Source organism: Catenulispora rubra, from assembly GCF_015356825.1.
GTDB classification, from domain to species: Bacteria; Actinomycetota; Actinomycetes; order Streptomycetales; family Catenulisporaceae; genus Catenulispora; species Catenulispora rubra.
In genome coordinates this window covers 1-56,751 of record NZ_JAACYW010000039.1, presented here as the reverse complement: position 1 = coordinate 56,751, position 56,751 = coordinate 1, and the positions used below count along the sequence as shown (strand labels likewise).

The window sequence follows — 56,751 nt, the reverse complement described above, 5'->3', positions numbered from 1 at the left end:
ACCGTCATCAACACACTGGAAGGCATTCAGAGCGCCTTCGCCGCCGACGGCAAGCACATCTCCCTCGCCGACCTGATCGTCCTGGCCGGCAACGTGGGAGTCGAGCAGGCGGCCGAAGCCGCGGGCCACTCCATAAGCGTCCCGTTCACCCCCGGCCGCACCGACGCCACGCAGGACGCCACCGACGTCGAGTCCTTCGCCGCCCTGGAGCCGATCGCGGACGGCTTCCGCAACCACCAGGGCAAGAGCAGCCGGCTCCCGGCCGAGTACCTGCTGGTCGACAAAGCCAATCTGCTGACTCTGTCGGCCCCGGAGATGACGGTCCTGGTGGGCGGACTACGGGTCCTGGGCGCCAACCACAACGGCACCGCGCACGGCGTCCTCACCGACCGCGTCGGCACCCTCAGCAACGACTTCTTCGTCAACCTCCTCGACATCGCCGTCACCTGGACTGCCGCCCCGGGTGCCGAGACCTTCGAGGGACGCGACGCGTCCGGTGCCCTGAAGTGGACCGGCACCCGCGCCGACCTCGTCTTCGGCTCGAACTCCGAACTCCGCGCCCTCGCCGAGGTCTACGCCGCGGACGACGCCGGGGCGAAGTTCGCCGCCGACTTCGCCGCCGCCTGGACGAAGGTCATGGAACTGGACCGCTTCGACCTCAAGCGCCACTGATCCGACTCCCCAAGGAGGAACCCATGCGCAAATACATCGTGGAGTTCATCGGCACCTTCTTCCTCGTCTTCACCGTGGGCTGCGCCGTACTGGGCCAGGTCGCCCTGGCCCCGCTCGCCATCGGCGCGGTCCTGATGACCATGGTCTACGCCGGCGGCCACATCTCCGGCGGCCACTTCAACCCGGCCGTCACCCTCGCCGTCCACGTCCGCGGCAAGATCTCCCGCGAGGACCTCGCCGGCTACTGGGTCGCCCAGGTCGCCGGCGGGTTCCTGGCCGCCGTCGTCGCCAAGTGGCTGGTGAACCCGCCCACGGTCAAAGCCCTGTCCCCCACCGGGCGCGCCCTGTGGCAGGCCATGACGGCCGAAGCCCTGTTCACATTCGCCCTGGCCTACGTGGTCCTGAACGTCGCCACCAGCGAGGACACCAAGGACAACTCCTTCTACGGCCTGGCGATCGGCTTCACCGTCGCCGCCGGCGCCTTCGCCGTCGGAGGCATCTCCGGCGGGGCGTTCAATCCGGCTGTCGCCTTCGGCGCGGCGACGATGGGTCTGTTCGCCTGGGCGAAGATCTGGCTCTGGCTGATCGCCACGCTGGTCGGCGGTGCCGTCGCAGGGTTCGTCTACAGGTATGTGACGGCGAAGGTTGTCGTGGCCTGAGGACGGCTGATTTAAAGGACGCTGGCTCTGCCTCGCTCACCATGGATCCGCCGCAACGGCCGCCCTGGGCGAGGCAGAGGTCTGCCGTCGAGGTACCGCAGCCCGGAGCAGGTCGTGCGGTTGGCGGGCCCCGGGGCGCCGTCAGGGTCACAGCTGGGTCTGGCCGCCGTTGACCTCGTAGACCGATCCGGTGACGAACGAGGCCTGGTCCGAGAGCAGGAACGCGGCCACGGCCACGGCCTCCTGCAGGGAACCCGGCCGGTTCATGGCCGTCTTGGCCGCGATGACCGCGCGGATCTCCGGCGGCAGTGCCTGCGCGGACGGCCCGTCTATGGGGCCGGGCGCGATGGCGTTGATCCGGATGCGGCGCTGGGCGTACTCGACCGCGGCCGAGCGGGTCATGCCGATGATGCCGTGTTTGGACGCCGAGTAGGCCACGCGCCCGGGGTGCGCCATCAGGCCGGCGGTGGACGCCATGTTGAGGATGACGCCCGCCCCGACCTCGGCGAAGTGCGCCAGCTCGGCCTTCATGCAGTAGAAGGTGCCGGTCAGGTTGACGTCGATGACGTCGCGCCAGTCCTTCGGGTCGACCTCGTGGGTATCGACGAGTCGCGGGGTGACGCCGGCGTTGTTGAACGCGAAGTCCAGCCGGCCGTAGGTGGAAATGGCGAAGGCGACGAGTTTTTCGGCCTGTTCGGCTTCGGCGATGTCGACGGTGAGCGGCGTGGCGTGGCCGCCTGCGGCGGTGATCTGGCCGGCCACTCGCGCAGCCCCGGCCGAATCACGGTCGGCCACGACGATCTTGGCGCCGTCGGCGGCCAGCCGCTTGGCCCCGGCCTCGCCCAAGCCCGAGCCCGCGCCGGTGACGATCCCTACCTTGTCGCTGAAAGACGACATGTTGTACTCCCTGGTCGCGGATGGATCAGTGGTTGCGGATGGATCAGTGGTCGGTGGCTATGACGGTGAAGACCGCGCCGGCCGGGTCTGCCAGCACGGCGATCGTGCCGTGTTCGGTCGCGGTCGCGGGCATCAGCAGCGTGGCCCCCAGCCCGACGGCCGTGCCGGCGGCCTGTTCGGCGTCGGCGACGGTGAACATGACATCCCAGTACGGCGGGATCTCGGCGGGCATGGCCGGCGGTCTGGGCAGCGCGACACAGACCGTGCTGCCCGCAAGCTGCCAGTCGCGGCGCCCGAGCGGGCCGTGGGGTTGCGTCAGGGTCCAGCCGAAGACCTGGCCGTAGAACGATGCCGAGGCTTGCATGTCGTCGGTGATCAGCTCGCCGGCGTGGAAGGTGCCGTGCTCGCCGCGGATGCGGGCGCCCGGATGCGTGTCCGGCTGCCACACGCCGAACGTGGTTCCGCTGTGGTCGGCGAACAACGCCGCCGTACCCGCCGCGCCGACCCTGTGCGGCGCGAGAAGCACCCGGCCCCCGGCCGCGACGACCTTCTCAGCCGTCTCGGCGGCGTCGGCGACGTTGATGTAGGTGGTCCAGGCCGCGCTCTCGGCTCCGGGTGCGGTACGGATCGCCGCCACGGCCCGCCCACGCAGCAAGCAGGTGCGCGACTCGCTCTCCCCGCCCGGCCCCGCCGTGAAATCCCAGCCGAACAGCTGCCGGTAGAAGCCCTCGACCGTGTCTGCGTGCGGGGTGGCCAGTTCCACCCAGCACGGGAAGCCGTCCTCGTAGACGTCGGTGTCCACGCTGTCTCCATCCGTATGGTCCGCTGATCGGTCTCGGCGGGACTCTGACGTCAACCGTAGACGCATGTGTCATCAAGTGACAAGTGCGCCATGTGATGACGCCTCATCGGCCACACTGGTAAGCGCCGGGGGCGCCAGGGGTGTCACCGATAGCAATCGATGGCATCGAGTGACGAAATTGGCGCGCTATGATCGTTGTATGGCGGATGGAGTGAAGGCAGAGTCCCCCGGTCTGCGGGAGGTGACTCGACGAGCGGTCAAGGCGGAGATCGCGAGCAAGGCGTTGGCGCTGTTTCTCGCCCAGGGGTTCGAGGAGACGACCGTCAGCCAAATCGCCGCCGAAGTCGGGACCTCGACCAGGAACGTCTTCCGGTACTTCGCCAGCAAAGAGGACATGCTGTTCGAGGAGATGATCGAACTCGGCGGTGACGTCGCGGAAGCGCTGGCCCGCCGCCCCAGCGAGGAGGACGCCTGGACCGCGCTCAGGGCTGCGGTCCAGGTCTGCGTGGACTCGATGGAAGCCGACCCGCTGGGGCTGCGGCGGGCACAGCTGCTGCTGGCCACCCCGAGCCTGCGGCCGGCGATGCTCGACAAGCAGCTGCGCTGGCAGGAACTTCTGGTGCCGCACACCATCCGACGGCTCCGAGCGCCGGAGCAGGACCGGGAACTGCGGGCACGTGCACTCGTCTCAGCAGCACTCAGCTGCCTGGACGTCGGCGCCGTCGAATGGACACGCCGGGACGGCATGGGCCCGCTGGGCGCTCTCGTCGACACCACATTCGCATCCGTACGCCAGTAGAGTCGATCGCTCCTTCCCATGCGGTATCAGAAAGCGAACTGTTGCCCGCCGTCGACGTCGTAAGTCGCCCCGGTGAGCGCCGTGTTGGACATGATGTGGACGGCGAGTGCGGCGACGTCGACCGGGCTGACGACGCGGCCGATCGGCAGCTTCGCGCGCAGTTCGTCGCGGCGCGCGTCGAGCTGGTCCTTGAGGAGCGAAGCCGACAGGGGGGTGTCGACGAAGCCGGCCGCGATGAGGTTGACCCGGACCGGCGCGAGCTCCAGGGCCAGGGCTGCCGCGAAAGGCGGAAGGGCGGCGGTGGCGGCGGGGACGATCCCGAGGCCGCGGCTGATCCGGCGGCCTCCGGTCCCGCCCATGAGCAGCAGCGTGCCCCCGGGCCTCATCTTCCCGACCGCGTTGCGCGCGACCTCCAGGCCGAGTACCACGTGGTCGCCGAGGGCGTCACGCACCTGGTCCGCGGTCATGTCCAGCACCGGGCCGTAGCTCGGTCGGCCGGCGGTGACCAGCACGTGGTCGACGGGGCCGGGCAGGTCCTGAAAGAACTCTGCCAGGGCCGCAGAGTCTGTGGCGTCGAAAGCCGCCGTGCGTTGTGCGCCGATCTCGCGCGCCGCTTGGTCGAGCCGTTCGGGGTTCCTGCCGGTCAGGACGACGTCGGCGCCTTCTGCTCGGGCGCGGCGGGCGGTTTCCAGGCCGATTCCGGCGCTGCCGCCGATCAGGACGACGGTTTGCCCGAGCAGTTCGGGTTCGCGTCGGGTCGCCGTACCGGTGTTCGTCATGGTCATGCCTTCCTCCTCGTACGGTGCCGGCTCCCGTCGCCGCGAGGCAGTCGGGGTCAGTCTCCGGTGAGTTCGGCGATCTGCCTGCCGAGGTCTCGCTCGACGCCGTCCGGCTGCTGCAGACCGCGCTCGAACAGCGCCCGGACCCGGTCGGCGTTCTGCGGTCGCCCCGAAGTCTGGAAGAAGGCGGCCAACGAGGCCGCGAACTCCTCGTCCGGCGGCAGCGACCCGGCGTCGACCAGTGCCTTGGTCTGCGCGACCGCGGTCTTGTCGAACCCGGCGACCCGGCGGGCGAAGGCATCGACGAACCCGTCGAGCTCGGCGTCGGGCAGCACCCGGTTGACGTAGCCGTACTCGGCGGCCAGCGGCGCGGGAAAGTCGTCCGCTCCCAGCAGGATCTCCAGTGCGCGCCCCCGGCCGACCAGCCGGGCGAGCCGCGCCGCCGGGCCACCTCCCGGCACCGTGCCCACGCCGACCTCGAACTGGCCGAGGATCGCGGTCTCGGCGGCGAAGCGGACGTCGGTGGCCAGCACGAACTCGCTGCCGGCACCGCGGGCCCGGCCGCGGATCGCGGAGATCGTCAGCGCCGGGACCCTGCTGAGGCGCACGAGGTTGTCGGCGTACGGATTCAGGCCGGTCGGGCCGGCCGGCATCCTGGCGACCCGGGCGCTGTCGGCCGTGAAATCCCAGTGCGCCATGAAGAAGTCCGGATTGGCGCTGCCGAACACGACGACAGTGAGCTCGGGAGCCTGTTCGATACGGGTGACGACCTCCGCGAGCTGATCGACCGTGCGGTCGTCCATGAGGTTGACGGAGCCGTTGGCGAAGGTGACCCGCCAATAGGACGGCGAGAGCTCAGCGATACGGAATTGCGCCGTCTCGTCCATGCGTGAACCCCAACGTCGGAAACCAAGTGACGGTTTACCTGAACTCTATGTCCGACCCGGCCCTCGCGCCTTCCGCATGCGGTCGGCGTCGGACTGTACGAGGCTGGGATTCGACGTGGGAGGAGCCCCAGGATGGACATGAAGCTCGAAGTCGTCGTGATACCGGTCGCGGACGTGGACCGGGCCAAGGACTTCTACACGGGACTGGGTTGGCGGCTGGACGCCGACGTCCCCGTCGGCGAGGACTTCCGGGTCGTGCAGGTGACCCCTCCCGGGTCGCCGGCGTCAGTCATCTTCGGCACGTCCGTTACGGCACAGGCACCGGGCACGGCCCAGGGCCTGCATCTGATCGTCAGCGACATCGAAGCGGCGCACGACGAGCTCAAACGAGCCGGGGCCGAGCCGAGCGATGTATTCCACGACGCAGGCGGCGTCTTCCACCACGGCGGTATCGACGCCCGAGTGCCGGGCCCGGACCCCGAACGCGGCAGCTACGGCTCCTTCCTGTCGTTCAGCGACCCGGACGGCAACGGCTGGATCCTGCAAGAGATCACGACGCGGCTGCCAGGACGCCTCGACCCCTCGGTCACCGCGTACTCCTCGGCCCCGGACCTGGCCGCCGCACTGCGCCGCGCCGCCGCCGCGCACGGCGAGCACGAGGCGCGAACCGGCGCGGAGGACCCGGACTGGCCGGACTGGTACGCGCGCTACATGGTCAGCGAACAAGCCGGCAGCGAACTGCCGACGTAGTGCGCGATCACCGCCGTGATCAAGCAGCTCGCCTGACTGCGCTTTACAACAGTCAGGGTAAGATGGGGGAATGAGTAGCAACGATGACCTCAACGACGACGAAGCCGTGTTCGCCCGCGGCGGAGAGTTCATCGACCGCGACGCATTCGGCCCGCCCGCATGGTGCGCGCTTGAGCGGTCCCTGGACGTGATCGGCACGCGCTCGGCGATGATGCTGGTACGTGAGGCGTTCTACGGCGGCCGCCGCTTCGACGAATTGGTACGGCGCACCGGACTGGCGGAGACGGTAGCCGCTCAACGGTTGAAGCAACTGGTCGCTGAGGGGTTGATGGAGCAGCGTCCTTATCGCGAGCCGGGCGCACGCACCCGGAAGGAGCACGTGCTCACCGACCGCGGACGTGACCTCTTCCCCGTGGTCGTCGCCCTGGTGCGCTGGGGCCGGGCGCTGGACGGCGAACGGCGTGGGGTCGACCTGGTACACGCCGACTGCGGCGCCCTGCTTTCGCCGGCGGTGCACTGCGAGGCCGGCCACGAGGTGTCGCTCGACGAGACGGTCGCGTGGCTGGTGCGCGACCCCGACCTGCCCAAGGCTGCCGCCGAAGAACTCGGACAGGGCCGATAGCAGCGTCCGCAATGCCAACCAGAAGATCTGGCGGTCGAGGCCGGACGCGGGCGCGGCCGTCGGAATCCTCGTAGACCAGTACCGAGCCCGGCGCCTGCTGTCCGACCCTCAGATCGTGGCGCATCATCGAGGCCGCCATGAGCGGGTTGCCCCAGACGTATCGCTTGGCCTTGGCCTGGAGTCCGTAGAAGCCCACCACGCGGCCGTGATCGATGGTGAAGATCCGCAAGGCACTGTTCGGCCCGAACAAGCCACGCAGGCGCCGCGACTCCCGGCAGCCATGGACACCGCCTGTCATGTCATGATGACCCCGATCGGAACCGGAAGACGGGGGAAAACACGCATGCCCTTTTGGCCGCCGCTCGACCCGATCCAGCAGAAAGAAGAGCTGGACGGAATCACGACCAGACTGGTCAACGCGCTACCGCCTGGCTGGCGGGAACTGGCGATCGACTTCCGCGCGGTCGGCCGTAACCTCGACGTCGCCGTCGGCCTCACCGGGCCGAGCAGCGAGCAGCGGGTGTGGGACCCGCCGGCAGAGGTTTGGCAGGCCTTCCAACGACTACGCGGTGGGATGTACACGGAGAACGAAGGCACCTGGTTCTCCGCGCGGTACATCCTCGAAGCGCCGTCGCACTTCACCATCCAGTACAACTGGCAAAACCCGCCGGACTTCCAGCCACAGCCCGCACCCCACGAGTTCGCCACCGAACAGGAGCGCTTCCCACGCGACGAGGCGTACATGCCACCGTGGTACCGAGCCGGACTCCTGGCAGCCCGCACCGCGGATCACTGACCCGCCGTCTTTCACGAAGAGAACAATCCGGTCTGAGCGCCGGTCAGTAGCGGGTGTCGTGCTCGACCAGCGGCGGGTACGCGGTCGAGGGGCTGCCGTCCACGGTGGCGCCCGCGAACTGCAGCATCCGGGCAAGCTGCCGGTTGTTGTCGGCGGGGAAGTTCAGCTTCGGCGCCGAGACTTCGTTCAGCGCGGCCTGTTGCGCGTCGGTGAGGGTCACGTCCAGGGCGCCGAGGTTGGCCTCGAACTGGTCGATCCGGCGCGCGCCGATGAGGGTGGAGGTGATGCCGGGCCGCCCCTGTACCCAGGCGAGGGCGACTTGGGCGTCCGTGGCGCCCACCTCTTCGGCGACGGAGTGGAGGGCGTCGACTATGACCTGCTCGGCCTCGGAGGGCCGCCCGACCCAGGCGCGGGTGGTGTCGGCGGGGCCCGTGTTGGCGCTGGCGTACTTGCCCGACAGCATGCCTCCGTGCAGCGGAGACCACGGCAGCACGCCCATGCCGAGCGCCTGGGCCATCGGGATCAGCTCGCCCTCCGAGGTCCGTTCGAGCAGGGAGTACTGCAGCTGCAGCGCGATGATCGGGGTCCACCCGCGCAGTCGCGCGATCGTGGCCGCCTCGGCGGTCGCCCAGGCCGGCACGTCGGAGAAGCCCACGTAGCGGATCCTGCCGGCGCTGACGAGGTCGTCCAGCGTGCGAAGCGTCTCCTCGACCGGGGTGAACGGGTCGAAGTTGTGCAGCCAGTAGATGTCGACGTAGTCGGTCTGCAGGCGCCGCAGCGAGTTCTCCAGCTGTTGCACGATCGCCTTGCGGCTGGGTCCGCCGCCGTTCGGATCGTTCGGATAGAGATTGCAGAAGAACTTCGTGCCGAGCACGAGCCGTTCCCGTATCGACGACCGGCCGGCGAGGTAGTCGCCGATTATCTTTTCCGAGTGGCCGTTGGTGTAGATGTTGGCGGTGTCGATGGAGTTGCCGCCGCGGTCGAGGTAGGCCGCGAGGATCTTCTCCGACTCCTCTGGGCTGGCACCCCATCCGTAGTCGTTGCCGAAGGTCATCGTACCGAGGGTGAGCGGGCTGATCCGCAGGCCCGAGCGGCCGAGGGTGACGTAGGAATCGAGAGACATCGTGGCCTCCGTGCTGGGGGATTGCTTCATACCCTGGGAAAGCGGTATTTCGAGTACCTGTCCATTCAAGGTTAGAGCGCCGCCACCACCTAGCCCATTGCGCTCGTTCGATTGCACGATCCGCTCAATTTCGCGCCGATGGTGGTGGACGGGCGTCCGCGGTCCGTGGTTCACTCGACAGGTGAGCCATTTGGAGGAACTGGGTCGGCGGATCACCCGGTTCGCGGCCGGACACCCCGGCCCGAGATGGGTCGAGGACATCCAGGTCCTGGCCAGTGAGCGCATGACCGAGACGGTCGGCACGATCACCGAGCCGATGCTGGGCTTGGTCGTGCAGGGGGTGAAGCGCACCGTTCTGGGCGAGCACATCTTCGAGCACCACCCCGGCCAGGTGGTGGTGGTGACCGTCGCCCTTCCACTGAGCGGGCAAATCATCAAGGCCAGCCGCGAGGAGCCGTTCATCGGGCTCGGATTGCGGCTCGCGCCCTCGATGATCGCGCAGCTGCTGGTGGACGGCGGGCCCACCGCGATCCCGCCGCACGAGGGTCCGGGCATGGCGCTCAGCGACGCGGACGACCGACTCCTCGACGCCCTGGTCCGGCTGACGCGGCTGCTGGAGGACCCGCGCGATCTCCGGGTCCTGGGGGACGGCGTGCGACGGGAGATCCACTGGCGTCTGTTGAACGGGCCTCAGGCGGGCCTGATCCGGCAGGCGGGGTCCGCGGACAGCAGGCTGACGCTGGTCGCCGCCGCGATAGCGTGGATCAGGGCCCGGTACGACCGGGTGATCCGCATCGACGACCTCGCCTCCGACATCGGCACGAGCGTGTCGTCCCTCAACCGGCACTTCCGCGCGGTGACCGCTATGAGCCCGCTGCAGTACCAGAAGCAGATCCGGTTGCAGAAGGCACGCATCGAGCTGATCTCCGCGCCGGGCGACGTGGCCGCGATCGGATACGCCGTCGGCTACGACAACCCTTCACAGTTCAGCCGTGAATACCGGCGGCTGTTCGGCGCCCCGCCCGGGCAGGATGCGGTGCGCCTGCAGACCATGGGCATCGTCCAGGAGTAGCTGGCGTACGTCACTTTCGCTTCGGCACACACCGACCGTCAGCGTTCGAGCGCCGGCACGCCTACGGGGAATTCGTCGCCTCCACGCCGGCCTGCAGGCGTCGCGCACACAGACGGCGAGTTCCGCGTCCTCGAACGCATGCTGAAAGACCTCGACCCATCATGCTACTGGGGTGGCCTGAACCGGGTCACAACCCCCGAAGGCCTCACGCTGTACGTCTGCTCCGAGCACCTTGATGCTTACAGCTATCCGGCGACACCGCGCGCCACGACGTGAGCAGGCCCGGCAAGACTGACCGGCTCACGCCTCGCGCAGGATCGGTCTGCCCTCGCGCAGCCAACTCGCCGCGGTGTGTTCTTCGAGGACACCGTCCTCGAGTACATCGGGGACGAACACCTCGTTGGCGCGCTCCGGTGGGAAGCTGGTGTCGCCGTAGACGTCGCCGATGAGGAAGGCGTCGATCTCGCCTTCCGGCTGCGGAAAGTACAGGGAGTAGAAGACCACCTGCGCGCGGATGGTCTTGGCCCACAGGGTGCCGCCGTCGTCGCCGTGGTCGCACTGCACCACGGTCGCCACTTCCAGGGTGCCGCCGATCGCCGCCGCGATGCCGTACCGGAACAGCGCCGCCTGGGCCCAGACGTCGCCCTGCACCACCAGCAGGCTGCCGTAGCCGTCGCCGCCGGCGGTCGCGTCGAGCGTGCCGTCGACGATCAGGTCGCCGCCGATCGCGACCGCGTAGCCGGAGGCTGCACGCTCGTCGTATTCCAGCATGTCCGCGACGTCGGCGACGTGCAGGTCGCCGTCGTAGAACCGGACGCGCTCGAACGTGGGGAAGTCCGGCCAGACGACGCCGGGCATCCGCTCCTTGGCGGCTTCAAGCGGGATCTCCTCGAAGTCCTCGACCGCGACCGGAGTACGGCCACTGTTACCGACGGTGCGCACCCGCGGCGGCCCGAAGTCCTGCCGCGGAACCGGACGCACCCTGCTCGGAGCCGCTTCGGCCGTGCCGTCGAAGTACACCGCGCCGCGGTACCGGTACGGCGCGCGCGTCTGCGTCCAGCCGGTGAACAGGTGGCCGTCGCCCCATGGCAGGACACTGGTGAGGCGATACGGCGGGTCTGCCGCAGGCAACGTTTGCAGCACGCCATCGCGGCCGAGCACGCCGACGAAGCCGTCCTCGCCGGCGACCAGGAAGCCGTCGCGCCGCGGATCGTAGTGCAGAGCCTCGAGGTCGAGATGGCGAACACCATCACAGCGCACCGGGAGTTCGCCGGGCGCGGCCAGATAGAGCTGGCCCCCGTCACCGCTCACAGCGAGGCTGCCATCGGGGGCGTAAACGGCGTCGGTGAGCGGCGCGGTGCCCGAGAACCACACGTCCACCTCACCGTCGGCGGAACGCCGTATCAGCCGACTGCCGGCGACGAACAGCGTGTGGCCTTCCGGCGCGGCGACCGCGCAAACGACGTCCCCGCTGGTGAACGGCGGCTCGACGTGCAGCTCCCCGCTCCCCGGAACGAGCCTCGCGACGAAGCCGCCATCCCCGGTGACCCAGATGACCTCACCGATGCGAGTCAGCCCGTACAGGCACCCCGAGAACCCGGTCCGGACCTCCCGCACCCCCTCCTCGCCGCCAACGATCGCGAGATAGCCGTACTCCCCCGCGACGACCGCCGTCTCAGCGTCGAGCGGCAGCACCGCGCGCAGCCCCTGGGCGTCGAGCCGCTGGGCACGCCACCCCTCGTCATCGAGCCACAGCACCGCACTCTCGCCGGCGCCGCCAGCGGCCCAGACGACGCCGTCAGGACCGGTGGCGAGCGCGAGCGGCCCCGGTATGTTGCCGAGCAGCGGGTGCCCGTCTTTCAGGAACGCTTCCATGGGCCCTGACACTATTGTCGGCGACCGACATGCGGCGGCGGTTTCGTTGAGCACCTCGGCCTGAGTGGAAAGGGTGAACACCCGTGGCAGCTGGACCAGACCGGATCGCAGTGCCCTTCGACGGCGCGGGCGAAGGCGTCGGGGAACTGGCGTGGGGACAGCAGGAAGCATGGATGTCGATCCGCAGACTCGGCTCCTGGATGCCTCTGGGCGGCGTGAAGCCGCTGCCGCCGGGCACCACCGTCGAGGATGTCGCTGCGGAACTCCGCTATCTGATGAGCCGGTTCCATGTGTTGCGCTCCCGGGTGCGGCTCGATGCCGAGCAACATCCCACCCAGGAGGTCTTCGCCCACGGCGAGATCGACCTCGACCTTGTCGATGCCGACGGGGAGGACCCGGCCGAGGCTGCCGCACGGGTGCGGCGCCGCTATGCGGAGACTGCTTTGGACCTCGCGGCTGAATGGCCGATCCGGATGGGCGTGGTCCTGGACCGGGGGCGGCCGACCCACATGATCGCGCTGATCAGCCACTTCGCCGTCGACGCGCACGGGGCCCAGGTGATGCTCGACGACGTCGCCGCCAGGACGACGACACCGGTCGCCGGGACATCGCCGCTGGAGCAGGCCGCATGGCAGCAGTCCGCGGCCGGACGGCGGCAGAACGACGCCGCGCTCCGCTACCACGAGTCCGTGCTCCGCTCGATCGCCCCGAGCCGTTTCCCCGCACAGCCGGCCCAGACCGAGCCGAAGATCTGGACCGGGGAGTTCACCTCGCGCGCGCTGCCAAGGGCGGTCGCGAGGATCACCGCACGCACCGGATTCGACGCGGCAACCTCGTTGCTGACCCTGTTCGCCGTCGCGCAGGCGCGGATCACCGGCGTGCACCCGGTGGTCCTGAGGCCGATGGTCGGAAACCGCTTCCGCCGCGGCCTGGCCGACGTGGTGTGCACTGTGACGCAGGCGGGCCTGTGCGCGCTGGACGTCGCCGACGCGCCGTTCGAGGAGGTGCTCGCGCGGGTCAAGCGGACGACGATGACCGCCTACAAGCACGCCTACCACAACCCGTTCGACCTGGAGGAGTTGGTCACGCGGGTATCCCGGGAACGAGGCGTGGACATCAACATCGCGTGCTTCTTCAACAACCGGCGCGGCGAATCCCCGACGGCCGTCGCGACAGGTGCGACCACGGCGACCGCCGCGACCGTTCCGGCAGTGGCAGAGATGCGGGAGGTTCTGCCGGACAGCGTCTTCCGCGGGACCGTGACCGGCCAGAAGCCGATGCGACGGACCTTCGCGCGCGTCGAGCCCGACGTCGCCGACGCGATGCGACTCAGCATCCTGCTGGACACCGGGCTCCTCTCCCCGGCTGACGGCCAGGCTTGGCTGCAGGAGATCGAGACCGTCGCCGTGGAGGCTGCGAGCAAGGTGTGAGCGCGCCGGCTCCTTCAGATGCCCCGACCAGATGCGCCGACCAGATACCCCCGATGCGATCGATCGATATCCCTGATCGAACAATCAATCATCGATCTGCCCAGCGGGCCCGCGCGGTAGGCTTCGGTGCGTTACGGCACCTCGGCCGCCGTTCGCGAAGGGGAGCAGACGTGAGCATGTCCGCGGAAGAGCGGCGCCGCCGGATCTTGGAGACGGTACGGCAGCGGGGCACGATGCGGGTCACCGAACTCGGTGCCGAGCTCGGCGTGGCTCCGGTCACCGCGCGCCGGGACGTCGAAGCGCTGGCCGGGCGGGGACTGGTGCGGCGGGTGCACGGATCGGTCTCGTGGCCCGGTCACACCGAAGAGACGCAGGGTGCTTCCGCGAGCGCCTTCGTTGTCGGCTCGGGGTCTGGATCTGGGTCCGGGCCTGTGCTGGGGATGGTGGTTCCCTCCGCGGCGTACTACTTCGCCGCGATCGTCCGGGGGGCCCAGGCCGCGGCGTCGGCCGCCGGCGCACGGCTGGCGCTGGGCATCTCCGGGTATCAGCGGTCCGAGGACGGGATCCAGGTGGACCGCCTGCTCTCCAGCGGCGTGGACGGCCTGCTGATCACCCCCAGCTGGGAGCCCGACGCGCCGGTGGCGGCGCAGGCCGACCACTTCTTGGCCCTCGGCGTACCGTGCGTCCTGGTCGAGCGCCGGGTGTCGGCCACGGCGGCCGCGGCCGAGATGGACCGGGTCTGCTCCGATCACACCCACGGCGCGTTCCTGGCCGTACGCCACCTCGTCTCGCTCGGCCACCGGCGCATCGCTCTGGCGGCCCACCTCAGCCCGACCGCGAGCCTGGTACGGGCCGGCTACCTGGCCTCCCTGGCCCTGCTGGAACTCGGCGAGCCGCCGGTCCCCATCATCGACACCTATCCGGCGGAGGCCAACCCCGAGGGCATGGACGCGGCGCTGGAGCGGCTCATCAACGCAGTGCACGACGACGGGGTGACCGCCGTCCTGGTCCACAACGACGAGGACGCGATCAAGATCGTCCAGAGCCTGGCCGACCGAGGCGTCCAGGTGCCCGGCGACCTGTCGGTGATCGCCTACGACAACGAGGTCGCCGCGCTCGCGGACACCCCGCTCACCGCCGTCAGCCCGCCGAAGTACGAGGTGGGCACGGCCGCCGTCGAGCTCCTTCTCAGCCGTCTGAGTGCGGCGCCGGACCCGGCCGCGTCCGCCCGCAGGCATCTGGACCTGCTGCCGCGCCTGGTGGTCCGCGACTCCTGCGGTCCGCTCGCCCCCTGAGATCCGGCACCGCGAGATTCCCTCTCGGAGATCATTCAGAGATCATTCAGAGATCATTCAGAGATCATTCGATCCAATTTGAGATCGAAATATCGTTCGCTCTTGACTTCGATCCCATGCGGGCGAAGGATGCAACACAACCGCAACGCAGAGTCCTGCGGGCGAGCGAACGAAGGGAGCAAGGACGATGAACTACCGATGGGGACGTCGGTCCAGGGCGGCGATAGCCGGTGCCGCCGTGCTGCCGATCCTCGGCGCGATCACGGTGGCCCCGGCCAGTGCCACCGCCGCGCCGTGCAGCAAGGCCAGACTCAATCCGAACGTGGCGCCCGGGGGGAACTTCAACCTCTCCCAGTGGGAGCTGCAACTGCCGACCGGCACCACGAACAACACCACCACGATCTCGCCCTCGCAGCTCAAAGGCGCGAGCGGATTCCAGGACAAGTACTTCTACACCGATCCCACGGACGGATCGATGACGTTCTGGGACCCGGAGAACGGCGTCACCCTCGGCTCGAAGTACCCGCGCACCGAGCTGCGGGAGATGACCGCCGGCGGCGCGCTCGCCGAGTGGAACGTCACCGGCAACAACACCCTGAGCGCGACAGTCATGTCCAAGAAGATCCCCGACCATGTCACGGTCGGACAGATCCACCTGGACAACTCATCCGGTTCCTCCAAGCCGCTGCTCGAGCTCTTCTATGAGAGCAACGGCGACGTCGCACTGTTCCTGGAGCAGACGCCGGCCGGCGGCAACGGCGTCCCGACCACGATCGCGCACATCCCGCTCGGCACGAAGTGGAGCTACTCGATCGATCTGAACGGCAGCCACGACATCGCCGTCACGATCAACGGAGCCACGACGCACTTCACGGAACCGTCGGCCTTCGACGGCTACAAGATGTACTTCAAGGCCGGGGACTACGACCAGTCGGTGGGCAGCAGCAGCAAGATCGGCGCGCTGGTGCACTTCTACGCGCTCTCCTTCTCCCACACCTCCTGACGCGGCCGCTGCTCCTTCGGCAAGCCCACGCGGCCGGAGGAGCAGCGGCACATCTCAGCCCTTCCCTCCCGGCTCACTCGCGCCGGCCTGCCGGCGACGGCATGCCCGCCTCCAGGATGACGCCCCATTCGAACAGGAGCACCGTCATGCCGGATCGCACCGCCGCGCTCCCGAACCACAGCCCTCGACTCGCTCTCCGCAGCGCTCCTCGACTCGCATCCCGCAGCGCTCCTCGACGCAAACGCCGCCGCCACGCCGCAGCCCTGGCGTGTTCGCTGCTCGGTCTCACCGCGCTCACCGCCTGTGGCGGTTCCTCTTCGTCCTCTTCGTCCTCCTCGGCCGCATCCACGCCCGGACGGCCGGTGACGATCACCTTCTGGGGCTGGACCCGCGGCAGCCAGCAGGTCGCCGACGCGTTCAACGCCTCGCACCACGACGTGCACGTGGTCTTCGAACAGATCCCGTCCGGCAACGCCGGCGGCTACGCGAAGATCTCCAACGCGGTGAAGGCGGGCAACGAACCCGACGTGTTCAACGTCGAATACCCGATGCTGCCGGAATACGTGAGCCAAGGCGCGGTCCAAGACCTCACGTCCCGCATCAGCGGCCTCACTTCGAAGTTCACCCCACAGTCCGTTCAGCTGACCACCTTCGCCGGCAAGGACTGGGCCCTCCCCCTGGACGCCGACCCGCAGGTGTTCTTCTACCGCAAGGATGTTTTCACCAAGTACGGCATCCAGGTGCCCACGACATGGGACCAGTTCCGGACCGCCGCGCAGAAGCTCAAGGCGGCCGATCCGGCAGCTCGGCTGGCGACGTTCTTCTCCGATGACCCCTCGACCCTGGAGGCCATGGCCTGGCAGGCCGGCGCCGCCTGGTTCGGGACCAGCGGCGACGCGTGGAAGGTCGGCCTGCGCGACGCCCCCACGCAGAAGGTGGCGGCCTACTGGCAGAGCCTGATCGCGGACGACTTGGTCAGGGTGCAGCCGTACTCGAGCCAGGCGTGGTCCGCGTCGTTGCAGAACAGCCAGACAGTCGGGTACCTCGGGGCCGCCTGGAGCGCCGGAGCGCTGAAGAGCGCAGAGCCCACGCAGGCCGGCGATTGGGCCGTGGCACCGATACCCAGCTGGGACGGCAACCCGGCCGGCGGCATGCTCGGCGGTTCCGTGTTCGTGGTCGGCAAGGACAGCAAGAACGTCGCCGCGGCGGTCGAGTTCTCGCAGTGGGCGACGACCACGCCGCAGGGCATGCAGGCCCGCATCGCGTCGGGCATCTCCTCGGTCTATCCCGCCGACCCCGCGCTCGTCCCCACGGCCAAGCAAGCTTTCAACACCACGTTCTACGGCGGCCAGGACATATTCTCCGTGTTCTCCGACGCCAGCGCCGCGATCAAGCCCGGCTGGTCGTGGGGGCCGTCGATGGGGGTCACGAACAGTGCGATCAAGAACGCCTTCAGCGCCCTGACCGGCAGCGGGACCATCGACCAGGCATTGCGGGCCGGACAGGACGCGACGGTGTCGGACCTGAAGGCGCGCGGCGTCCAGGTTGTCGGGCCATGAGCCGACGCGTCACGGCCGTGCCGGGCCGCGGAACCGCGGCCCGGCAGAGCGGGGGCGCGGCCACAGTCCTGCTCACGCCCTTCTTCCTGGTGTTCCTCGCCGCGATGGTGGCGCCCATCGGATACGCGGTCTATCTGAGCCTGTGGACGCAGCGCCTGTCAGGTCTCGGCTTCGGCGGTGCGCGTCAGGTCTTCGACGGGTTCGGCAACTACAGCCAGGCGCTCCACGACCCCGCCTTCCGCCACGGCTTCCTGACCGTCGCAGGCTACTGCGTCCTCTACGTCCCGGTGATGCTCACGTTCGCTCTGGTCCTGGCGCTGCTGCTCGACTCCGCGCTCGTCCGGGCCCGACGCTTGTTCCAGCTCGCGCTGTTCCTCCCGCACGCGGTTCCGGGCCTGATCGCCGCATTGGTGTGGACGTACCTGTACACGCCGGGCATCAGCCCCGTCATCAGGGCCCTCAACAGCACCGGCGTCCATATCGACCTGCTGTCCTCCGGCGCCGTTCTCCCCTCGGTCGTGAACGTCGCGGTCTGGGAGTGGACGGGGTACAACGTGGTCGTCTTCTACGCGGCGCTCCAGGCCATCCCGCGCGAGGTGATCGAGGCGGCCACGGTCGACGGCTCGACCGGGCCGCGCACCGCCCGCAGCGTCAAGATCCCGATGATCCGACCGGCGCTGGTCCTGGCTGCCCTGTTCACGGTCATCGGCGCACTCCAGCTGTTCACCGAACCGATGATCCTTCGCGGCAACTCCGCCGCGATCACCAGTACCTGGACACCCAACATGTACGCCTACAGCGCTGCTTTCGACCAGGGCAACTACGGTCTCGCGGCCGCCGCCTCGGTCCTGCTGGCCGTGGTCGCCGCCATGCTCTCGTTCGCGGTCACCCGGATCACCGCACGACGTCCCGCCCCGAGCCGGCGCACAGAGGACGCCGCGGCATGACCGTCACGCAACCGCGGCCGAGAGCCGGCACCCGGGGGCGCCGCACACCCGAAGCGGTCACCCACCGAAACCGCGGACCGTGGACTCTGTCGAAGACGGCCGTCAACAGCGCATTGATTCTCGCCACCGCATACACCCTGCTGCCGGTGCTGTGGCTGGCGACCGCGTCCGCCAAGGACACCGGCGACCTGCTCGGCGGCCGCGGCCTGTCCCTCAGCCACATGCACCTCGGCGCGAACCTCCACGCACTCGCCACGCAGGACGGCGGAATCTACTTCCGCTGGTATCTCAACTCTCTGCTTTACGCCGGCCTCGGCGCCGTATGTTGCGCGTTCATCTGTCTCTGCGCTGGATACGCCTTCGAGGTCTACAGGTTCCGCGGCAAGGAGAAACTGTTCGGCGTCGTCCTGCTCGGTGTCCTGATACCCACCACCGCCCTCGCACTGCCACTGTATCTGTTGGCATCCAAGGTCGGCTTGGTCAACACCTTCTGGTCGGTGTTCATCCCGACTCTGGCCAATCCGTTCGGGGTGTACCTCTCCCGCATCTTCACCGCCGGCTACATCCCCGGCGAGGTACTCGAAGCCGCGCGGGTGGACGGGGCCGGAGAGCTGCGCATCTTCTGGCGGGTCGGGCTGCGGATGGTGATGCCCGGCTTCGTCACCGTGCTGCTGTTCCAGTTCACCGCCATCTGGAACAACTTCTTCCTGCCGCTGGTGATGCTGTCGGACACCCGGCTCTTCCCGGTCAGCCTGGGGTTGTACACGTGGAACAGCCAGACCCGCACCGAGCCCGACCTCTATCCGCTGGTGGTCACCGGAGCGTTGCTCGCGGTCGTGCCGTTGATCATCGCGTTCGTCGCCTTGCAGCGATTCTGGAAGGCCGGACTGACCACCGGCAGCGTGAAATGAGCGCCGTGGGATCGACTAGAGAAGGAAATCGCCCCGTGCACCAGCCGTCCGCCGCCGTCAACCCGACCACGATCGGCGCAGCGCCACGACGGGACCGGCTCCACCGCCCTCGCACCGTGCTGGCCATGGACCCGGGGTTCGTGACCGTGGACGCGCTGTTCGACGAGGAGTCCCGCCGGCGGCTGGCCGCCGTCGCGGACATCGACTTCAGCCTCGTGGTCCACGACATCGCCGAACCGGGCGCGGCCGAGGTCCTGCGCGAGGCCGAGATCCTTCTCACCTGCTGGGGTGCACCGCAGCTCGACGACGCGCTCCTGGAAGCCGCGCCACGGCTGCGCGCCGCCGTCCACGCCGCCGGAACGGTCCGGCGCCTCGTAACCGAGGCCTGCTGGCGGCGCGGCGTGGCGGTCACGTCGGCGGCCTGGGCCAACGCATACCCCGTCGCCGAATACACCGTCGCCGCGATCCTCCTCGCCAACAAACGCATCCTGCACATCCGCGACCTGTACCGCGAGCACCGCGGCGCCCGCCTGAACCTCCACCAGCTCTACACCGGCGCCGGCAACTACCGCCGCACCGTCGGACTCGTCGGCGCCTCCCGCATCGGACGACGGGTCCTGGAGCTACTACGGCCCTACGACCTGGACCTCCTGCTCTACGACCCGTTCATCACCCCCACGCGCGCCCACGACCTCGGCGCCCGCCTCCTGGACCTCGACGAGCTCTGCGCCACATCAGACGTGCTGAGCATCCACGCCCCGCAACTGCCCGAAACCCACCACCTCATCAACCGCGAACGCCTCGCACTCCTCCGCGACGGCGCGACGCTGATCAACACCGCACGCGGCGCCCTCATCGACCAAGACGCGCTCATAGCCGAGTTGGTCACCGGACGGATCAACGCGGTCATCGACGTGACCGAGCCCGAAATCCTCCCGGCGGACTCGGTCCTCTACGACCTCCCCAACGTACTGCTCACCCCGCACGTCGCCGGCTCGCTCGGCAACGAACTGCACCGCATGGCCGCGGCGGCCGTCGACGAAGTAGAGCGATACGCTGCCGGCCTGCCCTTCGCACACGCCGTCTCTCGTCAAGACCTGGAACACTCCGCCTAGCTGCATCGCAGCGCCGTCACTCCATGAGCTTGTGGCGGTGCGCGTAGCTGATAGCAGCGGCGCGGTCGCGCGAGCCGGTCTTGGCGAACATCCGGTTGATGTGGCTCTTGACCGTGTTGATGCTCAGGTACAGCCGGGCGGCGATCTCAGGGTTGGTGAGGCCATCGACGATCAGGGCCAGGATCTCGACTTCGCGCTCGGTCAGGTTATCGGGCAGGACGTTGTGCGGTGCGGTTGCTGGCACGTCGTCGGGGTCGTGCGAGTCTTGCGGTTCGCGCGGCTCGGGGGCTTCGGGCTGCGGCGTGTCGCGTCGGGTGGCGGCCAGCAATGTGGTGTGGACGCGCGGGTCGACGATGCTCAGGCCCGCGGCGGCGGCGTGCAGGGCGCGCGCGATGTCGGTGCGGTCGGCGTCCTTGGTGAGGAAGCCGCGGGCGCCGGCGCGGATCGCGTCCAGGACGTCGGCGTCCTCCAGGTAGGTGGTGAGGATGACGATCGCCACGTCGGGGTGCTCGGCGACCAGCCGCCGCGTGGTCTCGACGCCGTCGAGCACCGGCATGTGGATGTCGAGCAGGATCGCGGCGGGCCGGTGCTCGGCGACCGCGTCCAGCGCCTGCTGTCCGTCGGCGGCGGTGGCCACCACCTCGGTGTCGGGCAGCATGTCGAGCAGGAGGGCCAGGCCCTCGCGCACGCTGGGCTGGTCGTCGGCGACGACGATGCGCAGGGGGTCGGTGGCGAGGGGTCCGGTGGCGAGGGTCGGCGGTTCGGTCGTGACAGTCATCGCGGAAGCTCCTCTGGCTGCGGCGAAAGGGGTGTGGCGGAAGAGGCTGTGACGGAAAAGGCTGTGGGCACCGTGGCACGCACGACCCAGCGGCCGTCGACCGATCCGGCGGACAGCGTGCCGTGGAGCAGCGAAAGCCGCTCGCGCATGCCGGTGATGCCGCATCCGGTGTCGGCGGTGTGCAGCCGGGGAGTCGGATCGTGCGGCGGCGGGGCTGCGTCGATACAGGCCGCGTCATCACTAATCGCGTCATCACAAACCGCGTCGTCGTAGACCGCGTTGCCGATCGTGAGCTCCACAGCCCCGGGCAGGTGGACGAAGCGGACGTCGATGTCCGCGCCGGGTGCGTGCTTCGCCGCGTTGACGAGCGCTTCTCCCGCCACCCGCTGCAGGGCGACGACACCCTCCGGCGACACGCCGTCCGGATCCCCCGCCTCGATGTCGCAGCGCACGACGGTGCCGTACCGCTCGGCGTGCTCGGCGGCGGCGTGCGCGAGTTCCTCGGGCAGCGGCAGGGTGTCGGCACGCAGCGCCTGGACGGCACGCCGGGTCTCGGCCAGCCCGTCGGCCACCATGCGCTGCGCGGTGGTCAGCATCTCGACGGCGCGCTCGCCGTCGCCGAGGTCGGTGATGACGGCCTTGGCGGTCTGCACCTGGATTCCCAGCGCGCCGAGGGAGTGCGCCAGCACGTCGTGGATCTCGCGGGCGATGCGAGTCCGCTCGTCGAGCATCCCGGCGCGCCGCTGTTCGGCGCGCAGCAGTTCGTGCTGGGTCAGCAGGAGCGAGGCCTGTTCGGCGCGGTGCCGGTAGGACGCGCGGTTGCTGCCGATGAGCAGCCCGACGACGCACAGCAGCGGCTGGCCGACGGTGTTGCCGAAGCTCTCGCCGTAGAAGACCGAGCCCGCCTCGATCGCCAGCAGTGTCAGGGCACTGACGGTCAGGATCGCGGTCACGGGCAGCGTGTCGGCGGCGGCGATCATCGCGACGACCGTGTAGCCGATCAGCGCGGCGCCGCCGTGGCCGATGGTCGCCGAGATCGCCGAGGGTGCCGCTACGAAGGCCAGACACGTGGTGAGGGCTGCGTTGTAGTGCCGCGATCCGCGCATGCGGAGGTCGACGAAGGCCCAGACGACCGTTCCGACGCAAACGGCCACGACGCATATCGTCTGCGCCGACGCCACGCCGGCAGCTTCCGGCGGCTTGAAGAAGGCGAGCAGGGCGACGACCGGCAGCCCGCCGATCCGGATCAGCCACTGGACCGCGCCCAGGTCGAGGTCCGCGATCGCGCTGATGCGGGGGCTCCGGACGAAGACAGCGGTCGGCGTGCCCGTGGTGGCGGTCATGACGGGTCGCCGGCTTCCGGGTTCGGGAACGGCCGCGGCGGCTGGGAGGATCCCGACGGCTCCTCGGACTGCGAGGGTTCCAAGCTCTGCGCCCCTTCGAAGGCGACCGCCGGCCGGCGGTAGGCGCCGTACCAGTGCGCCCGCGCGAGCTCCCAGGCCGCGGCGGAGTCGTCGCCGTCGCCGTGGCTCAGATGGGCGGCGATGGCCTGCTGGCCGCCCCACACCATGATCTGCGCGGCGCGGACCGGGTCGATCCCGGGATCGGTGCGCCCCTCCTTCTGCTCGGTCTCCAGCAGCGCGGAGATCCGCTCGATCTGCGCCTGGTTGCCGTCGGTCAGCCAGCCGCGGACCGCGTCGTCGTATCCGGCGACCTCGATCACCGCGGCCCATGACGCCGCGCGGGTCCGATACTGGGCGATGATCGCCTCATAGGCGGCGGCCAGCCCGGCCAGGCCGTGCTCCGGCGGGTCGCCCTCCGGGCGCCAGGACGCGCCCCGGACGAAGACACCGGCCCGGACCGAGGCGCCCAGCCGCAGCGCGAGTTCGGTCTTGTCGCGGAAGTACAGATAGAAGGTCGAGCGGGACAGCGAAGCGGCCGTGGCGATCCGCTCGACGCTCAGCTCGGTGAAGCTCGCCCCCTCGCGCAACATCTCCTCCACGGCTGCCAGCGTGCGTTCTTCGGCAGCCGCGCGGCGGAGCGCCGCCGACGGTCTGCGGGTGGTCGAAGCCATGGCACACCTGGGCTTGGGGAGAAGGCGCACGGCCCTCACCGGAGTGAGGGGGTCCCGCCGAGTTAGCTGGACACAGTGTCCAGCATAGTGTCCAACTATCTTCACCGCCAGCCGGGCCACCGGCTTCGGCAGGGATCCGGCATGCACCCGGCGTGGACCCAACGTGGACCCGCGGGGTAAGCGCCCTTCCCGAAGTCATGCCGAGGTGCACGCCGCGGGGTGATTCGCCGCCGGGCGGTCCGGCGGAGCCTGGGACACGTCACCCCCGAACCCCGAACCCCGAACCCCGACACCCCGACACCCCAGGAGCAGGACATGTTCAGTCAGCTCGCCCAGGCCGAGATCGTCAACGCCGCCGTCCTGACCGCCACGCTGCACAGCGACCTCGGCCGCGATCGCAAGATCGGAGCCCTGCGGATCCTGCGCCCGGCACTGATCGCCGCGACGGTGATCCCGCTGTTCATCGACCCCGTCGTCACCCACGGCAACGGCCTGTCCCTGGAGCTGGCCGGGGTCGCCGCAGGGGTGCTGTGCGGACTGGCCGCACTCGGCCTGATGCACGTGTATCGCAGCCCTCGCACCGGAAAGCCCGTCAGTCGCGCCGGCTGGGCCTACGCACTGTTGTGGACCGCGGTGATCGGGGCCCGGGCCGCGTTCTCCTACGGGTCCTACCACTGGTTCCCGAAGCAGCTCACCGACTGGTGCGTCGCACACCACATCACCGGCGCGGCGATCACCGACGGGCTGATCTTCATGGCGGTGGCCATGCTGCTGACCCGGACGCTGGGCGTATGGCTGCGCGCCGCGACCGTCGCCGACGGCCACGACACCGCCAAGCTGCTGGCCTATCACTTGAGCGCGCCGATGAAGTAGTCGCCCGCCGACCGACACGCCAACCGACACGAATGAGGCCGGGCCCGTCTTCCGACGGGCCCGGCCCTTACGTGCTTCAACGGTGGTCACTGCGGGACGAGCGAGACCCCGATCAGACCGTTCCCGTCGGTGTGGTCGCCGGTCCAGGCACCGATGTGGCCCTCGTAGCCGTGACCTGTGAACGCGATCGAGACGGCGGTATACGGGCCGCCGGTCCACGAACCATTCTCGGTGATCACATAGCCGGCTTGCGGCAACGCCGTCTTGTAGAAGTCGGATATGACTTTCGCCGTGACCCCTGAGAGCGCGAAGTGGTATGCGCCGACAGAACTGCTTTTCTGCACCACATTCGCACCGGGCGGAACAGGGAACGTGTCGACGATGCTGCTGCCGGCGGTCGTGCTCGCCGAGCTGGATGCGATGCTCGTCAAGCTCGGAGCAGTCACCGTGGTGGTGACACCGGCGAGGGTGGCGCTTGGACCCGACGTGTTCGGCATACTCGACGTCGATGCCGCGGAGATGGAACCGGCACCGCTGGAACACGCCGCCAGCGACAATCCTGCGGCGCATGCCAGCACGCCCAGCGATAGCAACATCCGGATACGGTACGTCTTCATTCTCACTTCTCCTGAATTGCGTATACGTGCGCGGCCGGTACCGGCTCCGGCGCCGAGCCGCCCTCGATGTCCACCTTCGGCAGGATCCGGCCGAGCCACGGCGGGATCCGCCAGTTCGCCGGGCCCAGCAGGTGCATCAGCGCCGGGACCATCAGGCCCCTGATGACGAAGGCGTCGACGAGCACCGCGAACGCCAGGCCGAAGCCGAACTCGCGCAGCGAGCGCTGGTCGCCGAGCAGGAACGAGCCGAAGACCAGGATCATGATGGTCGCGGCGGCGGCGATCACCCGCCCGGACTTGGCGTGCCCGGTGACCACCGCGGCCGAGTGGGCCTTGCGTCCGGCGCGGGAGCCGGCCCGGCCGAGGTGCGCGTGCCACTCCTCCTGGATCCGCGCGACCAGGTAGACCTCGTAGTCCATCGACAGGCCGAACAGCACCGAGAACATCAGCACCGGCAGCCAGGCGTCGATCGGGCCCACCGAGTTCGCGCCGAGCACGTGCTTGCCCCAGCCCCACAGGAACACCGCGTTGAGCGCGCCCAGCCCGGCGCCGATCGACAGCAGGTTCATCACCGAGGCGACCAGCGGTATCAGCAGGCTGCGGAACACGACCATCAGCAGGACGAAGGCGAGCAGGACCACGATCGCGACGAAGACCGGCAGCTTGGTGCTGAGCACGTGGGCGAAGTCGATGCCGGTCGCCGTGACCCCGCCGATGTGGACCACCAGCCCGGTGCCGCGCTCGGCCGTCGGCACCAGGGTGCCGCGGATGGTGCCGACCAGGTCGGCCGTCGCCTTGTCCTGCGGCCCGGTCGTCGGGTAGACCGTGGCCACCGCGGCGGTGCCGTTCGGGCTGGCGACCGGGGGCGTCACCGACACCACGCCGGGGGTCCGGGCCACCTGTTGGAGCAGGTGCTCGAAAGCGCTCGGAGCGCCTGGCGCGTCGTACTGGGCCGCGATTTCGAGCGGTCCGTTGAAGCCGGGGCCGAAGCCCTGCGAGAGCGTCGTGGCGGCCTTGTAAGTCGTGTAGCTCGTCGGATCGTTGCTCGCGTCGGAGGAACCGAGCCGCATCCCGAACAGCGGCAGCGCGATCACGACGACGCCGATGGTGGCGGCCGTCACGACCGGCACCCGGCCGAACCGCACGAACCGGGCCAGCAGCGACCAGCCCCGTCCGGCCTGCTCGGCCCGCGGTCCCTGCTGGTTCAACGCCTTGCGCTCGTGCCGGGCCAGCGCCCGGGATCCCAGGAAGCCGAGCATCGCGGGCAGGAACGTGAGCGAGGTGAGCATGGTGAGCAGCACCGCGATCGTGGCCGCGACCGAGATCCCGTCCAGGAACGACACGCCGAGCGCGAGCTGGCCCAGCAGCGCGATGCACACGGTCGTGCCGGCGAACAGCACCGTCCGCCCGGAGGTCGCGGCCGACCGGCCGATCGCCTCGTGCGGCGACAGGCCCGCCCTCAGGCCCGACCGGTACCGGCTGATGATGAACAGGCCGTAGTCGACGCCGACGCCCAGCCCGATGAGCACCGCCAGGTCTGTGGCCACGCTCGGGGTGTCCACCGCGTGCGTCAGCAGGTCGATGAATCCCGAGCCCATGATCAGCGAGAGCACGGCGCACAACAGCGGAAGCAGCGAGGCCGTCAGGGCGCCGCTGAAGACCAGCAGCAGGATGACGAACGCCGCGACGGCGCCCACCAGCACGGAAGTGTGGCCGCCGGACTGCTCGGCGTTGCCGACCGAGGATCCGCTGACCGAGACGTGGACGGTTCCGGTATCCGCCGCGTGCGCCGCGGACAGCAACTGGTTGTCCTGCGCGGTCGTGATGGCGCTGCTCTTGGTGTTCCAACTCACGGTCGCGAACGCGATGGTCCCGTCAGAGCTGATTTGGGCGGCGGCCGCGCGATCGGCGGCATAAGGGCTGCCCACGGCGCTCACGCCGGGCACCTTGGCGACCTGTTCGAGCGCGGCGGTCACGTCGGCGCGCACCGCGGCCGAGCGGACCGTGGCACCCCCGGAGGTCTGGAACACGATCTGGTCGTTCTCCCCGGACGCCGCCGGGAAGTTCTTGGTCAGCAGGGACACGGCCGCCCCCGAGTCGGTGGACGGAAGCGAGAAGTCGGAGTTGAAATTGCTGCCCGCCGACTTCGCGAGGACGAGCACGGCGATCGCCGCCAACAGCCAGCCGGCGACGACGATCCGCCGGTGTACGAAACACCACTGCGCGATCCGGGACACGGGTCTACCTCCAGGTCTTCTTGGGAGTGGGTCGCGCGTCGGTCAGCCGGCCGGACGACCGGCCGCCGCTGCCCGCGAGGCGCTGTTGAAGGCTGTCGAGCAGGTCCGAGGTCTGGTGCGGCGCACCGTTCTCACCCTTGGACCAGATGACTTGATGGCCGGTGACCATGGCTCGGGCCACGATGAGGAAGCCCTCGACGAACATGCCGGCGCCGAGCGTGAGGAACAGGGTGTTCCCCAGGGCGGAGGACAAGTGCGGATCACTGGCCTTGAGCGCGGCATTGGCGCCGAACTTGACGGCCAGGTTGACCAGCCACAGGACGACCGTGGTCGTCGTGTAGTGGACGAAGATGATCCCGTCCCGCTCGGCGAGCCGCACGCTGCCGGCCCGCCACGCCCCGAGCACGATGCTGACCGCCACCGTGGCGATCAGGTAGGCGAGCGCCGAGCCGTTGTGCGCGTCCTTGGAGACGTCGGCGATTCCGACGACGATCAGCACCGCGGGCACGGCCAGCATCCGCTTGCCCTGCGCGGGCTCGCCCTTCACCCGCTTGTACATCACGAAACAGATCACTGCGATGATCAGGAAGATCTCGGGAACGCCGTTCACGGTGGTACCTCCTTGGCTGCGCTCTAATCCGGCACCGCATAAGGTCGCCGGACTTCTGATCACACGGCGTCATCCAGACCTCGTGATAAATGCCGGGCCGGGCGGATCACCAGAACTTGATGAGGCGTGATCATCAGAGCGGTGCCGACTCTGGAGCCCGGAAGACGATCGGAAGGGCAGCCATATGACGACGCGCGCCGAGGACAGCGCCGAGGACAATGCGCCGGCGACACTGACCGAGCTGATCCGGGCGTCCGCGCGGCAGTGGCCCGAACGGGTCGCGGTCGGCGTCTGCGCAAGCGACGGTGTGCTGAACGGCGTGCTGACCTACCGCGAGCTGGAGGCGGCGGTCGACGAGCTCGCGACCGAGCTGGCCCGGCGCGGCGTGTGCCGCCAGGACACGGTCGCCGTGGCCGGGGACAACTGCGTCGAGCTGGTGGTGGCGTTGTTCGCCTTGGCCGCGATCGGAGCGTCGGCGGCCCCGTTGAATCCGCGGACAGCACCGGCGCAGTTCGCCGAGCAGCTGCGGCAGGTGCATGCCCGGGCCACGATCGTCCCGGCGCACCCGTACGGCGAGCACTGCCTGCGCCGGCAGCTCCCGGCGTCGCCGCCGGTGTGGAAACTGGCGGTGGACCTGCACGCGCAGGCCGAAGGCGTGGCACGAGTCGAGCTCACCGGACCGCGGCTCGCGGACCGGCGATGGGGTGCGACCGCGCCGCCGCGACCGGCGGATCCGGCCCTTCTGATGCTGACGTCGGGCACCACGGCCGCGCCCAAGGTCGTACCATTGACCCATGCCAACCTGATGGCGGCGGTCAACGGCATCAGCGGTGTGTACCGGCTCACGCCGCAGGACGCGACGCTCGTGGTGATGCCGGTCTGCCACGGGCACGGGCTGATCGCGGGCCTGCTCGCGACGCTGGTCAGCGGCGGCGGCGCGTACCTGCCCGGAGGCGGGCGCTTCAGCGCCGGCGATTTCTGGTCCGACATGGCCGCCGCGCAGGCCACCTGGTTCACGGCCGGGCCGACGATCAATCGGATCCTGCTGGCCCGCGCTGCCGAGGGTGCGGCGCGTGAGTACCCCGCCCTGCGCTTCATCCGCAGCTACGGCGCGCCGCTGGCACCGGCGGCGCTGCGGCAGTTGGAGGCTGCGTTCGCCGCTCCCGCGCTGGAGGCCTACGGCATGACGGAGGCCGCGCACCAGATCGCCGCGACCCCGTTGCCCGGTGACGGTCCGGCCAAGCCCGGCTCGGTCGGACCGCCGACGGCGGTGGAACTCCAGGTGACGCTGCCGGACGGCCGCCCGGCTCGAATCGGCGAGCAGGGCGAGGTCTGGATCCGCGGGGACTCGGTGGCCTCGGGATACCTCGGCGACCCACGCGCCACGGCCGCGGGCTTCAGCCACGGCTGGTTCCGCACCGGCGATTTCGGCCACGTCGACGCGGACGGATATCTCTTCCTCGGCGGACGGATGACGGAGGTCGTCGACCGGGGGACCCTGTTGCCCGGCGTGGTCGGCGAGGTCCGCGACGTCGGCGAGGTCCGCGAGGTCCGCGAGATCACCGAAGTCGGTGAAGTCAGCGAGGTCTGACACCGAAGTGTTCCGGTCGGCCGCCGTCCCGGCCGGTCCCGGGCCCGCCCACACCCGGCGGCGCCAGCAGGCCGAGCGTGCGGGCCCGGACCACCGCCTCGGTGCGCCGGTGCACGTCGAGCTTGTCGTAGAGGTGCCGCATGTGGGTCCGCACGGTGTTCACCGAGACGAGCAGTTCCTCGGCGATCTCCGGCGCCGACATGTTGGTCGGCAGGAATCGCAGAACACGCAGTTCGGTGGAGGTCAGTGCCTCGGTCGGATCCGCTTCCCGGCGAAGGCCGTCGTCGACGGTATTGAGCAGCTGGTACACCAGGCCGGCGTGCGCCGTGCGCCGCGCGTGCCGGCGCAGCAGGGTGGGGGCCGGATGCACCTTGAACGCGAACACGGTCCCCGCGCGCTCGGCGAGTTCGAGCGCCCGTTCCAGGGCCTGGCCGCACAGCGTCTGATCCCCCAGACCGTCCATGGCGATCGCTTCGAGGAGGTTGGCCTGAATCAGCCAACTGTCATTCGTGACGGGGGCCGTTCCGGCCAGGACCGGCGCGAGTGCCGCGCTGGCGCCGTGGAAATCGCCTTGTTCCAGGCGCAGCACCGCCAGGGCGTTGCGCAGTTCGCCGCGGTCCACCGAGGCGGAGGCACGCAGGTAGTCGGCCTCGGCCCGGTCGTGGTCGCCGAGCAGCGCCGTGGCCACGATCGCGTGGGCGCGCATCGGCGCGGCCGCCTCCTGGTTGCCCAGCCGGCCGGTGTTGCGGTCGGCGGCGTGGAACGCGGTGAGCGCTTCGGCGTAGCGGGTGTTGACGAGTTCGACCATGCCGCGGGTCTGGTGGAAGATCACCGCCGACGTCGGATCGGCCGCCGGGTGCAGGCCTCGTTCGGCGTGCTGGAGCAGTGCCGCGGCCTCGTCCAGCCGCAGCTGCCAGACCCGGATCATGGCCAGCAGGTTGTAGGCCGCGACCGCGGCGGGTTCCTCGGACCAGCCGTGTTCGGAGGCCAGCTGGATCGCGAGCTCGGCCTTCTCGGCCGCGGCGGCGAACGAGCGGAAGCTCGTCGCCCAGGCGCCGTAGCCCAGGCCGAACAGCTCCAGCCACGGACGGCCGTTCCGGTGGGCGAGGGCAGCCCCTTCGTCGAGGTGGCGTTCGGCCGCGTCGGCGCCCATGTCCCACAGCTCTGCGGCGCCGAGCGTGATCAAAGCCAGGGCCCTGAGTCCCGGGAGTGCGGCCTCGGGCGAGTCGAGCAGCCGCTCGGCCTCGGCAGCCGTGGCCGGGCCGTCGCCACGCCGCTGGGCCAGGGACATCCGCATGACGGCGAGGCAGGTCTGGATCCCTGCGCGCCGCTCTTCGGGCAGCGCCGCCACGCGCTGGGCCTGCGCGGCCCGGGCCACGGACCCGGAGCCCTGCTCGACCGAGCCGCGCAGCGAGTCCGCCGCCGCCTGGAGCAGGACGAGTTCGGTGTCGGCGGCCAGGACGCCGGCCGGGAAGCGGCCGAGCAGTTCGTGCACCGCGGCCGCGTGGCCGTCCAGGATCAGCTCCAGGAAGTGGTCGGACAGCACGCGTGCGGACAGCTTCCAGTCCTGAGCGTCCTGCGCCTGCCGGACTGCCTCGATCGGGTAGCCGTGTTCGGCGTACCAGGTGGCGGCCGTGCGTTGAAGTTCCGCCAGACGCTCCGGATGGTTCTGGCGCAGCTCCAGACGCAGTAAGTCCGTGAGCAGCCGGTGGTACCGGAACCAGGTGCGTTGGCGGTCCAGCGGCACCACGAAGACGTCGCACTCGGCGAGTTCCTGCAGGATCCGCTCCCCGCCGACGTCGCCGGTGAGCAGGTCGGCCAGCGGGCCGCAGACCCGGTCCAGCATCGAGGTCCGCACCAGCAGCTCCGAGGCCCGCTCGCTCAGTCCGCCGAGCACTTCGGCGCGCAGATATCCGGCGACGGTCCGTTCGATGCCGGAGAAGCCGGCCACCGCGCCTTCGGGGTCGCCGGAGGCGGCCAGGCTGTAGGCCGCCAGCCGCAGTCCGGCCGCCCAGCCCTCGGTCCGGTCGTGGACCGTGGCCAGGCCCTGCTCGGACAGGACGATTCCGGCCTTCTGGAGCAGTGCTCCGGCCTCGTCCAGCGTGAATCTGAGGTCTGCGGCGCGGATGTCCGTCAGCTCCCCCTCAAGCCGCATCCGGTGCAGCCCGAGCCGCAGCTCTTCGCGGCTGGCGAAGACGAAGCGCAGGTCCGGCGGAGCGGCGATGACGAGGGACTCAAGCTGGCGCAGGGTGTCCCCGGAGCCCAAGGCGTGCGCGTCGTCGATCACCAGCCAGAGCGGGCCGGTCAGGGCGCCCAGGTCGGCGAGCAGGCCGTCGACCACGGCCCAGCCGTCTGCCGCCGAAGCCTCGCGCACCGGCGCACCGGCCGCCCTGAGCGCGCGCAGCACGGCACTCCAGAACGGTTCCGGGTCGGGCCCGGTGACGCGGACCTGGGCGATGCGGTCGTCCAGACCGTCCAGCGCCCAGGACCGCAGCAGCACGGTCTTGCCGCCGCCGGCCGGCGCGACCACCTGGGTCACCCGGGCCGCGCCGTCGAGCCGGGCGAACAACCGCCGCCGGGCCACGGTTCCGCTCGCACCATCGGCGACGGGGGTGTCGTCGCGCGGGCCAGTCATCGCAGTTCCCTCTCCTACAGGTGATCCGGGTGGGTGTGCCGGCGACCGCCGAGGTCAGCTCAGCGCTTCGAGCAGCCGGATGGTCACCAGGGGGATGCGCCGCGCGGTGGCCGCCCGGTAACTGGCGAACTCCGGGTGCTTCGCGATCGCCACGCCGAACAGCCGCTCGCGCTCTGCTTCGTCGCTCACTTCGCCGGCCCGGGCCCGGTAGCGGCCGTGCACCGTCTCGATGGTCAGGTCCGGGTGCACCGACAGGTTCCGGTACCAGGCCGGGTGCCGGTCCGAACCGCCGTCCGAGGCGACCACGAAGATCCCGTCTTCGGCGGCGCGCTCCGGATCGTGGAAGCAGACCAGCGGTACCGTTCGCGGTTCGCCGCTGCGCGCGCCGGTCACGGTCAGCACCGCGAGCTCGACCTGTTCGAACACGCCCGACGCCCGGCCGTGCTCACGGAATTCCGCGACCACCCCCGTGTTCATCGCCAAACGCTGCCGGGTGTTCTCTTCATCGCTAGTCGTCATGGTCCGAAGCTACGGTCCGTGACCGCCGCCAGGCCTCACCCCACGGATGGGTTGGCGGTATGAGATGAACGGCGTCGCGCCTCATACCGCGCCTCATCAACTTTTGATGATCCGGCCCTGCGCGCCTGTCTCACCCGTTCTGGATGACGGCGGATCATCAGAGCGCGGGCGAACGTGGATGGCATATCAGGGTTCTGTCTTCCTTTCGACGCCCCTGGTCCAGCCGATTCTCACCACAGGAGGACGTCATGACAGGTACGGAAGCCGACGCTGCGGCCTGGAGCTTCGACCGGCGCACGCTGCTGCGCGCCGGGGTGGCCGCCGGCGGGGCGATCGCGGCTTTGGCAGCGGTAGGTGGATCGGCGAGCGCCGACGCGTCCAGCCCGACGGCGCACGCGGCGCCGGCCGCCGTCGCCGCGGCCGGCCCGACGGCGCAGCCGAGCGTCGCGGAGTACGCGGTGCAGCGGCTGGCCGCGCTCGGGATCGAGCACGTCTTCGGGGTGCCGGGTGACTACGCCTTCGCGTTCAACCAGGCCATCGAGGCGAACAAGCAGGTCACGTGGGTCGGTGACGCCAACGAGCTCAACGCCGCCTACGCGGCGGACGGGTACGCCCGCATCCGGGGCGCGGCCATCTTGTGCACCACCTATGCCGTCGGCGAGCTGAGCGCCCTCAACGGCGTCATGGGCTCCTACGCCGAGCGGCTTCCGGTGTTCCACCTGGTCGGGCAGCCCAGCACCCGGCTGCAGCGGGCCCGGGCGGTGACGCACCACTCGCTCGGCGACGGGATGTTCCGGCAGTTCGAGAACCTGTCGGCGGCCGCGACGTGCGTCGCAGCGAACCTGACGCCGCAGAACGCCGTCGCCGAGATGGAGCGGGTGATCTCCGAGGCCCTGTCGCAGCGGCGGCCGGCGTACATCACGATGGCGCAGGAGTTCGGGGCCGTCCCGATCATCGGCACGCCGGTCGCCGGCACGCCGCTGGCGCACGTCCCGCGCCCGCAGAGCGACCCCGCATCCCTGGACGCGGCCGTCGCGGCAATCACGGCCCGGGTAGCGGCGGCGACGTCGGCGGTCGTGCTGCCCGCGTACACGATCAGCCGCTACGACCTGCAGCAGCAGCTGGCGCGATTCCTGGACGCCACCGGCTTCTCCTACGCCACCACACCGATGGACAAGGCCGTCATCTCCGACGCGAACCCGCACTTCCTCGGCACATACTCGGGTGCGCACTCGAACGCCGGCGTGCAGGCCACGGTCGAGGGTGCCGACGTGGTCCTGGACCTCGGCGGCGTCGCGTTCGCCGACTACAACAGCTCGCTGTGGACCGACGCGGTCGATCCGGCCAAGCTGATCACGGTCCGGCCGGACTACGTGCAGCTCGGTTCCGTCACCTTCGGCTCGGTGTACCTGGCCGACGTCCTGGACCGCCTGACCACCACGTTGGCGAAGACCGCGCTGCCCAAAACCACGACACCGAAGGTCCCCGCACGCGCCGCCGCCGCACCGCTGCCGGGATCGGCCTCCGACAAGGTCTCCTCGGCCACGCTCTACCCCCGGCTGGCGAAGTTCTTCCGCACAAACGACATCGTGATCGCCGAAACCGGCCTGTGCATGAACTTCCTGGCGCCGATCCCACTGCCCGACGGCGCGGTCTTCCACAACCAGACCCTCTGGGGCTCCATCGGCTGGGCCACCCCCGCCGCCTTCGGCGCCGCCATGGCCGACCCGACCCGTCGCACGGTCCTGATCACCGGCGACGGCTCCCACCAGCTCACCGCCAATGACGTCGGCGCCATGGGCCGCTACGGGACCAAGCCCGTGATCGTCCTGCTCAACAACTCGATGTACGGCATCGAGGAAGTCCTGTCGGCCTCCCAAGGCCACGTCTACGACTTCCTCACCCCATGGAACTACAGCGAGCTGCCAGCGGCCCTGGGCTGCACCGGCTGGTACACCGCCCGCGTCACCACCGTCGGCGAACTCGACACCGCGCTGGCCACCGCGGCGCAGCACGACAACGGCTGCTACCTGGAGATCGTGCTGGGCCGCGGCGACATCCCAGCGTCGCTGCCGCAGGTCGTGCTGGACCGGATCTACCAGCTCGCCCCGACGAACCCGCCGCTGCCCGCGATCGCTTCCGCCGCCGCCGCGGAAGCCGTCAACGGGAGCGGCTGGCTTTCGTGACGGCAGGTTGAGCTACACGAAGCGGCGCCCGGTCGAAGGACCATCCCTCCGCACCGCGCGCCGCCTTCTCGCTGCCGCAACCGTCTTCACCGCCGGCTAGCCGCGGGCTCCCACCATCACGCCGCGCCGCGAGGCGGGGGCGGCCGACGGCAGCCGGGAGGCCTGGAAGGCCAGTCCGATGGTGCGGGTCAGGAGCATCGCGACCGCCATGAAGATCAGTCCGTCGGTGATGGCGGCTCCCTGGACCTGGTGGGCGACACACCAGTCGGCCAGCTGCTTGGGGAACCAGTGGACGGACCCGAAGGAAAACGCTGCCCTGGCGCCGATGACCACGAGCCACAGCAGCGCGTAGCCTCCTGCGGCCCGGCTGACCGGCCTGCCGGTCCTCGGGCTGCGATACACCTTGACCAGGCCGAGCGCGAGGAGCCCGCCGAGCAGGCCGGCGACGGCGGCGGCCAGTTCGATCGCCAGGCCCGTGCCGTGCGTCATCGGGCGGACGATGAACAGCGGGATGATGCCGCCCGCCAGGATCAGGGGGCGCAGGATCCGCACCGGACCGATCTTGCGGTGGCTGCCGAGGTCGCTGTGCAGGACCGCGACCAGCACCGCCCCGTTGACGATCATGGCTTGCGTGAGTTCGGACGTCATGGCGTGCTCCCTGGGTCGGTTCCTGCTGACGCCTCCAACACTCGCCGCGATCCCCCGCCGCCGGATCGGCCCGGGGGTTGGTCCGCGGTATGAACCGGCGGCCGGTTCCCCCACCCGCCAGGTATGAGAACCGGCCGCCGAATCTCAACCCGTGCTTGGTCCCAGGGACTGAGTCGCCGGCACCGGTCCCGTCCGTAGCTTCGGATCTGTCGGCGTCCAGGCCGGCAAGAGAGAAAGCGTCGTGACCGGAATGCAGATCCTCATAGTCATCGCGGTGATCGGTTTCGTCATCTACCAACAGCTGGCCGGGCAGGCTCTGCGCGGCAAGCGCGTGGTGCTGCTGCCGGTGATCCTGACCGTCATCGGATTCAGCGACCTGCACGCCAACGCGGGCAGCCACCTCAAGCCGGCCGACGTCGTGTGTCTGGCGCTGGGCGCCGCCGGATCGATCGCGATCGGGCTGGCATTCGGCGCGATCACCCACCTGGAGGCCAGGAACGGATCGCTGTGGGCGAAGATGCCGGTCCGCGGCCTGTGGCTGTGGCTCGCGATGGCCGGCTGGCGCGGCATCGTCTACCTGACGGCGACCATCGTCCACGCCCCCGTCGCCGCCTCCAGCGCAACGCTGCTGTTCACCCTCGGACTCAACCGGCTGGCCCAGGCCGCCGTCATCGTCCCCCGCGCCATGGCCAAGGGCATCCCCTTCGCCCCGGAGAAGGACGGCAAGGTGTTCATGGCCGACAAGTTCCAGCGCGGAGCGTCCTTCGCGCCGTTCTCCGCACGCTTCGCGGAGCAGCGCGACGTACCGAACGATCACGACTACGAGCAGGACGCCGTTCCCGCCCGCCGGAACCGTCCGTGACGGTCCCGGCGGGGGCCCGTCCGGCGTCCGCCCTGAGCGCCGACGTCCTGGCGGAACGCGCCCGAATCGCCCAGGAGATCCACGATGTCCTCGCGCACTCCCTCGCAGCGCTGAGCATCCAGATCCAGACCGCCCGGGTGATACTGACAGACCTCAGGGACTACGACCGCACCGCCGACACGCTGATGAAGGCACAGCGCATGGCCGACGAAGGCTTGGCCGAAACCCGCCGAGCCGTCCACGCCCTCCAGGTCGGCATACGTCCACTCGACGAAGAACTCACCGCACTCACCGGCACCCACGACCGGCGTTACGGCGTCCCCGTCGACTTCGAGCTCGGCGGCACCCCCCGCCCGCTGCCCTCGGACTCCACGATCGCGCTGCTACGCGTCGCGCAGGAAGCCCTGGCCAACGCCGCCAAACACACGCCGGGCCAGGACATCGCGGTCGAACTCCGGTACGGCGCGGAAACGGTGCGGCTGACCATCGCCAACGACCTGTCCGAAGGAGCCGCCACGGCTTCGACACAGGCAGCGGCCACCGCGAACGGCGGCTACGGACTGACCCGCATACACGAACGGCTGCGGCTGCTCGACGGTGCCCTGACGGCAGGCCCGAGCGGCCACAGATGGATTGTGCGAGCCGAACTCCCACTCCCGATTGCAGCGGTCTGAAGTGGGCCAGCCATGAACCGTACCCGGTTGGCGCCGTGCATTTCCGTTTGACAGCCTGGTCAGGTGCGCGCCTGACCAGGCTGTCAAAGCCGTAGCCGTGGCCTGAACCCGGGGCGCTTCACCTGAGGGTGCCGATAACCTATGCGACCTGCTGGCTCCACTGTGGGTCGCGAAGACTCACCGACCTCACGGAAGCTGAACGGCGACGTCCAGTCCGCCGTCGGGGCGCGCGCTGGCGTCGGCGTGGCCGCCGTGGGCTACCGCGACCGAGCGCACGATGGACAGGCCGAGGCCGGAGTGTGTGGTGTCGCCGGTGCGGTCGGCGGATCCGCGGTGGAAGGGTTCGAACAGGTCCTCGACGGTGTCGGGGTTGATCTGCGGGCCGGTGTTGCTCACGACCAGTGCGGGGGTGTCGGCGATCTCGACGCGGACCCAGCCGCCGGTCTGGTTGTAGCTGACGGCGTTGTCGATCAGGTTGACGACCAGGCGTTCCAGCAGCACGGGGTCGCCGGCCACGATCCGCGGCTCGGCCCGCACTTGGACGTTGTCGAAGTCTTCTGCGACGGTCTCCACCAGGTGGTCGAGGCGGACCGGGACGCGGTCGGACAGGCCCCGGTCGCTTCGGGCGAGGACGAGCAGCCCGTCCAGCACGCGTTCGGTGCGGGCGTTGGTGTCCAGCAGCCGCGAGCCCAGCAGCCACATCTGGGGCGGGATGTCGTCGGCGAGCAGCGCGACTTCGATCAGGGTCCGTTGCAGGGCGAGGGGGGTGCGCAGCTCGTGGGAGGCGTTGGCGACGAATCTGCGCTGGCTGTCGAAGGACTGGGACAGCCGGTCGAGCATGCCGTCGAAGGTGTCGGCGAGCTCTTTGAGCTCGTCGTCCGGCCCGGTGAGTTTGATCCGGTGGGCGAGGTCCTCGGCGCCGAGCCGGCGTGCGGTGCCGGTGATGGCGTGCAGCGGGCGCAGGACCCGCCGGGCGACGAACCAGCCGAGCAGCACCGCCAGTGCGGCGGTGATCAGCAGCGCGGCGCCGGACTGGACCAGGAGCGTGGTGAGTGTCGAGGAACGGTAGGCGGCCAGGGAATGGATGACTCCGGCGGAGTTCTGCTGCGGCACCGAAGGCACTGCCGCGTCGCTCTGGGAAGTCGCGTCCGCCAGTGCTGTCTGCCCCACGGCGCCTGCGGTGAAGTTCGTCGGTGAGGGCAGGGTGTGGCTTACCAGCACGTAGACGATGACCAGCAGGACGGTTCCGGAGAGGAGGAACATTCCGCCGTACAGCGCGGTCAGCCTGGCCCGCACGGACAGCGGTCTCATGCGCCGAACCGGTAGCCGGCGCCGGGCACGGTGTGGATCAGCGACGGGTCGCCGAGTTTGCGGCGCAGCGTCATCACGGCCATCCGCACGGCGTTGGTGAACGGGTCGGCGTGTTCGTCCCACGCCCTCTCCAGCAGGGACTCGACGCTGACCACGGTGCCGTCGGCGCGCATGAGCACCTGGAGCACGGCGTACTCCTTCGGCGACAGCGGCAGGAACCGGCCGTCCCGGGACGCCTGGTGGCGGGGCAGGTCGAGGACCACGCCGTGGCGTTGCAGCACCGGTGGCAGCGCGGGCCGGTTCCGCCTGGCCAGCGCCTGCACGCGGGCGACCAGCTCGCTGAACGCGAAGGGCTTGGTGAGGTAGTCGTCGGCGCCGAGGCTGAGCCCGGCGACCCGGTCGGCGACGTCGCCGGCGGCGGTCACCATGAGCACCCGGGCCCGGCCGCCGTCGGCGACCACGGCGGCGCACACCTGGTCGCCGGGCACGTCGGGCAGGTCGCGGTCCAGCACCACGACGTCGTAATCGTGGACGCCGATCCGCTCCAGCGCGCATTCTCCGCCGTAACAGACGTCGACCGCCATCGCGAACTTGCGCAGTCCCTCGGCGATCGAGTCGGCGAACAGCCGCTCGTCCTCCACCACAAGCACTCTCACGTCCCGATAGTAGGCGCATAGGGATAAACGCGAGATAAACGGCTTTGCTTAACCGGTCCGGATCGCTCGATCGGTACTACTGGACTCCTCGAATCCCGAATCCGAGGAAGTGTCATGCGGAAATCAATCATGATCCAGACTGTCGCCGTCGCGGCCGTCGCGGTAGTGCTGGCCGGCTGCGGCGGCAGCAGCGCGAACAAGGTGGCCTCGCTGTCGTCCCCGAGCCCGACCAGCAGCGCCCCGCCGGCGCCCGGCGGCGGCAACGCCGACCAGGCCAAGGAACTGGACCAGCTGCGGGCGTATGCGAAGTGCATGCGCGACAACGGCTACGACATGCCCGACCCGGAGGGCGCAGGAATGCCCGGGATCAAGCCGGACGACCCGAAGTTCGGGCCCGCGAACGACAAGTGCATGTCGAAACTGCCCAACGGCGGCCAGCCCCAACCGGAGGACCCGGCACAGCTGGACAAGGACCGCAAGTGGGCGAAGTGCATGCGCGACAACGGCATCGACATCCCCGACCCGCAGCCGGACGCAGGCATGGCACTCCCGGACGGCGGTGACCCGAAGGTCCAGACCGCCCTGAAGGCCTGCGCGTCGGTGGGACGGTAACGATGTCCGAGCAGACGATGTCCGAGCAGAGTACGCCGCGCACGCGCGGGCACCGGACCCGGTGGCTGGTCAGCGGGGCAGGGCTGACGGTGGTCTTGGGCACAGGCTCGGTGGTCGCGTTGACGCAGGTGTCGGAGGCGCAGGCGCCGCCTGCCGGGCCCGCACCGGTCGCCACCGCGAGTGTCACCAAGACCGACCTGCGCGAGCAGCAGGACACCGACGGCACGCTGGCCTACGGCGCGGAGACGGACGTGACCGGGCGACGACCCGGCACGATCACGGCGCTGCCGGCGCCGGGCACGACGATCACCCAGGGCAAGCAGGTGTACGGCGTGGACGCGACCCCGGTCCCGCTGTTCTACGGCAAGCTGCCGTTCTACCGGGACCTGTCCGCAGGCATCCCCGACGGCCTGGACGTCCAGGAACTGGAGCAGAACCTCAAGGACCTGGGCTACACCGGATTCGGCACGCCGGACGGCAAGTTCACCGCCGAGACCGCGACCGCGCTGAAGCAGTGGCAGAAAGCCGAAGGACTCGCGCAGACCGGCACGTTCAGCGCCGGCGACGTGGTGCTCGCCGCCGGCCCGATCCGCGCGTCCACGGTGACCGGCGCGCTCGGCGGCCCGGCCGCCGGACCCGTGCTGAAGTCGACCGGCACCGCCAAGATCGTGGAGGTGAAGCTCGACGTGGCCGAGCAGAACCTGGCCAAAGCCGGCGACGCGGTCACGGTCGACGTCAACGGCGCGACCGGCACGGGCAAGGTCCTCGACGTGGGACGCACCGCGGTACCGGACAAGGACGCCACCGGCCAGGCCAACGGCAAGGCGGTGATCACCGTCACGATCAAGCTGGACGACCCGAACCTCGGCGGCGGCCTGGACTCCGTGCCGGCGACCGTGCACTTCGTCAAGGACGTGCACAAGGACGTGCTGGCAGTGCCGGTCGGCGCGCTGCTCGCACTGGCCGAGGGCGGCTACGCCGTCGAAGTCGACGACGGCGGTGCCCGCCACCTGGTCCCGGTGAAGACCGGGCTGTTCTCCGGCGGCCAGGTCGAGATATCCGGTCCCGGGCTGACCGCCGGCACGAAGGTGGTGACGACATCGTGACCCCGGTGCTGCGCGCGGACGCGGTCTCGCGCACCTATCCCGGCGGCGTGCAGGCGTTGCGCAAGGTGTCGCTGTCCGTGCAGGAAGGCGAGATGGTGGCCATCGTCGGCCCGTCGGGCTCGGGCAAGTCCACGCTGCTGCAGTTGATGGGCACCCTGGACCGGCCGACGTCCGGCCGGATCGAGATCCGCGGCCACGACGTGGCGACGCTGCCGGACCGCCAGCTGTCCGCACTGCGCTCGGCCTGGATCGGCTTCGTGTTCCAGCAGTTCTTCCTGTCCGAAAAGGTCAGCGCGGTCGACAACGTCTGCACCGGACTGCTGTATGCCGGCGTGCCCCGGCGGCAGCGCCGGGCCAAAGCCCTCGCCGCGCTGGACCGGGTCCGGCTCGGCCATCGCGCCGAGCACTACCCCGACGAACTGTCCGGCGGCGAACGGCAACGGGTGGCGATCGCCCGTGCCGTCGTGAACGAGCCGGCGATCCTGCTGGCCGACGAACCGACCGGCAACCTGGACACCGCCACCGGAGCAGCCGTCCTGGAGCTGCTGGACGACCTGCGCGCGGACGGCACCTCGATCGTGGTCATCACCCACGACCGGGACATCGCCGCCGCCATGCCACGCCGCATCGAGGTCCTGGACGGACGGATCCAGCTGGACACCGGAACGGCGGCGCCGCGATGACCGCGCCCGCTGTGCCGGACTCCTCCCGGCTGCCTCCGACCGATGTGCTCACACTCGGCGCGCACGGCATGCGCACCAGGCCGCTGCGCGCGGTGCTGTCGGCCCTGGGCATCGCGATCGGCGTCGCCGCGATGGTCGCCGTGCTGGCGGTGCCCGCCTCCAGCGCACAGGCGCTGCACGACAAACTCGCCGCGCTGGGCACCAACCTCCTCACCGCCACCCCTGGACATTCGATGACCGGCGGCGACACGCGCCTGCCCGTCGGCGCCGCCGCGATGGCCCGACGGATCGCCCCGGTCACCGGCGCCACCGCGACCGGGAAGGTCCCGAACACGACGATCCGCCGCTCGGACAGGATCTCCCTGGAGGAGACGTCCGGGGTCTCGGTGCTGGCCGCCGACTCCGACCTGCTCGACGTCGTCGGCGGCAAAGTGCACAGCGGCTCGTTCCTCAACGCCGGCAACGAGAACTTCCCGGTGGTGGTGCTCGGGGCGGTCACCGCCAGCCGGCTGGGCATCGACCACGTCGACGCGGCCCATCCCACCCAGGTCTACCTCGGCGGCCACTGGTTCACCGTGGCCGGCGTCCTGGACTCCATGCCGCTGGCACCTGAGATCGAACGCTCGGCGCTGGTCGGCCGCGCCGTCGCCCAGCAGCTGCTCGGCTTCGACGGGCATCCCACCACCGTCTACGTGAAGGCGGCCGAGTCCGCCGTCCCCGACGTGCGGGCGGTGCTGGGCGCGACGATCAACCCGCAGTCCCCCTTCGGGGTCGCCGTGACGCGTCCGTCGGACCTGTTGCAGGCGCAGGCACTGACACAGAGCACGTACAGCGCGCTGTTCCTCGGCCTGGGCGGAATCGCGCTGCTGGTCGGCGGCGTCGGCGTGGCCAACACCATGGTCATCTCGGTGCTGGAGCGCCGCCGCGAGATCGGCCTGCGCAGGGCGCTCGGGGCCACGAAACGACAGATCCGAGGCCAGTTCCTGGCCGAGTCGGTCCTCCTGTCCGGCCTCGGCGGACTGGCCGGCGTCCTGATCGGGATACTGGCGACCGCCGGCTACGCACTGTCTCAGGGCTGGCCCGCGGTACTGCCGGCGCTGGCACTGTCAGGCGGGGTCGCGGTGTCCGCGCTGGTCGGGGCCATCGCCGGGGCATATCCAGCGATACGTGCCGCGAAACTACCGCCCACGCAAGCCCTCTCCTGAAGGAACCGTGGGGCCCGCCAGGGTATGGCGGGCCCCACGTTGCGCCAGCTAGGACGGTGCGTTGTGTGAGATTAGTCAGGACAATGGCAAGTAGCGAGTTACTAAGACAATGTACATACACGTGAGACGTATATAAGTCCGCTGTGATCCCTGTAGTACCCCAAGGGTTTTCGGGAGACCTGGCCGTTGAAGTTCTCGACGAGGGACTTCGACATCCCGAGCAGGGACTTGGCCTCGTTGCTGTAGAAGCCGACGGGCTTGATCAACGCTTCCAGTTCGGCCGGGTCGCGTTCAAGAGGCACCCGACCCCTGCTGACATGGCCGTCGCGCGTTCTGGGCGAGGACTGGCTGGTTGCGGCCGAGGGAAGCGCGGGCGATGGCGAAGTGGTCGAGCAGGAAGACGATGCGGTCGCGGCCGTAGGCGATGAGCCGTTGCTCGGGGTCGGCGCCGGGGCCCAGCGGCGGCGGCCCACTGATGGCCGCCTGCTGGAAGGCCTGCTCGGCGTCGTCCAAAAGGGCCTGGAATTCGTGCGCAAGCGGCAGGACTCGCGAGCGTGAAAGAACAACACCGGGGCGTCGCCGGAGCCGTGTGGTCGACGGCGGCTCCACACGCTGAGTCCGATTGCGGACGGCTTAATTTAAGCGGCCTGGGCCACATCCGAAATTTAATCGGGGTAAAGTCCGTTTATGGTAGCGTCGGGTTCACCGGGACCGAACGGACCGGGCTTGCGAGTCCGGACCTCGATCGTCGAGAACACCCGAGAAGGGCATTTCCGTGAGCGCACAGAAGATCATCGCCGTGGTGGGTGCGACCGGTACACAGGGTGGCAGTGTGGTGCGGGCGATCTTGGCTGACCCGAACGGGGAGTTCCTAGCCCGCGCGATCACCAGGGACGCCGACTCGGCCAAGGCCAAGGAATTGGCCGCGCTCGGGGCCGAGGTGGTCACGGCGGACCTGGACGACCAGGACAGCCTGCGCCGGGCCTTCGACGGCGCGTACGGCGCGTTCATTGTGACCAACTACTGGGCGCCGCGCACGCCGGATCAGGTCGCGCAGCGCACCGCCGCGCAGATGGAACTCGACCAGGCCGGCAACGCCGCCCGCGCCGCCGGAGAAGCCCGCCTGCGCCACGTCGTCTGGTCCACGTTGGAGGACACCCGGCCGTTCTTCGGCCTGTCCGGCGCCCTCGTCCCCACTGTGGACGACGGCCGATACACCGTCCCCCACTTCGACGCGAAGGCCGAGGCCGACGAGATGTTCCGCGAGCTCGGGGTGCCGACCACGTTTCTGCACACCACCTTCTTCTTCGACGGCCTGCTGTCCACTCTGGCGCCTCGCCGCGACGAGCAGGGCCGATTGGTGCTCGCGTTGCCCGCGGCCGACACCAAGCTGTCCGGCATCGCCTCCGAGGACGTCGGCCGCGCGGCACTGGGCGTGTTCCGCCGCAGTGACCTCGTCGGCCGGACGATCAGCATCGCCGGAGAGCACCTGACCGGCGCCCAGTACGCGACGGTGTTCAGCGAGGTGATCGGGGAACCGGTGACCTACCAGGCGATCCCATTCGAGGCGATGCGCGCCGGCACAGTCGAGGGGGCCAACATGTTCCAGTTCTACTCGGCGAACGAGAAGCAGTTCACCGGTGACCGCGACCTGGCCGCCGTGCGCGAACTCAACCCGGAACTCCAGTCGTTCCACACCTTTCTAGCGAACCACCTCGAAGCTCTCCAACTCGGCTGAGCGGCTCGAGCACGACCGGGCCAGGACTGGCCGCACCGGCCCGGTGCTCGAGACGAAGGCAAGTCATGGCCGCACATCGACTCATCGAAGGGAAACTCCCGTGTCGCTTGAACCAACCAGTCGTGTCGTCGTCATCGGTGGCACCAGCGGCGTGGGCCTGGCCGTGGCACACGCCGCTCGAAAGGCCGGCGCGCAAGTCGTCGTCGGGTCGCGCTCGGCGGAGACCGTCGACCGCGCGCTTGCCCAGCTTCCCGGCGCCACCGGCCGCCCGGTGGACGTCACGTCCGGCGAGTCGGTCCAGTCGTTCTTCGACAGCGTCGGCGAATTCGACCACCTCGTCTACACCGCGGGCGATGCGATCGCCGGTGGCCTGATCGCGGACTACCGCCCGGAAGAGGCACAGCGGTTCTTCGACATCCGGCTCTTCCGCGCGCTCGACACGGTCCGCGCGTCGCTTTCCTCGCTGCGACCCGCCGGTTCGATCACGCTGACCGCCGGATCCGTCGCCTACCGCGGCGGACCGGGCACACTGCTGGGAGCCGCGATGAGCGGCGCGGTGATCTCCGCAGCACGGTCCCTGGCCAACGAACTCGCCCCGCGCAGGGTCAACGTCGTCGCGTTAGGCATCGTGCGAACGCCCCTGTGGTCGGGAATGACCGAGGAAGAACGGACCTCGTTGTTCGCCTCAGCGGGAAACAACACGCTGGTCGGCCGAGTCCCGGAGGCCGAGGATGTCGCGAAGTCCTTCATTCACCTGATGGATCAGGACTACGTGACCGGCACCGTGTCACTGGTCGACGGCGGCGGAGTGCTGAACTGACCAACACCAGGCTCCCAGCCACCGGCCCGGCGCCGTTCTCACGGGTGTGAGACACCGGGCTGGCGCTCCCGCCAGGTTCCCCCCGGCCGTAACACGCGGGCTGACGTGCGCGGACATCAGGTACGGCAGCCCAGCCCGCCAAGCTGACGTACTCCTCCATCGATCTCGCCTCGCTACTACGCCGACTGCACAAGATCGACGGCGACGCCGTCCCGGTTCCCCTTCCGCCCTGGGTCCCTCTGACCTCGTTGGAAGGAGCACTCATCAAGTACATCCCCGAGACGGTGCTGACCGGCGATGAGGTCGTCTGACTCAAGCAGGAGATCATCGAGGTGCGCGAACGGCTCGCCGACGTCGAGTGGCACCTTCCTCCGGGCCTTGTTCACGGTGACGCGTGGGCCGGGAATCTACTCGCGGACAGCCGCACCGGCGGTCTGCTACTCGGTGACTGGGACTGGGTCAGCAGCGGCCCCCGAGAAATTGATCTCGTACCAACCTGGCACGCCGCACGACGATACGGACGCGACGACGCCTGGTCGAGCGCGTTCGCCCACGAATACGGCTACGACCTGACCGGCTCTCCCGGCTACGAAGCGCTCATGCACATGCGGGACATGATGCAGCTCACCGGGCCGCTCCGCCGTGCCCGCTCAGACCAGCAGTACTTCACGTTCCTGCGGCAGCGGGTCTCAGCGATTCGCGCGGGCGACCGGTCTTCCCAGTGGTCCACACTCTGAACAAGGGGCCCCGGGCACTCGGCACGGACTTCGGGCTGGGAAAAGTCAGATTGCCTGCGTTTGGGGACCCGAACGGGTGACGAAACCCTGTGCGCCCGGAGGGCCAGCGGTACAGCAGCACGGCGAAAAGCAGGCCGTCACCATACGGAGTCGCTACGGCCATCATCACACCGTCATCACACGGGGCCGTTTCGACGACTTTACGGGTCGACTCGAGTCGAAGAAACGTAAAACTCCAGGTCAGCCCGGCTTCCTGCGGTTCGATTTCAGTGCCCCCGGCAGGATTCGAACCTCGACCATCGGATTAGAAGCGTGGAACACGCATGGATTCCAGAACCAATTAGGGAATGGCATATTCTTACATCACGATGGCCACGCCCAAACGTCGGGATACAGAAAAGGCGAGACCTGGAATCAATCAAAGCTGAAAATGACTACGCGACCTTCATAGAGGACTCCTCCGGCGACCACGTCTGGTCTTTCCATGTGGATGACCCACTGACAGTTCACGAACGCGGCTTAAGCGAGGAATCGTGGAGCCAGGCTTCCGAAGGAGCATCCGAATTCATTAGCATGCCTCGATCCTCGAGCCAATTTTCATCTCAGAACATCATCTCTACGCGAGAAACGTCGAACAGCAATACCTTTCGGAGATTCCTTCCACGGTCGATCAGGTCAACTTCGGAGAATGGCGGACGCCACTGATGGGACACAAAATATTCGCGTCCCCGGGGGCTTTTATCTTGACCGCTGCGACTCGAACCGCCGGGCTGCAAGTCCACATTTCTGGAAGAACTTCATCAGCCTTAGAGGATCTTCAAGATTCGCGCATTCCATGGAAGAAACCACGAACCGCGCACTAAGCACCACATCGCGTTCCCAATGAACGGACCCGGGAGTGCCATGTGCTTATCGATCAGCCTATCGAGAGCCCGGCGTGACCGCCACCAGCACCTTTGGCCCGATCTGGACCTTCCCCCGCGACGCCCCCCGCCACGTGAAGATCACCGCCGATCCGGACTATCCGTTGGCCCCAGGCGAACGAAGGGCCGGGCGAGGGCGGGGCTCAGCGGGCGTAGTGCATGAGTGAACGCTTGCCGCCAGGGTGGCCGTTCGTAACTGCGTCTAGGCTTGCCGCATGGTCTCGCTTGTCAGTCACCTCAACGTGTGGGAGACCTGCCTCCAGCTCATGAACCGTCTGGGCTATCGCCTTGAGATGTCCTATCCCGACGACGAGGACGGAGACGAGGGTCTGAGCACCTGGTCGGCGACGAAGGGCGGATTCACCTTCATGGCCGACGACCCGATTCAGTTGCTGGGCCTGGTCGCGGTATACGAAGACGTGCAGCCGGAGGATGACCGGGACTACTGGTGGCGGGCTAAGACCGATCGAAGCCGCCCGGGAGTGTATGACCAGGTGACGGATCAAGCGATCGCCGTCGAGGAGGCCCGGGTGGAGGAACTCGCCGCGCTCAGACAAGTCGACCCGCGAGCCTGGGAGGCCGAGGTCCGCGCGGCGTTCGAGATGGTCGGAGTCGGCGACGTCGTCAACGCGGCGTCCATGCTGCGGATCCCCCGCAAGGAACTGCGACACATTCTCGGCGATCCACGCTTCGCCGACCTGCACTTACACGGTTGAGACATGCCTCGGCAGGCTGTCGGCGTAAGAGTTCCCCGGCCACCTGCTCGCCTGCTGGTGACACGATGTGCCGCCGGCGACGGCAGATGGTGGCAGGGCGAGGGGATCGTGTCCAGCTCTGCCGGGAGCTTCACTCCTTCGGGTCAAATCAGTCCTCTGCGACCTGACGGGTGCGCCCGGCGGGTACGAACACTGATGTGCCGATCCCTCCTCTCGCCCATGTGGCTTGCATCATGGACGGCAACAGGAGATGGGCTGCGCGGCGATCCCTGCCGGAGAACGCCGGCCACCGCGCCGGCCAGGCCGCGGCGCTGGATGTCATCGACGCGGCCCGAAGCGTCGGGGTGCGCTGGCTGACGCTGTTCGCGTTCTCCAGTGAGAACTGGCACCGCCCGGGGGACGAGGTGGCGTTCCTGATGCGACTGGTGCAGTCCACCGTCCGCCGGCACGCCCTGGCATTGCACGCCAAAGGCATCCGCTGCCGCTTCCTGGGCGCCTCCGACCCCCGAATTCCCGCTGGACTACGCCGCGACATCGCGGCTCTGGAGAATCTGACACGGGAGAACCGCGGAATGACGCTCACCGCGGCGTTCGGACACGGCGGACGAGGCGATCTGGTCCAAGCCGCTCAATCGCTGATCCGCGCCGGTATCCCGGCGGAGTCGGTGACCGAGGAACTGTTCGCGGCGCATCTGCCGCTTCCCGACACGCCGGATGTCGACCTGGTCATCCGCACCTCGGGCGAGCAGCGGATCTCGAACTTCATGCTCTGGCAGGTCGCCTATGCCGAGTGGATCTTCCCGCCGGAGCTGTGGCCCGACTTCGGCACTGAGCCCTTTCTGCAGTGCCTCGACGCCTTCAGCCGCCGTCAGCGCCGATTCGGCGCCCGCCCTCGAACTGCCGCGCACGTCCCGACGGGAGTGAACCTTGCCTGACACGACGCAGTCCACCACCCCCTACCCCCTGCTGCGTGAACTGGCCGGCGAGCTCGGCTGGGGACTGGCCATGGTCCGCGCGGTCGTGCTGCAAACGGCCCACCCGCAGATCGCCGCCGCCCTGATGGAAGACTCCAGTTTCCTGACGCACCCGTGGCGGCGGCTGCACAACACCATGGTCAGCATGCAGCGCCAATTCGACGAGCGCCCCGAGGTACGCGAGCGCGAAATCGCCCGGCTCAACCGGCTGCACGCCCGCCTCACAGGCGTCGGCCCAGACGGCGCCGCGTTCAGCGGCATGGACCCGGAGGCACGCGCGTGGGTCCTGGCAACCCTCTTCGAATCCACGGTGGCCATGCGCCGCCGCAGCGCACGCCCCCTGGGCTGGGCAACCCAGGAACAGCTCTACGCGGAGTTCCGGCAGATGCTCGCCGACTTCGGCGACGACCCGGCGGCGCTGCCCGAACGGCTCGCGCACTTCTGGCCCTACTACGAGCAGATGCTCTCTGAACGCCTCGAACACTCCGCCGCCGTCGACTCCGTCCTGCACCGCCTGCTCGACACGATGCCCCCGCCTCCGCTGCTGCGCGACCAGCGGACCGCGTGGGCCGCGCTCCGCTCGATCGCCGGACCGGTGGCCGCCCGCGTTACCATCGCCTCCCTGCCCCCGACCTTCCGCGACCGCGTCCAGATCAACACCCCCGTCCTGTCGGAGGCGCTCATGGCCGGCGCGTACCGAAGCACCGGCCTGGCGGCCCTGTGCCTGCCGGGCGTGACCAATCCGTGGGCCCTGGCAGATCTGCTGGACACCGACGAGGATCATCAGCCCACCTCCGCGGTATTCGGCGCCCTGCTACGCGGCGCCAGCGCCATCACCTCAGTAATCCGAGCCGTCCGCCCGAACCCCACCGCCTCCCAACCCGGCCGGGAACCGACGGCGTGGCCGGCGGCACACTTCTTCACCCACGTACTCGACCAGACCGGCGACGGCACCATCGCCTGGCCCGACCTGGCCTCCCTAGCCCGCGAAATCGCCTCCCGCCTCGGCCTGGAGGCCGACCGGGAAGCAGAGGTGTACGCCGCGTTCCACAGCTGGTGGCAGGAGCTAAGCACGGCCCTTGACACCGACGGCGACGGCAGCATCTCCCTGCAGGAATACGTCGACGGCGCCTCGACGCTGCCCGCGCCGGCACTCGTCGACCTCGCCAACGTCCTGTTCGACGCCACCGACAGCGATCACAGCGGCACCATCTCTGCCCAGGAGTACCACAGGCTGCTGCACACCGGCTTCTCCCACGAACTGGCCACCACACCCGGCGCAGACCTCACCAAAACCGCCTTCAGGACAGAATTCCTGCACTTCATGGCGGGACGCCGCCCCGATCCCGCATGGGAACGACTCACCACGGACAGCTGACCCGCAAACCCGCCCGCTCCAGATCAAGCCCCGACCAACCGCCCGACGAGGGCACCCCCGGCTGCCTCTCGAGTTTCGCAGTTTCATGGCGTATTGATCAGCGGAGCGTGCTGAGGCCCGCGTAGAGAATGAAGGTGGACGACGCCACCTTCCGAGGTGTCGTCGACGAGCTCGGATGATCTAGGCAGCTCCGTGTCGGTGTAGGTTTCACGGCTGTACAGGAAGATCCCGATGCCCCAGTCGTCGATGGAACCCTGTTAGTCGGGTAGCCCGAGGGGATCGCACCCTCGGGCTACCCGACTAGCGGCCGGGGACTGAAGTCACCTGCGGTCACCCGCACGGGCTATGCCCCGACCCTATTGGCTTATTCATCAGGGTGCTGATCTTCTAGGATGAGCTGATCGGTGGGTTGTCGCCGGTTGCCGGTTTTGGTGAGGATGAGTGCCGTGTCGATGCAGCCTGAGCCGTGGCCGGAGCCGGATCCGCAGGTTGCGGCGGCGATCAAGACGATCTATCGGCGCAAGCAGTTGCCGCTTGCGGTGCAGGTGCGGGACATGCTGGGTGAGGTGTTCGGTGATGAGGAGTTTGGGGACCTGTTCGGTGTACGGGGTCGGCCGGGGTTTTCGCCGGGGCGGCTGATGCTGGTGAGCGTGTTGCAGGTGGCTGAGAGGTTGACTGATCGGCAGGCCGCTGCGATGGCCGGTGAGAGCCTGTCGTGGAAATACGCCCTCGGGCTGGCGTTGGATGATCCGGGTTTCGATTTCTCGGTGTTGTCGGAGTTCCGTGCCCGGGTTGTGGCTGGGGGTGCCGAACAGTTGGCGCTGGATGTGCTGCTGGCTGCGCTGGCCGCCAAGGGGCTGGTGAAGGCTGGTGGGAGACAGCGCACGGATTCCACGCATGTGGTCTCGGCGGTGCGGGATTTGAACCGGCTGGAGCTGGCTGGGGAGTCGGTGCGGGCTGCGGTCGAGGCGATCGTCGCCGCCGTGCCGGGCTGGTTTGAGCAGGTGTTCGCGGTGCCGGGTTGGTCGGCCCGCTATGGGCGGCGGATCGATTCCTGGCGGCTGCCGACCGCGCAGAGCAAACGCGATCAGCTCGCGGTCGACTACGGCACCGACGGGTTGGCGCTGGTGGAGGCCGTGTACTCGCCGGCGGCACCGGTGTGGCTGCGCCAGCTCGCGCCGGTGCAGACGCTGCGGCTGGTGCTGCTGCAAAACTTCCTAGTCAGCGTCGACAAGCAGGGCAGGCAGGTGATCAGGATGCGGGATGCCGACGGTGACGGGCTCCCGCCTGCCCCATCACGGGTCGCCTCGCCGTATGACACCGATACGCGCTGGGCGGCCAAGGGCGATGACCTGTTCTGGAACGGCTACAAGGTCCACATCTCTGAGACCTGCGACGACGCTGTGCCGCATCCGGAGATGGGAGTTCGGCACCTGGACCGGCCGAACATCATCACCAACGTTGCGACCACCGATGCCACCGTGCCAGAGTTGGTAGTGGCTGCTGCGGTTCACGCCGCGCTCACCGGGCGCTGCCTGGTACCGGGCGAGCACTTCGTTGACTCCGGATACGCCTCGGCCGACGGCGAGCGCGGACCGGATTCTGCACCGCTGGCTCAGCGTCCAGCTCCCTGCACGAGCACAGGTCGACACTGACCGATGAATGCCCGGCCAGATGGACGAAATGGACCCGATTTCGGAGCCTGGATGCGGCTTCGCCCGGTGAACGCGCCCGGCGGATTTCGCCACTGAGCTCTACGGCCCACCCGCGCACCACGATGATCGACTAGATGGCACACAAGCGCTGAGGGGACGTGGATTGGACGATATCGCGAACGTCAGCCCCACGAGGGAAGCATCGTGCGGAGGCAGCAGCATGGCTAGGAACGTTGCGCGAAGTTGCACCACCCTTGCGGCCGAAATCCGGATCAGGAGATCTTGGCGTCCATCAGCCCGCGATATCGAGCCCTGAGAACAACCGCCCGGACACGCCGCATATTGTGCGGCAAGATATGCCCTGCATGGCGCAAAACCGGCACCTATGCCAGCCCTTCGATGGCGCCGGCCAGGAAGTTCCCACCCGTTGATGCCAGTGAGTCGCTTCGGCGGCGATGGCGTCAGGTTTCACGCGTGCTGGGGCGCACACCCACCGGAAAGGGTGAACCTATAGCAAAGCTCTGCTTTGGTTCGATCTGCTCGGGTAGGCGACCGGCCGAACGCGCCGCGACCACGGCGCCCTGCCGCAGAATGAGGTGCCCCTATGGCTCCAGTGCCCGACGGCGTCTACCGGTTCGACGACCATATGGGATACCTGGCGATCCGGGACACCAGTCCCGAATCTCCGGTGGTCGTCTCCAGCGGCTACTCCCTGCCGCCTGTGTGGCAGATCAAGAACGAAGATGACGGCACCCTCACGGTCTGGTCGACGCTCCAGGGCCTCCGGATGTACCTGTCCTACGCCGGCGGACCGCGGGTGGCGACGCTACTCGTCTCCGGCGCCCAACCAACCCGATGGGAGCTCCGGCCCGGCTTCGACGAATACCACGTCGTCATCGCCGTCCCCGCCAGGCTGCTGGCGCCCGAGGACAAGGACGGGCTCGCCGTCGACCTCGGCAGGGCGCGCAGCTACCCTCCCGAAACCGCGCTCATGAGGCTCGACCCCGAGAACGACGTCCAGAACTGGCGCCTTGTACGTCTGAGCTGACCAAAATGAGGAAGGCGCCCCGGTGCTACGTACGCCGCCAGACCCGGGCGTAGGCACGACCTGGCGGGACTATGCAAATACACCAGGAGCAGACCCCACAGCCTTCCATGCCTGCGGCCATGGGCCTGGAGGGCGCCGGCAGTTCGATCAGTTACCTGATCCGCGACCCTGATGGAAGGTCCTGTGCTGCATTCGACGAAGTGCTGGCCGACACCGGTACCCAGGTCGTGCTCACCGAGGTTCGGATGCCGAGGATGAACGCGATCATGGAGAGCTGAGTAGGCACTTGTCGCCACGAGTTGCTGGATCGGATGTGGGTCTGGAACCAGGCCCATTTGATACACGCGCTACGCGCCGTCCACACCGCCGATAAAGAGCCCGAACCATCTGCTCGGCGGTCGTAAGACGCACCACGACCGTGCCCGACGCGTCGAGTTTCGGTGGCTCGCCAGCGTCTGATGCCGGGCCGCGACAGCATCACTTCTTAGACGCGGGGCTCTTCGGCAGTGCGTGCCCTATCGCGATTCGGCGGCATCCAGGGGTCGGAACGCGACGCCCAAGGCTTCCAGGCGTTCCAGGTGCGATAGAAGCCGCGTCTGGAACGCGTTGAAATCCGTAGCCCCACCCGACCACGCCCGTTCGGCGAACGCGCAGAGTCGCGGGAAGAGCATGTAGTCCAGCTGATCCCGGTCGGAGACGTATTCGGTCCACAGTTGGCACTGGGCTCCGAGCACGCTGCCCTGTAAGTCTGCGCCCCATCGTCCGGCGCGCGGATCGAAGGAATAGGCGTCGGCCAGGGTGATGACGCCCTTCTGCGCCCGGGGCTCGCCGGATGGGGATTGGTAGAGGTCGAAGTAGACCCGGTCGCTGGGTGCCAGGACGACCGGGTGCCCGGCTTCTGCGGCACGAACTGCTATGCCCGCGCCGGTGTTCCACGCCATCACCACCGTCCCGGGGTCGGCCCCGGCCAACTCGTCCCAGCCGACCGGGATCCGTCCGCGTGCCTTGACGAACCGGGCCATCCGGCCCATGAACCAGCCGTGCAGCCGGCTGACGTCGGCGAGGCCGAGGGCGGCGGCGCGTGCCACGATCTGCGGATCCTGCGCCCAGCGATCGGTGGGGCACTCGTCGCCGCCGATGTGGATGTATGGCGAGGGGAATATCCGCATGAGCTCGGCCAGCACGTTCTCGAAGAACTCTGCGACGGTATCGGTGGGGTTGAGTAGCAGGTCGTTGATCCCCCAGCGCGGCCAGACTTCGGGCACCGGTGCGGGGTCGATGCCGAGTTCGGGGTAGGCGGCGACGGCGGCTTGGACGTGGCCGGGCATGTCGATCTCGGGGACCACCAGGATGCCCCGCTCGGCGGCGAAGGCGACGATCTCGGCGAGGTCGGCGTGGCTGTAGGCGCCCCGGTGTGCGGGGCCGGACGCGCGGCCTGGTGGGATCCCGGGTTCGCCCTCGTGGGCTGCACGCCGCACCGACCCGACCTCGATCAGTCGGGGGTAGGGGTCGATCGGGACCCGCCAGCCCTGGTCGTCGGTGAGGTGCAGGTGCAGGACGTTGAGCTGGTGGAACGCGATGAGGTCGATCAGGCGGAGGATCTCGGCTTTGCCGAAGAAGTGCCGGGCGACGTCGAGCATGACTCCGCGCCAGGCCAGGTCCGGCTCATCGGTGACATCGACGGCGCTCAGTTTCCAGTCGCGCGACCCGCTCGCGGGCCGCAGGGCCTCGGCCGGGAGCATGTGGCGCAGCGACTGGATCCCCCGCAGAAGACCGTCGGGCCGGGGCGCGCGAAGCGTGACGCGGTCGGGGACCACGGTCAGCCGGTAGGCCTCGGGGTTCTCGGATCCGGTGGTGCCGAGTTCGAGGACGATGCTTCCGGCATCTCGGATCGGCGGTGCCGAGCCGAGCGCGATCTCCAGATACGACGCAAGCAGCCTCGCGGCCGGCTGCGTCGCGGGATCGTCCGCGCCGATCGCGGTGTGGGTGCCGAGGAGGAAGTACCCCGAGTTCTCGGTGATCGATGTGACGAGCGGGAGCATGCTGTTTCCTTTTCACTGCGCCGCCGGAGGTCCCGGCCACGGCGCGCTTACGAGGCGGTGACGAACCTGAAGATCGAGGCGGGGACGATCACCCCTTGACGGCCCCGGCCGTCATGCCCTCGACCAGCCGCCGCTGGATCACCATGAAGAACACCACCACCGGCACGGCGAACAGCACCGAGCCGGCGATCAGCCCGCCGTAGTCGTTCCCTTGGGCCGTCGAGAACGAGGCCAGCCACACTGGGAGCGTGTACTTCGACTGGTCCTTCATCGTCACGTACGCGTAGATGTAGTCGTTCCACGCCGCGATGAACGCGAAGACGCTGGTCGCGATCAACCCCGGCAGGGTCAGCGGCAGCAGGATCCTGCGCATCACCTGGCCGCGCGTCGCGCCGTCGACCATCGCCGCCTCCTCCAGCTCCACCGGGATCCCCTGCACGAAGCCGCGCAGGATCCAGATCGACAGCGGCAGCACGCCCGCCACCTGCGTCACGGTCAACCCGATCAGGGTATTGAGCAGGTTCAGGCTCTTGAGGCTGAGGAACATCGGGATCAGCATCGCCGGACCCGGGATCATCTGCACGACGAGCATGCCGATCAGGAACCCGCGGCGTCCGGGGAAGGAGAACCTCGCCAAGGCCACCGCTGCCAGGAACGCCAACCCGATCGACAGCAGCACCACGCCCCCGGTCACGATCAAGCTGTTGTACAGACCGCTGACGAAACCGGGCCGCTCGACCGCATCGACGAAACTCGCCAGCGTCAAGGGGAAAGGCAGGAACTTCGGTGTCTCGGTGGTCAGGTCTCCGGACGGCTTGAACGCCGAATTCACCATCCAGTAGACAGGGAACAACCAGACCAGACAGAAAACGGCGGCACCGGCGTTCAGGCCGACGCGGCCGACACGAACGGCTTTCACAATCCCTCCCCGGCGCGCACCATGCGGCGCACGTAGTACCACATCAGCACGGTCAGCAACGCAGTGGACAGGACCGCGATCGCAGCGCCCTGACCGTAGGACTGGCTCGCGAACGCCTTGGTGAACGACCAGACGACCAGCGTGCTGGTCCCGCCGTGCGGCCCGCCGGCGGTCAGCAGCCAGATCTGGTTGAAGACGTTGAAGTCCCAGATCACCGACATCATCGCGACCAGCAGCAGCACGGGACGCAGGAACGGCACCGTCACGACCCGGAAGCGCCGCAAGTACCCCGCGCCGTCGAGCTCTGCCGCCTCGTAATACTCGGCCGGGACCTGTGAGACTCCGGCATACAGCGTCACCGCGACGAACGGCACCGACTGCCAGACCACCAGCAGCCACACCATGAACAGCCCGGGCACCGCACTCGCAGTCCAGTCGTGCTGGCGCAGGTCGCCGAACAGGTGGGTCTGGGTGAGCAGCCAGTTCACGACGCCGTACGTCGGCTGGAACAGCCAGGTCCACAACAAGGTCGCCGCGATGTTCGGCATGGCCCAGGCGGTGATGAGGCTGAAGACCATCAGGGAACGCATCCGCTTGCCCAGCGACTTCATCATCAGCGCGCACGACATACCGATCACGAGAGTCGCCCCGGCCAGCGCGAGACAGAACAAGGCGGTGCGGACGAGCATGGGGACCAGGTCGGCGCTGTGGAAGACCGCCGTGTAGTTGGCGAACCCGGCCCAGGGCGACACGCCGGTGAACAGGGATCGCAAGCCGTAGTCGTGGAAGGAGATCAGGACGAGGCGGACCAGCGGATAGCCGACGACGACCACCAGCACGACAGCGGCCGGAGCCAGCAGCGTGTACGGGATCGCCCTCGGCTCGCGGCCGCGGCCGACGCTGGCGCCGCGTCGAGAGCCCTGGCCGGAGGCCGCCGCCCCGGTCGGGGCGGCGGTCGGCTTGAGCGTGGTGTGGCTCATGACGTCGCGTTCAGCGCCTGCGCGAGGTGCGTGTCGAAGCCCTTGGCCGCGTCGGCGACGGGCTTGCGTCCGGTCGCGATGTCGGCGAAGAACTCCTTGATCGACTTGTCGCTCTCGATCGTCGCCCACCCCGGGGTCGCCGGGGTCGCGACGCTGTTCTTCGCCGCGGCGAAGAACGCCTGCGACGTGTCCTGCAACGAGGAGACCGTCTGGTCGATCAACTGGGTGCTGACCGGTGTCCAGTGGTCGATGCCGACGATCGCGCTCGTCTGCACATCCGGATCCGTCGCCGCCTTCAGGTAGGCCAGCGCAAGGCTCTGGTTCCCGCTCTTGGCCGGGACCACCAGGTCGGAGCCGCCTATGAACACCGGTTGTGTCTTGCCGTCGGTGGAGCTGGGGAAGGGGAAGGTGCCGATCTGGTCCTTCATGGCCGGGTTCGCCTTCAGGATCCCGTTGATGCTGGTGTTCAGCAGGGTGGCGGTTTTGCCCTGCGCGAACAGCGCATTCATGTCCGGCTTGGTGTTGTCGGTGTTCAGCGACGCCTGCGACGAGTACGTCGTGACGAAGTTCTTCCACGCCGTCAGGCCGGCCTGGGCCTGTGGCGACTCCAGACCTCCGGACCAGGTGCTGCCGTTCTTGGTCGCGATCTGTCCGCCGGCGTCCCAGACGAACTGCAGCGCGCCGTACCACCACTGGCCGGGGAAGTAGAACGCCGAGAACTCGGGGTCGGTGTTCTTCGCCTTGATCTTGTCCAGGTCGGCGGTGAGTCCGGCGAACGTCGTCGGCGCGGCGCTGATGCCGGCATCGGCCCAGATTTTCTTGTTGTAGATCACTGCGCGGTTGCCGGCGAACAACGGCGCGCCGTAGAGGTGGCCGTCCACGGTCGCCGGACCGACGAGGCCCGGCAGCCAGGTCTGACCGGCGGACATCTGGCTCTGGACGCCGGAGATG

Annotated in this window: 52 protein-coding genes and 2 pseudogenes (1 of these 54 only partly in view); 31 read left to right on the top strand and 23 right to left on the bottom strand. The window is 69.0% G+C overall.

The window, feature by feature from the left end; translation table 11 throughout:
* On the top strand, positions 1-672 hold the 3' portion of the coding sequence (gene katG, locus GWK61_RS14080; RefSeq protein WP_194908799.1) for a catalase/peroxidase HPI. Its footprint begins 1,458 nt before the window's first position; the window shows 672 of its 2,130 coding nt (coding positions 1,459-2,130); the start codon falls outside the window, past its left edge; it ends in the stop codon at positions 670-672.
* 23 nt (positions 673-695) lie between these two features.
* Complete coding sequence (locus tag GWK61_RS14075) at positions 696-1,331, top strand: MIP/aquaporin family protein (protein WP_194908798.1); 636 nt, start codon at positions 696-698, stop codon at positions 1,329-1,331.
* A 147-nt stretch (positions 1,332-1,478) separates the two neighbouring features.
* Here the strand turns inward: GWK61_RS14075 and GWK61_RS14070 are convergent, their stop codons facing one another.
* Positions 1,479-2,228: an SDR family NAD(P)-dependent oxidoreductase gene (locus tag GWK61_RS14070; protein ID WP_194908797.1), complete on the bottom strand. Its 750-nt coding sequence runs from the start codon at positions 2,226-2,228 to the stop codon at positions 1,479-1,481.
* 43 nt (positions 2,229-2,271) lie between these two features.
* Positions 2,272-3,030 carry a VOC family protein gene (locus GWK61_RS14065; RefSeq protein WP_194908796.1) on the bottom strand — a complete coding sequence of 253 codons (759 nt, stop codon included), beginning with the start codon at positions 3,028-3,030 and terminating at the stop codon, positions 2,272-2,274.
* A gap of 199 nt (positions 3,031-3,229) precedes the next feature.
* On the opposite strand from GWK61_RS14065, the gene GWK61_RS14060 reads away from it, so the two are divergent.
* Positions 3,230-3,829 (top strand): TetR/AcrR family transcriptional regulator, encoded by a 600-nt coding sequence (locus tag GWK61_RS14060; RefSeq protein ID WP_194908795.1) that lies wholly within the window; start codon positions 3,230-3,232, stop codon positions 3,827-3,829.
* 26 nt (positions 3,830-3,855) lie between these two features.
* On the opposite strand, the gene GWK61_RS14055 is transcribed toward GWK61_RS14060, so the two are convergent.
* Both GWK61_RS14055 and GWK61_RS14050 read right to left on the bottom strand, forming a co-directional pair.
* A complete protein-coding gene (locus GWK61_RS14055; RefSeq protein WP_228562288.1) occupies positions 3,856-4,614 on the bottom strand; it encodes an SDR family oxidoreductase in 759 nt (252 codons plus the stop codon).
* Positions 4,615-4,664: 50 nt separating this feature from the next.
* The gene (locus GWK61_RS14050) at positions 4,665-5,495 is read right to left on the bottom strand and encodes an enoyl-CoA hydratase/isomerase family protein (RefSeq protein WP_194908794.1); all 831 of its coding nucleotides are present in this window, start codon (positions 5,493-5,495) and stop codon (positions 4,665-4,667) included.
* Positions 5,496-5,627: 132 nt separating this feature from the next.
* Between GWK61_RS14050 and GWK61_RS14045 the strand changes: the two genes are divergently transcribed.
* Positions 5,628-6,245, top strand: coding sequence for a VOC family protein (locus GWK61_RS14045; protein WP_194908793.1), 618 nt, complete (start codon positions 5,628-5,630; stop codon positions 6,243-6,245).
* 70 nt (positions 6,246-6,315) lie between these two features.
* Positions 6,316-6,867, top strand: coding sequence for a winged helix-turn-helix transcriptional regulator (locus GWK61_RS14040; RefSeq protein WP_194908792.1), 552 nt, complete (start codon positions 6,316-6,318; stop codon positions 6,865-6,867).
* Positions 6,868-6,931: 64 nt separating this feature from the next.
* Here the strand turns inward: GWK61_RS14040 and GWK61_RS61675 are convergent.
* Both GWK61_RS61675 and GWK61_RS14030 read right to left on the bottom strand, forming a co-directional pair.
* A pseudogene (locus GWK61_RS61675) lies at positions 6,932-7,165 on the bottom strand (DUF302 domain-containing protein); the annotation flags it as partial.
* 541 nt (positions 7,166-7,706) lie between these two features.
* A complete protein-coding gene (locus GWK61_RS14030; protein ID WP_194908791.1) occupies positions 7,707-8,786 on the bottom strand; it encodes an aldo/keto reductase in 1,080 nt (359 codons plus the stop codon).
* A gap of 181 nt (positions 8,787-8,967) precedes the next feature.
* Between GWK61_RS14030 and GWK61_RS14025 the strand changes: the two genes are divergently transcribed.
* Entirely contained in the window at positions 8,968-9,858 is an 891-nt protein-coding gene (locus GWK61_RS14025; RefSeq protein ID WP_323747558.1) for an AraC family transcriptional regulator, read from the top strand.
* A gap of 300 nt (positions 9,859-10,158) precedes the next feature.
* On the opposite strand, the gene GWK61_RS14020 is transcribed toward GWK61_RS14025, so the two are convergent.
* A complete protein-coding gene (locus tag GWK61_RS14020; RefSeq protein ID WP_194908790.1) occupies positions 10,159-11,733 on the bottom strand; it encodes a hypothetical protein in 1,575 nt (524 codons plus the stop codon).
* Between the two features lie 83 nt (positions 11,734-11,816).
* Between GWK61_RS14020 and GWK61_RS14015 the strand changes: the two genes are divergently transcribed.
* The 7 genes from GWK61_RS14015 to GWK61_RS13985 all read left to right on the top strand — a co-directional run bounded on the left by GWK61_RS14015 (position 11,817) and on the right by GWK61_RS13985 (position 19,993).
* Positions 11,817-13,163 carry a condensation domain-containing protein gene (locus tag GWK61_RS14015; protein ID WP_194908789.1) on the top strand — a complete coding sequence of 449 codons (1,347 nt, stop codon included), beginning with the start codon at positions 11,817-11,819 and terminating at the stop codon, positions 13,161-13,163.
* Between the two features lie 176 nt (positions 13,164-13,339).
* Positions 13,340-14,458, top strand: coding sequence for a substrate-binding domain-containing protein (locus GWK61_RS14010; protein WP_228562299.1), 1,119 nt, complete (start codon positions 13,340-13,342; stop codon positions 14,456-14,458).
* 187 nt (positions 14,459-14,645) lie between these two features.
* Complete coding sequence (locus GWK61_RS14005) at positions 14,646-15,461, top strand: polysaccharide lyase family 7 protein (protein ID WP_194908787.1); 816 nt, start codon at positions 14,646-14,648, stop codon at positions 15,459-15,461.
* Positions 15,462-15,607: 146 nt separating this feature from the next.
* On the top strand, positions 15,608-17,020 hold the full coding sequence (locus GWK61_RS14000) for an ABC transporter substrate-binding protein (protein ID WP_194908786.1): 1,413 nt from the start codon (positions 15,608-15,610) through the stop codon (positions 17,018-17,020).
* On the top strand, positions 17,017-17,967 hold the full coding sequence (locus tag GWK61_RS13995) for a carbohydrate ABC transporter permease (protein ID WP_194908785.1): 951 nt from the start codon (positions 17,017-17,019) through the stop codon (positions 17,965-17,967). The genes GWK61_RS14000 and GWK61_RS13995 overlap by 4 nt, the downstream gene beginning before the upstream one ends.
* A complete protein-coding gene (locus GWK61_RS13990; protein WP_194908784.1) occupies positions 17,964-18,878 on the top strand; it encodes a carbohydrate ABC transporter permease in 915 nt (304 codons plus the stop codon). Before GWK61_RS13995 ends, GWK61_RS13990 begins: the two co-directional genes overlap by 4 nt.
* Before the next feature lie 125 nt (positions 18,879-19,003).
* Entirely contained in the window at positions 19,004-19,993 is a 990-nt protein-coding gene (locus GWK61_RS13985; protein ID WP_194908803.1) for a hydroxyacid dehydrogenase, read from the top strand.
* A gap of 16 nt (positions 19,994-20,009) precedes the next feature.
* Here GWK61_RS13985 and GWK61_RS13980 read toward each other — a convergent pair whose 3' ends face one another.
* The 3 genes from GWK61_RS13980 to GWK61_RS13970 are packed head-to-tail and all read right to left on the bottom strand — an operon-like array spanning position 20,010 to position 22,845.
* Positions 20,010-20,771, bottom strand: a complete 762-nt coding sequence (locus GWK61_RS13980; protein WP_194908783.1) for a response regulator transcription factor — start codon at positions 20,769-20,771, stop codon at positions 20,010-20,012.
* Complete coding sequence (locus GWK61_RS13975) at positions 20,768-22,114, bottom strand: sensor histidine kinase (protein ID WP_194908782.1); 1,347 nt, start codon at positions 22,112-22,114, stop codon at positions 20,768-20,770. Before GWK61_RS13975 ends, GWK61_RS13980 begins: the two co-directional genes overlap by 4 nt.
* A complete protein-coding gene (locus GWK61_RS13970) occupies positions 22,111-22,845 on the bottom strand; it encodes a TetR/AcrR family transcriptional regulator (RefSeq protein WP_194908781.1) in 735 nt (244 codons plus the stop codon). The genes GWK61_RS13975 and GWK61_RS13970 overlap by 4 nt, the downstream gene beginning before the upstream one ends.
* Before the next feature lie 315 nt (positions 22,846-23,160).
* Here GWK61_RS13970 and GWK61_RS13965 point away from each other — a divergent pair, with 315 nt between their 5' ends.
* Complete coding sequence (locus GWK61_RS13965; RefSeq protein WP_194908780.1) at positions 23,161-23,718, top strand: hypothetical protein; 558 nt, start codon at positions 23,161-23,163, stop codon at positions 23,716-23,718.
* Between the two features lie 86 nt (positions 23,719-23,804).
* Here GWK61_RS13965 and GWK61_RS13960 read toward each other — a convergent pair whose 3' ends face one another.
* From GWK61_RS13960 to GWK61_RS13950, 3 genes are read right to left on the bottom strand one after another with little or no spacing between them, the layout of a single operon-like run.
* Positions 23,805-24,335, bottom strand: coding sequence for a hypothetical protein (locus GWK61_RS13960; RefSeq protein ID WP_194908779.1), 531 nt, complete (start codon positions 24,333-24,335; stop codon positions 23,805-23,807).
* A gap of 2 nt (positions 24,336-24,337) precedes the next feature.
* On the bottom strand, positions 24,338-26,572 hold the full coding sequence (locus GWK61_RS13955; protein WP_194908778.1) for an MMPL family transporter: 2,235 nt from the start codon (positions 26,570-26,572) through the stop codon (positions 24,338-24,340).
* Positions 26,573-26,576: 4 nt separating this feature from the next.
* Positions 26,577-27,182 carry a CcdC protein domain-containing protein gene (locus GWK61_RS13950; protein WP_194908777.1) on the bottom strand — a complete coding sequence of 202 codons (606 nt, stop codon included), beginning with the start codon at positions 27,180-27,182 and terminating at the stop codon, positions 26,577-26,579.
* 184 nt (positions 27,183-27,366) lie between these two features.
* Between GWK61_RS13950 and GWK61_RS13945 the strand changes: the two genes are divergently transcribed.
* Positions 27,367-28,773 (top strand): AMP-binding protein, encoded by a 1,407-nt coding sequence (locus GWK61_RS13945; protein WP_194908776.1) that lies wholly within the window; start codon positions 27,367-27,369, stop codon positions 28,771-28,773.
* On the opposite strand, the gene GWK61_RS13940 is transcribed toward GWK61_RS13945, so the two are convergent.
* Together GWK61_RS13940 and GWK61_RS13935 are read right to left on the bottom strand one after the other, a co-directional pair.
* Positions 28,760-31,408 (bottom strand): winged helix-turn-helix domain-containing protein, encoded by a 2,649-nt coding sequence (locus GWK61_RS13940; RefSeq protein WP_194908775.1) that lies wholly within the window; start codon positions 31,406-31,408, stop codon positions 28,760-28,762. The genes GWK61_RS13945 and GWK61_RS13940 overlap by 14 nt on opposite strands.
* 54 nt (positions 31,409-31,462) lie before the next feature.
* Positions 31,463-31,927, bottom strand: coding sequence for a nitroreductase/quinone reductase family protein (locus GWK61_RS13935; protein ID WP_194908774.1), 465 nt, complete (start codon positions 31,925-31,927; stop codon positions 31,463-31,465).
* Between the two features lie 248 nt (positions 31,928-32,175).
* Here GWK61_RS13935 and GWK61_RS13930 point away from each other — a divergent pair, with 248 nt between their 5' ends.
* Positions 32,176-34,113 carry an alpha-keto acid decarboxylase family protein gene (locus GWK61_RS13930; protein WP_194908773.1) on the top strand — a complete coding sequence of 646 codons (1,938 nt, stop codon included), beginning with the start codon at positions 32,176-32,178 and terminating at the stop codon, positions 34,111-34,113.
* 96 nt (positions 34,114-34,209) lie between these two features.
* Here GWK61_RS13930 and GWK61_RS13925 read toward each other — a convergent pair whose 3' ends face one another.
* Positions 34,210-34,761 (bottom strand): hypothetical protein, encoded by a 552-nt coding sequence (locus tag GWK61_RS13925; RefSeq protein ID WP_194908772.1) that lies wholly within the window; start codon positions 34,759-34,761, stop codon positions 34,210-34,212.
* A 241-nt stretch (positions 34,762-35,002) separates the two neighbouring features.
* Here GWK61_RS13925 and GWK61_RS13920 point away from each other — a divergent pair, with 241 nt between their 5' ends.
* The gene (locus GWK61_RS13920) at positions 35,003-35,623 is read left to right on the top strand and encodes a hypothetical protein (RefSeq protein WP_194908771.1); all 621 of its coding nucleotides are present in this window, start codon (positions 35,003-35,005) and stop codon (positions 35,621-35,623) included.
* Positions 35,620-36,297: a sensor histidine kinase gene (locus GWK61_RS13915; RefSeq protein ID WP_194908770.1), complete on the top strand. Its 678-nt coding sequence runs from the start codon at positions 35,620-35,622 to the stop codon at positions 36,295-36,297. The genes GWK61_RS13920 and GWK61_RS13915 overlap by 4 nt, the downstream gene beginning before the upstream one ends.
* A 186-nt stretch (positions 36,298-36,483) precedes the next feature.
* On the opposite strand, the gene GWK61_RS13910 is transcribed toward GWK61_RS13915, so the two are convergent.
* Complete coding sequence (locus GWK61_RS13910) at positions 36,484-37,608, bottom strand: sensor histidine kinase (RefSeq protein WP_194908769.1); 1,125 nt, start codon at positions 37,606-37,608, stop codon at positions 36,484-36,486.
* On the bottom strand, positions 37,605-38,264 hold the full coding sequence (locus tag GWK61_RS13905; protein WP_194908768.1) for a response regulator transcription factor: 660 nt from the start codon (positions 38,262-38,264) through the stop codon (positions 37,605-37,607). The genes GWK61_RS13910 and GWK61_RS13905 overlap by 4 nt, the downstream gene beginning before the upstream one ends.
* 114 nt (positions 38,265-38,378) lie before the next feature.
* Here GWK61_RS13905 and GWK61_RS13900 point away from each other — a divergent pair, with 114 nt between their 5' ends.
* Genes GWK61_RS13900 through GWK61_RS13885 form a run of 4 tightly spaced genes read left to right on the top strand, consistent with a single transcriptional unit; the run spans position 38,379 to position 41,870 of the window.
* On the top strand, positions 38,379-38,876 hold the full coding sequence (locus GWK61_RS13900; RefSeq protein WP_194908767.1) for a hypothetical protein: 498 nt from the start codon (positions 38,379-38,381) through the stop codon (positions 38,874-38,876).
* A 17-nt stretch (positions 38,877-38,893) separates the two neighbouring features.
* A complete protein-coding gene (locus GWK61_RS13895) occupies positions 38,894-39,982 on the top strand; it encodes a peptidoglycan-binding protein (RefSeq protein WP_194908802.1) in 1,089 nt (362 codons plus the stop codon).
* Positions 39,979-40,665: an ABC transporter ATP-binding protein gene (locus GWK61_RS13890; protein ID WP_194908766.1), complete on the top strand. Its 687-nt coding sequence runs from the start codon at positions 39,979-39,981 to the stop codon at positions 40,663-40,665. Before GWK61_RS13895 ends, GWK61_RS13890 begins: the two co-directional genes overlap by 4 nt.
* Positions 40,662-41,870 carry an ABC transporter permease gene (locus GWK61_RS13885; protein WP_194908765.1) on the top strand — a complete coding sequence of 403 codons (1,209 nt, stop codon included), beginning with the start codon at positions 40,662-40,664 and terminating at the stop codon, positions 41,868-41,870. The genes GWK61_RS13890 and GWK61_RS13885 overlap by 4 nt, the downstream gene beginning before the upstream one ends.
* A gap of 336 nt (positions 41,871-42,206) precedes the next feature.
* Here the strand turns inward: GWK61_RS13885 and GWK61_RS60715 are convergent.
* Positions 42,207-42,395 (bottom strand): annotated as a pseudogene (locus tag GWK61_RS60715) (TetR/AcrR family transcriptional regulator); the annotation flags it as partial.
* Between the two features lie 250 nt (positions 42,396-42,645).
* On the opposite strand from GWK61_RS60715, the gene GWK61_RS13875 reads away from it, so the two are divergent.
* The 9 genes from GWK61_RS13875 to GWK61_RS13835 all read left to right on the top strand — a co-directional run bounded on the left by GWK61_RS13875 (position 42,646) and on the right by GWK61_RS13835 (position 52,137).
* Positions 42,646-43,608 carry an NmrA/HSCARG family protein gene (locus tag GWK61_RS13875; protein ID WP_194908763.1) on the top strand — a complete coding sequence of 321 codons (963 nt, stop codon included), beginning with the start codon at positions 42,646-42,648 and terminating at the stop codon, positions 43,606-43,608.
* Between the two features lie 43 nt (positions 43,609-43,651).
* The gene (locus GWK61_RS13870; RefSeq protein ID WP_323747556.1) at positions 43,652-44,428 is read left to right on the top strand and encodes an SDR family oxidoreductase; all 777 of its coding nucleotides are present in this window, start codon (positions 43,652-43,654) and stop codon (positions 44,426-44,428) included.
* A 332-nt stretch (positions 44,429-44,760) separates the two neighbouring features.
* Positions 44,761-45,165 (top strand): phosphotransferase family protein, encoded by a 405-nt coding sequence (locus tag GWK61_RS13865; RefSeq protein WP_194908762.1) that lies wholly within the window; start codon positions 44,761-44,763, stop codon positions 45,163-45,165.
* Positions 45,166-46,303: 1,138 nt separating this feature from the next.
* Entirely contained in the window at positions 46,304-46,804 is a 501-nt protein-coding gene (locus tag GWK61_RS13860) for a hypothetical protein (RefSeq protein ID WP_194908761.1), read from the top strand.
* 221 nt (positions 46,805-47,025) lie between these two features.
* Positions 47,026-47,739: a polyprenyl diphosphate synthase gene (uppS, locus tag GWK61_RS13855; protein ID WP_438939766.1), complete on the top strand. Its 714-nt coding sequence runs from the start codon at positions 47,026-47,028 to the stop codon at positions 47,737-47,739.
* A complete protein-coding gene (locus GWK61_RS13850; protein ID WP_194908759.1) occupies positions 47,732-49,156 on the top strand; it encodes an oxygenase MpaB family protein in 1,425 nt (474 codons plus the stop codon). The genes uppS and GWK61_RS13850 overlap by 8 nt, the downstream gene beginning before the upstream one ends.
* 452 nt (positions 49,157-49,608) lie before the next feature.
* Positions 49,609-50,811 carry a transposase gene (locus GWK61_RS13845; RefSeq protein WP_228562291.1) on the top strand — a complete coding sequence of 401 codons (1,203 nt, stop codon included), beginning with the start codon at positions 49,609-49,611 and terminating at the stop codon, positions 50,809-50,811.
* Positions 50,812-51,415: 604 nt separating this feature from the next.
* Positions 51,416-51,859: a ricin-type beta-trefoil lectin domain protein gene (locus GWK61_RS13840; RefSeq protein ID WP_194908757.1), complete on the top strand. Its 444-nt coding sequence runs from the start codon at positions 51,416-51,418 to the stop codon at positions 51,857-51,859.
* A gap of 119 nt (positions 51,860-51,978) precedes the next feature.
* Positions 51,979-52,137, top strand: coding sequence for a hypothetical protein (locus GWK61_RS13835; protein WP_194908756.1), 159 nt, complete (start codon positions 51,979-51,981; stop codon positions 52,135-52,137).
* 237 nt (positions 52,138-52,374) lie between these two features.
* On the opposite strand, the gene GWK61_RS13830 is transcribed toward GWK61_RS13835, so the two are convergent.
* From GWK61_RS13830 to GWK61_RS13815, 4 genes are all read right to left on the bottom strand, one after another.
* Positions 52,375-53,901 carry a beta-N-acetylhexosaminidase gene (locus GWK61_RS13830; protein WP_194908755.1) on the bottom strand — a complete coding sequence of 509 codons (1,527 nt, stop codon included), beginning with the start codon at positions 53,899-53,901 and terminating at the stop codon, positions 52,375-52,377.
* 88 nt (positions 53,902-53,989) lie between these two features.
* Complete coding sequence (locus GWK61_RS13825) at positions 53,990-54,820, bottom strand: carbohydrate ABC transporter permease (RefSeq protein ID WP_323747433.1); 831 nt, start codon at positions 54,818-54,820, stop codon at positions 53,990-53,992.
* Complete coding sequence (locus tag GWK61_RS13820) at positions 54,817-55,800, bottom strand: carbohydrate ABC transporter permease (protein ID WP_194908754.1); 984 nt, start codon at positions 55,798-55,800, stop codon at positions 54,817-54,819. Before GWK61_RS13820 ends, GWK61_RS13825 begins: the two co-directional genes overlap by 4 nt.
* The coding region (locus tag GWK61_RS13815; protein WP_194908753.1) for an extracellular solute-binding protein at positions 55,797-56,751 on the bottom strand (955 nt) is incomplete at its 5' end. The genes GWK61_RS13815 and GWK61_RS13820, both read right to left, overlap by 4 nt.

Excerpts from the sequence above, each read along its gene's own strand:
- GWK61_RS14050 (WP_194908794.1), bottom strand. The coding sequence starts at position 5,495 with ATGGACGAGACGGCGCAATTCCGTATCGCTGAGCTCTCGCCGTCCTAT.
- GWK61_RS13990 (WP_194908784.1), top strand. The coding sequence starts at position 17,964 with ATGACCGTCACGCAACCGCGGCCGAGAGCCGGCACCCGGGGGCGCCGC.
- GWK61_RS13985 (WP_194908803.1), top strand. The coding sequence starts at position 19,004 with ATGGACCCGGGGTTCGTGACCGTGGACGCGCTGTTCGACGAGGAGTCC.
- GWK61_RS14045 (WP_194908793.1), top strand. The coding sequence starts at position 5,628 with ATGGACATGAAGCTCGAAGTCGTCGTGATACCGGTCGCGGACGTGGAC.
- GWK61_RS13995 (WP_194908785.1), top strand. The coding sequence starts at position 17,017 with ATGAGCCGACGCGTCACGGCCGTGCCGGGCCGCGGAACCGCGGCCCGG.
- GWK61_RS13860 (WP_194908761.1), top strand. The coding sequence starts at position 46,304 with ATGGTCTCGCTTGTCAGTCACCTCAACGTGTGGGAGACCTGCCTCCAG.
- GWK61_RS14000 (WP_194908786.1), top strand. The coding sequence starts at position 15,608 with ATGCCGGATCGCACCGCCGCGCTCCCGAACCACAGCCCTCGACTCGCT.
- GWK61_RS14075 (WP_194908798.1), top strand. The coding sequence starts at position 696 with ATGCGCAAATACATCGTGGAGTTCATCGGCACCTTCTTCCTCGTCTTC.
- GWK61_RS13895 (WP_194908802.1), top strand. The coding sequence starts at position 38,894 with ATGTCCGAGCAGAGTACGCCGCGCACGCGCGGGCACCGGACCCGGTGG.
- GWK61_RS14020 (WP_194908790.1), bottom strand. The coding sequence starts at position 11,733 with ATGGAAGCGTTCCTGAAAGACGGGCACCCGCTGCTCGGCAACATACCG.
- GWK61_RS14005 (WP_194908787.1), top strand. The coding sequence starts at position 14,646 with ATGAACTACCGATGGGGACGTCGGTCCAGGGCGGCGATAGCCGGTGCC.
- GWK61_RS14010 (WP_228562299.1), top strand. The coding sequence starts at position 13,340 with ATGTCCGCGGAAGAGCGGCGCCGCCGGATCTTGGAGACGGTACGGCAG.
- GWK61_RS13980 (WP_194908783.1), bottom strand. The coding sequence starts at position 20,771 with ATGACTGTCACGACCGAACCGCCGACCCTCGCCACCGGACCCCTCGCC.
- GWK61_RS13940 (WP_194908775.1), bottom strand. The coding sequence starts at position 31,408 with ATGACTGGCCCGCGCGACGACACCCCCGTCGCCGATGGTGCGAGCGGA.
- GWK61_RS13910 (WP_194908769.1), bottom strand. The coding sequence starts at position 37,608 with ATGAGACCGCTGTCCGTGCGGGCCAGGCTGACCGCGCTGTACGGCGGA.
- GWK61_RS13945 (WP_194908776.1), top strand. The coding sequence starts at position 27,367 with ATGACGACGCGCGCCGAGGACAGCGCCGAGGACAATGCGCCGGCGACA.
- GWK61_RS14055 (WP_228562288.1), bottom strand. The coding sequence starts at position 4,614 with ATGACCATGACGAACACCGGTACGGCGACCCGACGCGAACCCGAACTG.
- GWK61_RS14060 (WP_194908795.1), top strand. The coding sequence starts at position 3,230 with ATGGCGGATGGAGTGAAGGCAGAGTCCCCCGGTCTGCGGGAGGTGACT.
- GWK61_RS13935 (WP_194908774.1), bottom strand. The coding sequence starts at position 31,927 with ATGACGACTAGCGATGAAGAGAACACCCGGCAGCGTTTGGCGATGAAC.
- GWK61_RS13965 (WP_194908780.1), top strand. The coding sequence starts at position 23,161 with ATGTTCAGTCAGCTCGCCCAGGCCGAGATCGTCAACGCCGCCGTCCTG.
- GWK61_RS13900 (WP_194908767.1), top strand. The coding sequence starts at position 38,379 with ATGCGGAAATCAATCATGATCCAGACTGTCGCCGTCGCGGCCGTCGCG.
- GWK61_RS13975 (WP_194908782.1), bottom strand. The coding sequence starts at position 22,114 with ATGACCGCCACCACGGGCACGCCGACCGCTGTCTTCGTCCGGAGCCCC.
- GWK61_RS13970 (WP_194908781.1), bottom strand. The coding sequence starts at position 22,845 with ATGGCTTCGACCACCCGCAGACCGTCGGCGGCGCTCCGCCGCGCGGCT.
- GWK61_RS14040 (WP_194908792.1), top strand. The coding sequence starts at position 6,316 with ATGAGTAGCAACGATGACCTCAACGACGACGAAGCCGTGTTCGCCCGC.
- GWK61_RS13840 (WP_194908757.1), top strand. The coding sequence starts at position 51,416 with ATGGCTCCAGTGCCCGACGGCGTCTACCGGTTCGACGACCATATGGGA.
- GWK61_RS13830 (WP_194908755.1), bottom strand. The coding sequence starts at position 53,901 with ATGCTCCCGCTCGTCACATCGATCACCGAGAACTCGGGGTACTTCCTC.
- GWK61_RS14070 (WP_194908797.1), bottom strand. The coding sequence starts at position 2,228 with ATGTCGTCTTTCAGCGACAAGGTAGGGATCGTCACCGGCGCGGGCTCG.
- GWK61_RS13930 (WP_194908773.1), top strand. The coding sequence starts at position 32,176 with ATGACAGGTACGGAAGCCGACGCTGCGGCCTGGAGCTTCGACCGGCGC.
- GWK61_RS13925 (WP_194908772.1), bottom strand. The coding sequence starts at position 34,761 with ATGACGTCCGAACTCACGCAAGCCATGATCGTCAACGGGGCGGTGCTG.
- GWK61_RS13820 (WP_194908754.1), bottom strand. The coding sequence starts at position 55,800 with ATGAGCCACACCACGCTCAAGCCGACCGCCGCCCCGACCGGGGCGGCG.
- GWK61_RS13960 (WP_194908779.1), bottom strand. The coding sequence starts at position 24,335 with ATGAAGACGTACCGTATCCGGATGTTGCTATCGCTGGGCGTGCTGGCA.
- GWK61_RS14030 (WP_194908791.1), bottom strand. The coding sequence starts at position 8,786 with ATGTCTCTCGATTCCTACGTCACCCTCGGCCGCTCGGGCCTGCGGATC.
- GWK61_RS13845 (WP_228562291.1), top strand. The coding sequence starts at position 49,609 with ATGCAGCCTGAGCCGTGGCCGGAGCCGGATCCGCAGGTTGCGGCGGCG.
- GWK61_RS13835 (WP_194908756.1), top strand. The coding sequence starts at position 51,979 with ATGGGCCTGGAGGGCGCCGGCAGTTCGATCAGTTACCTGATCCGCGAC.
- GWK61_RS13885 (WP_194908765.1), top strand. The coding sequence starts at position 40,662 with ATGACCGCGCCCGCTGTGCCGGACTCCTCCCGGCTGCCTCCGACCGAT.